Origin of the sequence: Flavobacterium sp. 40-81 (assembly GCF_001898245.1) — a bacterium.
GTDB lineage: Bacteria > Bacteroidota > Bacteroidia > Flavobacteriales > Flavobacteriaceae > Flavobacterium > Flavobacterium inviolabile.
On sequence record NZ_MKTM01000020.1, the window covers coordinates 57672 to 115342 of the forward strand.

57 protein-coding genes and 1 tRNA gene (2 of these 58 cut by a window edge) are annotated in these 57671 nt (G+C 41.7%); 31 read left to right on the forward strand and 27 right to left on the reverse strand.

The window, feature by feature from the left end:
* The 3 genes from BGO42_RS06750 to BGO42_RS06760 all read right to left on the reverse strand — a co-directional run.
* A protein-coding gene (locus BGO42_RS06750) for a tetratricopeptide repeat-containing sensor histidine kinase (protein WP_273246111.1) crosses the window boundary here: on the reverse strand, window positions 1-1065 show its 5' portion. 933 nt of this gene lie to the left of the window's left edge; the window shows 1065 of its 1998 coding nt (coding positions 1-1065); the start codon lies at window positions 1063-1065; the stop codon falls past the left edge of the window.
* 80 nt (window positions 1066-1145) lie between these two features.
* Window positions 1146-1358, reverse strand: coding sequence for a hypothetical protein (locus BGO42_RS06755; RefSeq protein WP_177733344.1), 213 nt, complete (start codon window positions 1356-1358; stop codon window positions 1146-1148).
* 340 nt (window positions 1359-1698) lie between these two features.
* Window positions 1699-2412 (reverse strand): LytR/AlgR family response regulator transcription factor, encoded by a 714-nt coding sequence (locus BGO42_RS06760; protein ID WP_273246113.1) that lies wholly within the window; start codon window positions 2410-2412, stop codon window positions 1699-1701.
* A gap of 93 nt (window positions 2413-2505) precedes the next feature.
* Here BGO42_RS06760 and BGO42_RS06765 point away from each other — a divergent pair, with 93 nt between their 5' ends.
* The 5 genes from BGO42_RS06765 (at window position 2506) to BGO42_RS06785 (ending at window position 9822) form a co-directional block, all read left to right on the forward strand.
* Window positions 2506-3159, forward strand: a complete 654-nt coding sequence (locus tag BGO42_RS06765; RefSeq protein WP_177733351.1) for a response regulator — start codon at window positions 2506-2508, stop codon at window positions 3157-3159.
* A 322-nt stretch (window positions 3160-3481) separates the two neighbouring features.
* Complete coding sequence (locus tag BGO42_RS06770; protein WP_273246116.1) at window positions 3482-5806, forward strand: outer membrane beta-barrel family protein; 2325 nt, start codon at window positions 3482-3484, stop codon at window positions 5804-5806.
* Between the two features lie 111 nt (window positions 5807-5917).
* A complete protein-coding gene (locus BGO42_RS06775; protein WP_177733355.1) occupies window positions 5918-6172 on the forward strand; it encodes a hypothetical protein in 255 nt (84 codons plus the stop codon).
* A 130-nt stretch (window positions 6173-6302) separates the two neighbouring features.
* A complete protein-coding gene (locus tag BGO42_RS06780; RefSeq protein ID WP_177733357.1) occupies window positions 6303-7628 on the forward strand; it encodes a radical SAM/SPASM domain-containing protein in 1326 nt (441 codons plus the stop codon).
* On the forward strand, window positions 7600-9822 hold the full coding sequence (locus BGO42_RS06785) for a peptidase domain-containing ABC transporter (RefSeq protein ID WP_273246119.1): 2223 nt from the start codon (window positions 7600-7602) through the stop codon (window positions 9820-9822). The genes BGO42_RS06780 and BGO42_RS06785 overlap by 29 nt, the downstream gene beginning before the upstream one ends.
* Window positions 9823-9875: 53 nt before the next feature.
* Here the strand turns inward: BGO42_RS06785 and BGO42_RS06790 are convergent, their stop codons facing one another.
* On the reverse strand, window positions 9876-11099 hold the full coding sequence (locus BGO42_RS06790; protein WP_273246121.1) for a YncE family protein: 1224 nt from the start codon (window positions 11097-11099) through the stop codon (window positions 9876-9878).
* A gap of 543 nt (window positions 11100-11642) precedes the next feature.
* On the opposite strand from BGO42_RS06790, the gene BGO42_RS06795 reads away from it, so the two are divergent.
* The 11 genes from BGO42_RS06795 (at window position 11643) to BGO42_RS06845 (ending at window position 25096) form a co-directional block, all read left to right on the forward strand.
* A complete protein-coding gene (locus BGO42_RS06795; protein ID WP_273246123.1) occupies window positions 11643-13457 on the forward strand; it encodes a hypothetical protein in 1815 nt (604 codons plus the stop codon).
* Between the two features lie 29 nt (window positions 13458-13486).
* Window positions 13487-14596, forward strand: coding sequence for a ferritin-like domain-containing protein (locus tag BGO42_RS06800; protein ID WP_273246124.1), 1110 nt, complete (start codon window positions 13487-13489; stop codon window positions 14594-14596).
* Window positions 14597-14624: 28 nt separating this feature from the next.
* A complete protein-coding gene (locus tag BGO42_RS06805; RefSeq protein WP_273246126.1) occupies window positions 14625-15452 on the forward strand; it encodes an EboA domain-containing protein in 828 nt (275 codons plus the stop codon).
* A gap of 31 nt (window positions 15453-15483) precedes the next feature.
* The gene (locus BGO42_RS06810; protein WP_177733369.1) at window positions 15484-16389 is read left to right on the forward strand and encodes a TatD family hydrolase; all 906 of its coding nucleotides are present in this window, start codon (window positions 15484-15486) and stop codon (window positions 16387-16389) included.
* A gap of 26 nt (window positions 16390-16415) precedes the next feature.
* Window positions 16416-17306, forward strand: coding sequence for a UbiA-like protein EboC (gene eboC, locus BGO42_RS06815; protein ID WP_273246127.1), 891 nt, complete (start codon window positions 16416-16418; stop codon window positions 17304-17306).
* Between the two features lie 24 nt (window positions 17307-17330).
* Window positions 17331-18491: a 3-dehydroquinate synthase gene (locus tag BGO42_RS06820; RefSeq protein ID WP_273246129.1), complete on the forward strand. Its 1161-nt coding sequence runs from the start codon at window positions 17331-17333 to the stop codon at window positions 18489-18491.
* Between the two features lie 2 nt (window positions 18492-18493).
* Window positions 18494-19801 (forward strand): metabolite traffic protein EboE, encoded by a 1308-nt coding sequence (gene eboE / locus BGO42_RS06825; RefSeq protein ID WP_273246131.1) that lies wholly within the window; start codon window positions 18494-18496, stop codon window positions 19799-19801.
* On the forward strand, window positions 19743-21167 hold the full coding sequence (locus BGO42_RS06830) for an alkaline phosphatase family protein (protein WP_273246132.1): 1425 nt from the start codon (window positions 19743-19745) through the stop codon (window positions 21165-21167). The genes eboE and BGO42_RS06830 overlap by 59 nt, the downstream gene beginning before the upstream one ends.
* A gap of 10 nt (window positions 21168-21177) precedes the next feature.
* Window positions 21178-21603, forward strand: coding sequence for a VOC family protein (locus BGO42_RS06835; RefSeq protein WP_273246134.1), 426 nt, complete (start codon window positions 21178-21180; stop codon window positions 21601-21603).
* 443 nt (window positions 21604-22046) lie between these two features.
* Complete coding sequence (locus tag BGO42_RS06840; RefSeq protein WP_273246136.1) at window positions 22047-24485, forward strand: TonB-dependent receptor; 2439 nt, start codon at window positions 22047-22049, stop codon at window positions 24483-24485.
* 230 nt (window positions 24486-24715) lie between these two features.
* Entirely contained in the window at window positions 24716-25096 is a 381-nt protein-coding gene (locus tag BGO42_RS06845; protein WP_273246138.1) for a VOC family protein, read from the forward strand.
* Between the two features lie 38 nt (window positions 25097-25134).
* Here BGO42_RS06845 and BGO42_RS06850 read toward each other — a convergent pair whose 3' ends face one another.
* On the reverse strand, window positions 25135-25776 hold the full coding sequence (locus BGO42_RS06850) for an NAD(P)-dependent oxidoreductase (RefSeq protein WP_273246140.1): 642 nt from the start codon (window positions 25774-25776) through the stop codon (window positions 25135-25137).
* Window positions 25777-26060: 284 nt separating this feature from the next.
* Between BGO42_RS06850 and BGO42_RS06855 the strand changes: the two genes are divergently transcribed.
* Window positions 26061-26999, forward strand: a complete 939-nt coding sequence (locus BGO42_RS06855; RefSeq protein ID WP_273246142.1) for a ketopantoate reductase family protein — start codon at window positions 26061-26063, stop codon at window positions 26997-26999.
* 28 nt (window positions 27000-27027) lie between these two features.
* The gene (locus BGO42_RS06860) at window positions 27028-27420 is read left to right on the forward strand and encodes a VOC family protein (RefSeq protein WP_177733389.1); all 393 of its coding nucleotides are present in this window, start codon (window positions 27028-27030) and stop codon (window positions 27418-27420) included.
* 88 nt (window positions 27421-27508) lie between these two features.
* Here the strand turns inward: BGO42_RS06860 and BGO42_RS06865 are convergent, their stop codons facing one another.
* Complete coding sequence (locus tag BGO42_RS06865; protein WP_177733391.1) at window positions 27509-28042, reverse strand: HdeD family acid-resistance protein; 534 nt, start codon at window positions 28040-28042, stop codon at window positions 27509-27511.
* Window positions 28043-28353: 311 nt separating this feature from the next.
* On the opposite strand from BGO42_RS06865, the gene BGO42_RS06870 reads away from it, so the two are divergent.
* The 3 genes from BGO42_RS06870 to BGO42_RS06880 all read left to right on the forward strand — a co-directional run bounded on the left by BGO42_RS06870 (window position 28354) and on the right by BGO42_RS06880 (window position 30738).
* Window positions 28354-28938, forward strand: a complete 585-nt coding sequence (locus BGO42_RS06870) for a TetR/AcrR family transcriptional regulator (RefSeq protein ID WP_273246145.1) — start codon at window positions 28354-28356, stop codon at window positions 28936-28938.
* A gap of 71 nt (window positions 28939-29009) precedes the next feature.
* The gene (locus BGO42_RS06875) at window positions 29010-29858 is read left to right on the forward strand and encodes an oxidoreductase (protein WP_273246147.1); all 849 of its coding nucleotides are present in this window, start codon (window positions 29010-29012) and stop codon (window positions 29856-29858) included.
* A gap of 19 nt (window positions 29859-29877) precedes the next feature.
* Window positions 29878-30738 (forward strand): SDR family oxidoreductase, encoded by an 861-nt coding sequence (locus BGO42_RS06880; protein ID WP_177733396.1) that lies wholly within the window; start codon window positions 29878-29880, stop codon window positions 30736-30738.
* Window positions 30739-30794: 56 nt separating this feature from the next.
* Here BGO42_RS06880 and BGO42_RS06885 read toward each other — a convergent pair whose 3' ends face one another.
* The 14 genes from BGO42_RS06885 to BGO42_RS06950 form a co-directional block, all read right to left on the reverse strand.
* On the reverse strand, window positions 30795-31691 hold the full coding sequence (locus tag BGO42_RS06885; protein WP_273246150.1) for a 3-hydroxyacyl-CoA dehydrogenase: 897 nt from the start codon (window positions 31689-31691) through the stop codon (window positions 30795-30797).
* 242 nt (window positions 31692-31933) lie between these two features.
* Window positions 31934-32785, reverse strand: a complete 852-nt coding sequence (locus tag BGO42_RS06890; RefSeq protein WP_273246151.1) for an aldo/keto reductase — start codon at window positions 32783-32785, stop codon at window positions 31934-31936.
* A 151-nt stretch (window positions 32786-32936) separates the two neighbouring features.
* Window positions 32937-33338: a DUF1634 domain-containing protein gene (locus BGO42_RS06895; protein WP_177733402.1), complete on the reverse strand. Its 402-nt coding sequence runs from the start codon at window positions 33336-33338 to the stop codon at window positions 32937-32939.
* Window positions 33339-33358: 20 nt separating this feature from the next.
* The gene (locus BGO42_RS06900) at window positions 33359-34192 is read right to left on the reverse strand and encodes a sulfite exporter TauE/SafE family protein (protein WP_273246154.1); all 834 of its coding nucleotides are present in this window, start codon (window positions 34190-34192) and stop codon (window positions 33359-33361) included.
* A gap of 167 nt (window positions 34193-34359) precedes the next feature.
* Complete coding sequence (locus BGO42_RS06905) at window positions 34360-35001, reverse strand: FadR/GntR family transcriptional regulator (RefSeq protein ID WP_273246156.1); 642 nt, start codon at window positions 34999-35001, stop codon at window positions 34360-34362.
* A gap of 82 nt (window positions 35002-35083) precedes the next feature.
* Window positions 35084-36325 (reverse strand): Na+/H+ antiporter, encoded by a 1242-nt coding sequence (locus tag BGO42_RS06910; protein ID WP_177733408.1) that lies wholly within the window; start codon window positions 36323-36325, stop codon window positions 35084-35086.
* Between the two features lie 77 nt (window positions 36326-36402).
* The gene (locus tag BGO42_RS06915; protein ID WP_273246158.1) at window positions 36403-36855 is read right to left on the reverse strand and encodes a hypothetical protein; all 453 of its coding nucleotides are present in this window, start codon (window positions 36853-36855) and stop codon (window positions 36403-36405) included.
* A 79-nt stretch (window positions 36856-36934) separates the two neighbouring features.
* On the reverse strand, window positions 36935-38224 hold the full coding sequence (locus tag BGO42_RS06920; RefSeq protein WP_273246160.1) for a hypothetical protein: 1290 nt from the start codon (window positions 38222-38224) through the stop codon (window positions 36935-36937).
* A gap of 265 nt (window positions 38225-38489) precedes the next feature.
* Window positions 38490-39302: a helix-turn-helix domain-containing protein gene (locus tag BGO42_RS06925; RefSeq protein WP_273246161.1), complete on the reverse strand. Its 813-nt coding sequence runs from the start codon at window positions 39300-39302 to the stop codon at window positions 38490-38492.
* A gap of 218 nt (window positions 39303-39520) precedes the next feature.
* A complete protein-coding gene (locus tag BGO42_RS06930; RefSeq protein ID WP_273246163.1) occupies window positions 39521-40540 on the reverse strand; it encodes an SDR family NAD(P)-dependent oxidoreductase in 1020 nt (339 codons plus the stop codon).
* Between the two features lie 142 nt (window positions 40541-40682).
* A complete protein-coding gene (locus BGO42_RS06935) occupies window positions 40683-41450 on the reverse strand; it encodes a methyltransferase domain-containing protein (RefSeq protein WP_273246165.1) in 768 nt (255 codons plus the stop codon).
* A 316-nt stretch (window positions 41451-41766) separates the two neighbouring features.
* Complete coding sequence (locus tag BGO42_RS06940) at window positions 41767-42552, reverse strand: alpha/beta hydrolase (protein WP_273246167.1); 786 nt, start codon at window positions 42550-42552, stop codon at window positions 41767-41769.
* Window positions 42553-42626: 74 nt separating this feature from the next.
* Complete coding sequence (locus BGO42_RS06945) at window positions 42627-43496, reverse strand: helix-turn-helix domain-containing protein (protein ID WP_273246168.1); 870 nt, start codon at window positions 43494-43496, stop codon at window positions 42627-42629.
* A gap of 3 nt (window positions 43497-43499) precedes the next feature.
* Entirely contained in the window at window positions 43500-43877 is a 378-nt protein-coding gene (locus BGO42_RS06950) for a winged helix-turn-helix transcriptional regulator (protein ID WP_273246169.1), read from the reverse strand.
* 124 nt (window positions 43878-44001) lie between these two features.
* On the opposite strand from BGO42_RS06950, the gene BGO42_RS06955 reads away from it, so the two are divergent.
* The 4 genes from BGO42_RS06955 (at window position 44002) to BGO42_RS06970 (ending at window position 47804) form a co-directional block, all read left to right on the forward strand.
* Window positions 44002-44796 carry an SDR family oxidoreductase gene (locus tag BGO42_RS06955; RefSeq protein WP_273246170.1) on the forward strand — a complete coding sequence of 265 codons (795 nt, stop codon included), beginning with the start codon at window positions 44002-44004 and terminating at the stop codon, window positions 44794-44796.
* Window positions 44797-44816: 20 nt separating this feature from the next.
* A complete protein-coding gene (locus tag BGO42_RS06960) occupies window positions 44817-45140 on the forward strand; it encodes a nuclear transport factor 2 family protein (RefSeq protein ID WP_177733428.1) in 324 nt (107 codons plus the stop codon).
* 257 nt (window positions 45141-45397) lie between these two features.
* Complete coding sequence (locus tag BGO42_RS06965; protein ID WP_273246171.1) at window positions 45398-46183, forward strand: DUF6597 domain-containing transcriptional factor; 786 nt, start codon at window positions 45398-45400, stop codon at window positions 46181-46183.
* Window positions 46184-46256: 73 nt separating this feature from the next.
* Window positions 46257-47804 carry an FAD-dependent monooxygenase gene (locus BGO42_RS06970; protein WP_273246172.1) on the forward strand — a complete coding sequence of 516 codons (1548 nt, stop codon included), beginning with the start codon at window positions 46257-46259 and terminating at the stop codon, window positions 47802-47804.
* A gap of 83 nt (window positions 47805-47887) precedes the next feature.
* Here BGO42_RS06970 and BGO42_RS06975 read toward each other — a convergent pair whose 3' ends face one another.
* From BGO42_RS06975 to BGO42_RS06990, 4 genes are read right to left on the reverse strand one after another with little or no spacing between them, the layout of a single operon-like run.
* Window positions 47888-48850 (reverse strand): cyclase family protein, encoded by a 963-nt coding sequence (locus BGO42_RS06975; RefSeq protein WP_273246174.1) that lies wholly within the window; start codon window positions 48848-48850, stop codon window positions 47888-47890.
* A 2-nt stretch (window positions 48851-48852) separates the two neighbouring features.
* Entirely contained in the window at window positions 48853-49836 is a 984-nt protein-coding gene (locus BGO42_RS06980) for an aldo/keto reductase (RefSeq protein ID WP_273246175.1), read from the reverse strand.
* Window positions 49818-50135, reverse strand: coding sequence for a putative quinol monooxygenase (locus tag BGO42_RS06985; protein ID WP_273246176.1), 318 nt, complete (start codon window positions 50133-50135; stop codon window positions 49818-49820). The genes BGO42_RS06980 and BGO42_RS06985 overlap by 19 nt, the downstream gene beginning before the upstream one ends.
* Window positions 50132-50749: an NAD(P)H-dependent oxidoreductase gene (locus BGO42_RS06990; RefSeq protein WP_273246178.1), complete on the reverse strand. Its 618-nt coding sequence runs from the start codon at window positions 50747-50749 to the stop codon at window positions 50132-50134. Before BGO42_RS06990 ends, BGO42_RS06985 begins: the two co-directional genes overlap by 4 nt.
* A 100-nt stretch (window positions 50750-50849) precedes the next feature.
* On the opposite strand from BGO42_RS06990, the gene BGO42_RS06995 reads away from it, so the two are divergent.
* Window positions 50850-51746, forward strand: a complete 897-nt coding sequence (locus BGO42_RS06995) for a LysR family transcriptional regulator (RefSeq protein WP_273246180.1) — start codon at window positions 50850-50852, stop codon at window positions 51744-51746.
* 115 nt (window positions 51747-51861) lie between these two features.
* On the opposite strand, the gene BGO42_RS07000 is transcribed toward BGO42_RS06995, so the two are convergent.
* On the reverse strand, window positions 51862-52440 hold the full coding sequence (locus BGO42_RS07000) for a YdeI/OmpD-associated family protein (RefSeq protein WP_273246182.1): 579 nt from the start codon (window positions 52438-52440) through the stop codon (window positions 51862-51864).
* Window positions 52441-52485: 45 nt separating this feature from the next.
* On the reverse strand, window positions 52486-53250 hold the full coding sequence (locus BGO42_RS07005; RefSeq protein WP_177733441.1) for a LuxR C-terminal-related transcriptional regulator: 765 nt from the start codon (window positions 53248-53250) through the stop codon (window positions 52486-52488).
* 112 nt (window positions 53251-53362) lie between these two features.
* Between BGO42_RS07005 and BGO42_RS07010 the strand changes: the two genes are divergently transcribed.
* The 5 genes from BGO42_RS07010 (at window position 53363) to BGO42_RS07030 (ending at window position 56504) form a co-directional block, all read left to right on the forward strand.
* Window positions 53363-54082: a DUF3667 domain-containing protein gene (locus BGO42_RS07010; RefSeq protein WP_273246184.1), complete on the forward strand. Its 720-nt coding sequence runs from the start codon at window positions 53363-53365 to the stop codon at window positions 54080-54082.
* A 116-nt stretch (window positions 54083-54198) separates the two neighbouring features.
* Window positions 54199-54283, forward strand: a tRNA-Ser gene (locus BGO42_RS07015).
* A 260-nt stretch (window positions 54284-54543) separates the two neighbouring features.
* Window positions 54544-55173 carry a hypothetical protein gene (locus BGO42_RS07020; RefSeq protein ID WP_273246186.1) on the forward strand — a complete coding sequence of 210 codons (630 nt, stop codon included), beginning with the start codon at window positions 54544-54546 and terminating at the stop codon, window positions 55171-55173.
* A 160-nt stretch (window positions 55174-55333) separates the two neighbouring features.
* Window positions 55334-55642 carry a hypothetical protein gene (locus BGO42_RS07025; protein ID WP_273246188.1) on the forward strand — a complete coding sequence of 103 codons (309 nt, stop codon included), beginning with the start codon at window positions 55334-55336 and terminating at the stop codon, window positions 55640-55642.
* Between the two features lie 184 nt (window positions 55643-55826).
* The gene (locus BGO42_RS07030; RefSeq protein ID WP_273246190.1) at window positions 55827-56504 is read left to right on the forward strand and encodes a hypothetical protein; all 678 of its coding nucleotides are present in this window, start codon (window positions 55827-55829) and stop codon (window positions 56502-56504) included.
* Window positions 56505-56894: 390 nt separating this feature from the next.
* On the opposite strand, the gene BGO42_RS07035 is transcribed toward BGO42_RS07030, so the two are convergent.
* Window positions 56895-57671 carry the 3' portion of a hypothetical protein gene (locus tag BGO42_RS07035; RefSeq protein WP_273246192.1) on the reverse strand. The gene runs 252 nt beyond the window's last position, so the window shows 777 of its 1029 coding nt (coding positions 253-1029); its start codon lies beyond the right edge, outside the window; the stop codon is at window positions 56895-56897.

Here is a 57671-nt window from a genome sequence, read left to right on the forward strand (position 1 = left end):
CAACACGTCATAATTGCTTTGTATGGCGGTGGCGAGCTTATAACTTTCTTTTAAGTACTGCAAGGCTTTCAGGGTGTCTTCCTGCGCTAAAAAATATTCTCCTATTGTAATCTTTGAAGCCACTATTCCGGGTTTAATATCCAGATCTTCTCTTATTTTCAGCGATTCAAACAGTTCTTCCTTCACGTTTTTATACCCGTTGCTTTTCATTTTGGCATGTGCGGAATTATTGAGCAGCATAGCATATAGTTTAGGGTATTCTTCTTTTAAGGCTTTGGTTTTTAAACCGATATCATACAGGTCAATTGCTTTTTCCGTTTCGCCGGTTTTTTCATAAACACCGGCCATATTGTTATAAAGGGCTATCCGGGATTTAATAAGCCTGTTTTTCGGGTAACCTTTTAGCTCCAGTTTATTGAGCGTTTCCATGGCCAGGCCAAAGTAATCCAGAGCCTTTGTATAGTCGGTTAATCCTTCTAGCGACAGGGCCATCAGGTTGTAACTTTCATATTTCAGCCGGATATTATTGGTTTTGGAGAGCAACCGCAGGGCATTGACGATCTCAATTTCACTTTCCGTAAAATTTCCGGCATCATAGAGAATTCCTGCTTTATAAAGGGACGTTCTGCCGGAGTTTAAAGTATCCCTGATCCGGGCATATATTTTTTCCGATTTGGAATAATAGTAATAGGCACTGTCCAGCTGGGACTTTTCGTCATAATAGTCGCCTATATAATAAAGTGATTTTGCGAGGTGTGTGGAATCGTATTGCTGTGCTGCAAGTTTTTTTAGCTGGAAGGACAGTTTTAAAAAAGACTCCAGTTCGTCTATAGCGTAAAATCTGGAAGCCAGATTAAACTGCAGGTTGCGGTTCACTGAGTCGTTTTCATGGTTTGACAGATAGGTCAGCAGGGCATTATATTGTTTGTTCTTTAAAGAGTCGCTGCCGTCCGTATTCAATAAGGCAATCACTTTGGCACTATTGGAAATAGCCTCTTTTTTACGGGTACAGCCGATTACCAATAATGACGATAAAAATAGAATAAAGTGTATTTTTTTTCTCAAAACGCCTGCTTTAGTAACTCAAAAATAAGCTATAAAACCTACAAATTGTAATAATCTGTAGGTTTTATAACTTAAAAAAGTCAGCCTTGTGCTTTGTCTTTGTCCTTATTTCCGTTATCGGTAGCCGATGAATTTGCCTGGGTGGTATTGCCTTCATCCTTAGAAAAAAGGGAAGTATTCGTTTTCGAATCGGTACCGGTGTTTTTTTCAAAAGCTTCCAGACCATCGTCTGAGCAGGAAGAAAAACAGATAACGGTAATAACACAACCGGTGAGTAGTAATAGCTTTTTCATGTTTGTTTTGTTTTAAAGGTTAACCGGCAGGCATGTTTTTGAGTAACCAGCCGGATGCAATTGTTTTATACTCATTAATACTGTTGAGCAGCCATGAGCCGTTGGGTAGAAAAAGCAGGGAAAGTGCTGTTCCGGGCTATAGTGAATGCTGTTACCGGTATACGGTAAGGTTTCCCCATTTACTATAGCAGGTGTGATTAATCGATTTCACTAAAACAAATTAAAGCGTTAACAAGGAGTTATCCTCGGAGTTTTGACGCTATATAGTGAAACAGGGTATTTTGTGAGGAAAGCATTTGATTTGCGTGGTGTAATTTTTTATTTATTAACAGTATGTTTATTATAAATTCATTTTATTTACAATAATTTCAACGTTGTATTTGTAATGTAGTGAAAAAGGTATTGTTTCGTTATAGTTTAAAAAGCATTTGGATTTGCCGAAATTGATTCTGGAAACATGAAAAATATTGACGATATAACTTTTATGAATCCTCAGGAAGAAAAAAGGCAAACTGCTTTCAAAATGCTTTAATGTTTTATAGGCATTGACAATTTTACCATTGCACATCTGGATGTCTGTGGTATTGTTATCGGCTTTTAAGTAGACAATATCTTTCAGATCAACAAACTGGTAATCGCTGTATGATTTTATACAGATGTTGGAGAAAAGCTGATCCGGAGTTCTTTTTTCGAACTTAAAGAGCATTTTGCCAAACTCCTGTAGGGGGAATGGCTGTAACAGATAATCGGAAAATCCGGACTGAATAGCGGCTAATGTATGTGCAGAAGTACCGGAAAGGGCAACAAAGTAGGGCATCGTTGCCAGGAATTGGAAAGATTCGGATATGGTAGCGAACAGGGCTTTGTTTTGGTCAGGATTTTCTGGAATTTCAATAAAAACCAAATGGGGTTTAATCGTAATAATATGCTGTAATGTTGTTTGGCTGTCATTGAATATACCGGCACAGATATAATTCGGAAAATAGTTGAAATTTTCCTGTATTTCGGCAGTATAGCGGTTGTCGTCGTCGATAATGATATAGGAAAAACACATAATAAGCGGCTTGAATGAATATAAGCAAGCTAAAAAAGAGATCGCTCTTATTGTTGTTTAAAAACTACCATAAATGTTAAATATAATTAAGTGATGAATATTCTTATTGTGGACGATCACCCGATGACCGTAAATGGCTATATCTACTCCCTTCAAAATTTTTGTTTGTCGCAGTCCCTTACGCTCAATATCAGTAAAGCCTATACCTGCGAGGAAGCGTTCCACCTTATAAAGAACGCGAAGCATAATCCTGTAGATATTGCCATTATTGATAAAAGTTTACCGGCTTATGAAGAACAGTCAATTTATTCCGGAAGTGAACTGGCATTGTATATCCGTACCCATTTGCCACACTGTAAGATTATCATGATCACCGCTCATACAGAGGTTATTGTTGTCTATGATATTGTCAAAAAGGTCAGACCGGAAGGCCTGGTTATCAAAAATGATATCACACCGGAAAATCTTCCGGTTATTCTTAACGAAGTAATCCATGACAACCATTACCAGAGCCCGACCGTAAAGAAATGTATCGGCGAACTATGGAAAAAAGACCTGTTGGCAGACGATTATAACCGGCAGATCCTGCTGTACTTATCCAGAGGCTTTAAAATAAAAGAACTGGAAAATGTAATCTGCCTGTCTACCAGTGCCATTCAGAAGCGTATTATCCAGATGAAAAAGGCCTTTGATGTTGCCGAAGACGGCAGTTTGATTAAAGAAGCCTACTCCCAGAAATTCATTTAACCGGCTCAATTTTAACATTTCCGGTTTAAAAACTTCCTCCTTTGTTAAAGGTAGCAGACGAATGTTTCGTTATTGCTGCGGACTTATTATTTTAGATTTAAATAATTGACAATTTATTTGTTAAAAATCAGATTTAAAATCTGTTTTTATGTCTTTTGTTTGAATTGTTTTCTTGTATTTATTGTTTTTTATTGACGGTTTCCGGTGAAGTTTTCAACGGAGGTAAAATAGAACGTTACAGATGAAGTGCCATAAAATAATATTGATAATCGCCTTATTACTACCCACGATCTTATCTGCCCAGATACTAAATGTATCAGGGATGCTTGCTGATAAAACCGGTAAGCCGTATGAATTGGCAGAAATCGTATTGTATAAAAATGATTCCGTTGCAGTCGCGGTGGAATTTTCAGATGCAAACGGGAAATTCAATATTAAAGTACAGGAAGGGGATTATGCATTGGCTATAAGACAATTCGGAAAAATAGTATACAGTAGGGAATTGGTTTTAAATAAGGATACCGATTTAGGAGTTATAAACATTGAAAGCATGCAGCAATTACAGGAAATAATCGTACAGGGTAAGACCAAACTGATCGAAAGAAAAGTGGACAGGCTGGTCTTTAATGTCGAAAATTCCCAGTCGGCTGCCGGCGGGGATGCCATCGATGTTTTGAAGGTCACCCCAAATATTAATGTCCAGAACGATCAGATCAGTATAATTGGCAAAAGTACTTTGGCGGTAATGATCAATGACCGGATAATGCAGTTGTCGGGCGACGACCTGATAAACTTTCTGAAAACCATTCCGGCCGATAACATCAAAAATGTAGAGGTGATAACGACTCCGCCGGCAAAATATGATGCAGAAGGCAACAGCGGACTGATTAATATCAAGCTAAAAAAAACACCGGATAACAGCTGGAATGCCACTGTTTTTGGTGCCTATAAACAAGCGGCTTACGGTACCGGAAGTACCGGCGGAAATTTTAACTATAACAAGGATAAAATGGCATTCGTTTTAAGCACGAATTACACAAAGGGCAGTTACCGCGGAAAAGAAGAAAGCAGCATATATTATCCGGCAAAATTATGGGAAAGCAAAGGCATAGCAAAATATGAAAGTGACTTGTGGAACGGCAGGGCAGGAGTAGACTACCAGTTTACCAAAAAATGGAATATGGGGGTACAGTATATCGGAAGCTTTAACAAACCGGATATTGAAGATGATAACGAAACAAATATCATCGATGCTAATCCCGGAATTCCAAATGGCGTTATAACAACAAAAGGAAAGAATTTAAGAAAGCGGAACCTGAATACACTGAATTGGCATACCAATGTTGACCTGGATACTTTGGGCAGAAAAATCAGTGCCGATTTTGACTATCTGAATTATATTGCCGATAACGATGCCGTATTTCATTCCGATACTTATAATTCGGCACAGGCCGAAGTTCCAAACGGGAGGGTAGCCGCCAATAACCTGATTCATCAGAAGATCAATAACTATTCCGGGCAGGTTAATGTAGAACATCCTTTGCAATGGATGAACCTGAGCTACGGAACAAAACTGTCTTTTTCCAAAACAAGGAACGATGTCGCCTATTTTGATATAACTGGTAGCATCCCTCTTTTTGATACCTCACAAAGTGACCAGTTCGAATACAAAGAAAATACTCAGGCACTGTATGCTTCCGGGAATAAAAAATTTGGCAATAATAAATGGGAAACCCAGTTGGGATTACGAATGGAAAACACCCGGACAGAAGGCTATTCGATCGTACTCAATGAGAAAGTTAAAAAAGAATATACACAGTTTTTTCCAACGGCTTATATAACCTATACCCCGAATGAGCAGCATTCTTTCTCATTGAACTACAGCAAAAGGATAAACAGACCCGGATTTAATGCCCTGAACCCGTTTAAATGGTACTCCAGTCCGTATGCTTATTCGGAAGGAAATCCGTATTTACAGCCTTCTTTCTCCCACAATATTGAGGCAAATTACGGCTACAGGGATCTGCTGCAAACAACCCTGTTTTTTTCCAGGGATACCGATAATTCGGGACAGGTGGTTTTATTAAACGAAAGTGATTATACACAAAGGGTAACCAGACTGAATTATTTCGACAGCTACAGCTTCGGATTTCAGCAGGTTTACATCTTTAAAAAATTCCATTGGCTGGAAAGTCAGAATATGGTGGTCGGATATTTTCAGCATTCCGATTCAAAAATTTATCCGGTTACTCCAAGAAGTAATGAAGGTTTGGGAGGAAGTATCGGGACTTCCAATAATTTCATCTTAAATAAAGATAAAACAATCCGGGCCGGATTCGATTTGCAGTACCAGTTTCCGAACAGATCCGGCGACTTGGTCTATAATTACGGGATTACGCAGCTTAATGTATCGGCACGTTTCTCCTTTTTAGATAAAAAACTGCAACTGACAATAGTGGGGAACAATCTGCTGAAAGCCTATGATTTTAATAATAAGAGTAACCGCAACGATATAGAAGCTTATTATAAAGGATATTACGATACCCGGTACTGCAGAGTCAGTTTACTATACAAATGGGGAAGCTCGAAAGTAAATGTTGCGGAACGCCAGGTTAGTAATGAAGAAGAAAAAAACAGAACAAACTGATAACGATTATACGGAAACAAAAACAATCATAATAATTACTTGCAAGTTATCCGACTGTTCGGAGAAATAATAGACAGGAAACTATAAATTATAACAACTAAATTTTTTAACATGAAATCAAACCAACTTAAAAAATTTGATGCTACTCAATTCGAGGTGCTTCAAACAAAAGGAGAAGTTCTAAAAGGAGGATTCTCAAATGCATTAAGTACTTCTAATGCCGGTGGTATCAGTGCTAATTCATTTAATGGTTACAAATGTACTGTTACAAACAGCGGTAACTGCGTGAAAGGATGTGGAGGAACTACAACACCTACTACACCTACAACAACGACTACTGTTGCTTCCGGTATCAGCATGGGGTAATCCTTTAGCTATAGACAACTAAGGTACTGTATGGTGCCTTAGTTGTTCTTTGCTTATTGCCATAAAGGCAGCATGCAACAGTCAGGAACCTTTTCAAAACAATACAAACTGTTCGTAAAAAGTCAAGATCATGAAATACAGTCAATTTAACAGCTTGCTTCCTTATGAAGGCGATAAGTATAGTCTTTATAACTCCTTTAATAATAATGTGATCTTTTTGGATCCGGTATTAAAAGAACTGCTGGAAGCCGGAATTTCAGAAGGAATAGATAATCTGCAGGAAATATACCCGGCTTTTTATGAACATTTAATTGACAATAAATTTTTAGTCGAAGAAAGCCTTAATGAGGTTGAAGCGGTCAAAAAGATATCGACTGGAGTTGATGAAAGCTTACGGTTTTATACGTTGACAATAAACCCAACGATGAACTGTAATTTCAAATGCTATTATTGCTATGAAACGCATATAAAAAAATCAAGAATGGAGGTTGGAGAAATCCAGCGCATACAGAAGTTTATCGACAATACTGCTTCAAAAAAAGAACTGGAAGAATTTACGCTTTCTTTTTTTGGTGGAGAACCGTTGCTGTACTTCAATAGAAATGTAATCCCGGTTATTGATCATTTTTTAATCAGCTGTAAAATAAACAATAAAGCAGGCAATATAGCCTTTACAACTAACGGGTATCTGATCAATCAGGAATTTATCGATTATTTTGACTCTAAAGATATCAAATGCAGCTTACAGATAACATTGGACGGTTATCGGGAAGAACATGACAAAGTACGGTATGTCAGTAAAACAAAAGGCTCGTATTTCGAAATCATTAAAAATGTGAAACTGCTTATTCAGAATCACTTTTTTGTGACACTCCGGATCAATTATACCGATGATAATCTTGAAGATACAAATAAAATACCACTGGACTTCGCTGATGTGGCAGATGATATTAAAGAAAAATATTTAATATTTGATTTTCACAGGGTGTGGCAAAATGACCAGCTGGATGACCTGAACCTGATGCTGGATAAGAATCTTGCAGCTATCCGGGATGACGGTTTTAATGCCAAAGGGACATATTCTCCGAACAATGTGTACGATTCCTGTTATGCAGACAAGCGGAATAGCGTGGTCATTAATTATAACGGTGATATTTTTAAATGTACTGCCAGGGACTTCGAAACAGTAAACAGAGCCGGTTATATTGATGAAGAAGGAGGATTGGTCTGGGAAAATGACTATCTTGAAAGGCGAATGAGTGCCAAATTCAGGAATAAACCTTGTCTGAGCTGTAAAATTATGCCGCTATGTAACGGAGGATGCTCGCAGCATGCTATGGAGCACGGAGAAGAAGGAAACGATTACTGTATATATTATGGCGATGAAAATGAGAAAAACAAAGTAGTAAACACCAAAATACAAGACATTGTTAGGGAAAATCTTCAGGAAGCCTAAAGTAGAGTTCAGCCACCAGCTGGAAAGTACCGATTGCGGTGCTGCCTGCCTGTGCATGATTATGAGCTATTATGATAAGAAAGTTACATTATCACAGATAAAAGGACTCTTTGAATTTACACGGGTTGGCGTTTCCATTCAGGATATTATAAGAACTTCTGAAAAAATCGGACTGATATCGGTACCTTTAAAGCTAACCCAGGCAGAACTGGAACAAATTCCATTGCCTTCTATTCTGTACTGGCGGCAGGAACACTTTATTGTTTTGGAAAAAATTGAGATCCGCAAGGGGGAACGCTATTACCATCTGGCTGACCCTGCTTATGGAAGGATCATACTGGATAGCGAATCATTTATCAAGGAATGGTGCGGCAATAACGAAAAAGGAGTCGGTATCGTTTTGGAACCTTCAGATGATTTCTTAGCCTTCAGCTTTCCCAAAGAAACAAAAAAATCCATTACCGCTTCCCCGTTTTTTAAAACGGCATTGGCCTTTTTGGCTAAAAATAAAGCGAAGTATATCGGATCAATACTGTTTATCCTGATCAGTCTCGCAACGAACTTTTGTATTCCCTTTATATTCCAGCGGATAATAGACACTGGTATTACCCCAAAGGTAATAGCGGTTGTATACTATTTACTGTTGGCACAACTGGTACTGTTTGTTTCGGGCTTTATAGCTGATTTTATAAGTCATTTAATACTGACTAAAATCAACTTCCAGCTGAGTATCAGTCTGAAAAAAGACCTGCTTAGTAAATTAATGCGGTTACCGATACATTTTTTTGATACCCGTTTAAATACGGAAACCTTGCAACGACTCAATGACCAGAATAAAATTCAGAATTTTATTACCTGGAAAGGAATTGAGCTGGCTTTAAACGTCATGAACATTCTTGTGTTTGGCGCCATATTATGCTATTTCAATTTTTGGATTTTCAGCATGTATTTTTCACTTTCCATTTTGTCGGTAATCTGGGTACTGTTCTTTTTAAAGAAAAGAGCCGTACTGGAATATGCACTGTTTTTAGGACAGTCCGAAAACAGCAACAATATTTATGAATTCATCATGAATATGCCGGAAATAAAAATTAATGATGCCCAAAATAAGATTATCACCAAAATACTGACCATACAGCAAAAAATAAACCGATTGGAATTGCGGTCCCTGTTTCTGAATACCTACCAGTTAGTAGGCGTTAACTTCCTGTCCAAACTGAAAGAAATAATAGCCATAGCCATCTGTGCTATCTTTATTATTAACAACCAGATGACACTCGGAACACTGCTTAGTATAACCTATGTTATCGGGCAGTTGATCAATCCGGTCCAGAGTTTGGTCAGTTTTGTACGGGATGCCCAGGATGCCAATATTGCCAATAAACGAATAGGAGAGATCTACAATAACAGTGATGAGGATAACCAGAATAAGGAACATATCGAACACCGGATATTTCAGGAAATAAGCTTAGAAAATGTATCGTTTAAATATCCCGGTAATTTTAACAGGTTTGTCTTGGACAATATCTCTTTGCAAATTCCCAACAACTCGGTAACGGCTATTGTTGGGGCAAGCGGCAGCGGTAAGACCACATTGCTGAAACTATTACTGTCCTATTACCCGGTTTCAGACGGAATGATAACGCTGGATGAACTGAACATTAATAATGTTTATTCGAATGAATGGCGTAAAAAATGCGGGATTGTTTTACAGGACGGAACTATTTTTAGCGGAACTATTGCTGAAAATATTGCCCTGGCAGAAGAAACGATAGTTGAAGAAAAGCTTATCAATGCAGCCGGAATTGCCTGTATTTTGGAATTTATTGAAGAGCTGCCAATGGGTTTTAATACCAAAATAGGAAATGCCGGAATAGAATTAAGCGGCGGGCAAAAACAGCGAATCCTGATCGCCAGAGCGGTGTACAAGAACCCTCATTATATTTTCTTTGATGAAGCAACCAGTGCTTTGGATGCCGATAACGAAAAAAAGATCCACGACAACCTGCAGGAATTCTTTAAAGGAAAAACAGTCGTGATCATTGCACACCGTTTAAGTACGGTAAAGAATGCCGATAATATTATCGTCCTTAAAGAAGGCCAGATCGTAGAACAGGGAATCCATCAGGACCTGGTGAGCAACAGGGCAGGATATTTTAATTTAGTGAAGAACCAATTGGAATTGGGAGAATAAATACCACAAGTGCAAAAGAGAAAAACCTGTCATTAATCATGACAGGTTTTCTTTTAATGATGTAAATAATTACTCGGTCCGCCGGTACCTTCAATAGATTCCGGCAGTATGCCGTAACGTGCAGGTAAATCGACTGTTCCTAAAGTCTGTCCGGTTTGAATGTCAACAACAGTGATCGTACCGGAATTCAGGTTCGGAAGATTCAGTAAATTGTTTTGTATGGCCACAACCTCTTTTCCCGATTTCGTTTTAAAGAAAGCCATGTGATGCGCACCTTTATCGGCATTAAGCGTTTTTAAAAGCGTTAACTGTGGTAAATTACTGATATCGAATACCAGTACTTTTCCGGGCAGTCCGAAACTCACATACAAGTGTTTGTTATTATCCATATACATTTCCAAAGCCCATCCCAAACCCTGCGAAGAACCGTCGAAAGCCTTCGTAAACGCATCATATTTTCGGGTAACGGGATTATAAGGTGCCATCCAGATATCACCGCCCAGCATGGTTGTTGCCAAAGCAAATTTCGGGAACTGGCCACGCAGCAGCAGCACTTCTACCGGACTTGATAAATCGGAAGGACTGTCGGCTACCGTATAGGTTTCGATCATCTGGTAGGTATTCAGATCGATCAGCGTACAGGTATTCCCCACGCCGGTTGTTAAATCCGGATGGATTGTTGAGGTAACCATCATCAACCCTTTTTCCTCACTAACGGAAATACCGTGCGGATACATAATAAACTTGTTGGGATTGTCATTTATAGAACCGGAGATAGTCCGGATATGTTTATTGGTATAGGCATTAAAAACACCAACGCTGCCGCCTTTGGGCGTTCCGTCGCCACCCATAAAGGTCACAAAATACCGCCCGTCACTGGTAAAGAAAATATCTTCACCCACTGTATTTCCTTTGGTATCTATAGGATTGGCACTCACCAGCGTCGGAAGCCCGTTGGCATCTTCAACGGTTTTGATCTGGTAAAGATAACTGCCGCCCAAAGCCGTTGTATAAAGCCGTTGCTCAAAATAATCATAATAGATATGATGCGGTAATACGCCTTCGCCCAATTCCAGTTTACTGCTGATATGCCCGAAGTCAGCCGATTCCGGATCAAGCTCAATTACAGCCATTCCGTCTTTTCCGCCGCCTAAGTGCCGGTAATCAATAAAAAACATGGAATCGTGAGAATAAATTTCGTTACCGTCATCATGCTGGCAGCCGGATAAAAAGGCTGTGGCGACCACGACTAATGCAGGAAGTAATTTTTTTATCATGATGTTAAGATTTGGGTGAATAGTAGTAAAATATACAAAATGTGATATTTCTTTAGATAAAAATAAACAATTGTAAAATTAAAATGGTTCATTTTGCGATTATTTTTTAGTGTTAATAGATTGACTTTCAATAAAAAAAGGCTGTAAACCTGTATTCGAAACGGAAACGATTGGGGAGGATAACGTGAAAAAAAAAATAGAGCCTCACACTTGACTGTCTGTTATTACTACTGTTTTGAAGGTTTACGGCATTATGATCTGTAACTTTTTGATACTGAGCTTTTTTGGTTTGAAATACCGGTCAGGTAGAATTACGGTGTTTGTAAAAGGGGTATTTATACTTGGATAATACGCGATTCAATTGCTGAACTTTAAACGATTGAAATATTGTAATAAAGCAGATTTTTAACGGATTTATTGATTTTATTTAGAATAATTATAAATAATGTATTCTAATATTGAAGAATAGTCAATTTTAAGGTTAGGGCGATTTGTTTTTTGGGCTCGATATTTTGGAATAGCAATAACTTAACCTATCATAAAATGGCTTATTTAAATTCACCAAGATTAACTTTTGCGGGGAAGTTTCAGGCAGATCCTTCCACCGTTAACAATGATGTAAATCATTACAACAACGAAACTTTTCAACCGAGTTACCAGCAGTATGGACCCAGCGGGACAAATGGCTGGTGGAACCCGGATGGAACCGGTAACTGGCGTTTAATAGACTGCATTATTACCAGTGTGACCTATCAGGACGGAACCACTACGCATGATCCGAATATCGATCCTGTTATAGGAATGAGCATTATTGATGCAAACAGCCGTGTGGCCGGTAAGATTGTGGATCTGGATCCGCAGCAGCAGTCCGTTTCCCAGATCTGGGGAATGATTGTCAGAATCGGACAGGGGGAAACCAACTTTGTTAAAGGCGATTTTGAACCGGTTGGATTTAACGACATCTGGTGGATCAGATCGACTACTCAAAAAGGTTCCGGCGGGGCATCGGCAGCATACCAGTCGGTTATCAATAATCTGAACTGGTCGGATAATACGATCAAATCCCGTTATCTGAACGAATTAAGAGCGGTAAGTCCGGAGCAGTTGTCCATGAAATTTACCGTAGACATGTTTGACCAGCAAAAATGTTCTGCGCAATTTACTATCGGAAGAATTGTCGGAAGTATCGGGCCGTCTAAAGTATCAGAACCGAAACATTTTGTCATGGGTCGTCAGTTCATTCCGGACATGGTTTGTATGGGAGGAAGCTACCTGCCGTCAAATACAGTAGGACTATATGTGGCTACTGCTTTGGTTCAGGAAGCGACACAACAGATCATACTGGATTTAGGAAACTGTTTAAAAACATCCGGAGCAAACGGGATGATTTCCGAAGACCGTAACCTGGTGTTGGCAGTAAACAGAGGCGATCAGGATTATGTACTGCTGGGTCCCCTTAAATATAAAGCAAAAAACTGGTATGAGAAAAGAGGAGGACTGGTAACGTTAAGACTGAACGAAGAACTGATACATTTAGCCCAGGAATTCCCGTTAACAATAGCAAACCTGCTACCGGACGGAAGCCTGCAGCCGTTAATCAATGAAACCACTCATTATGTCCGTGCCGACCAGTTTGTTTTCCGTATGAATGCCGATGAGGATAGAGACATCGATTTCTATGCAACCTATCTGGGGAAACCTTTAGCCGATCAGGCCGTGATTTGCCAGTTCCAGGAAAGCCTGATCAATATCATGGGACAGGGAGACGGAACACCGGCAACGGCAACACCTAATATCCTGCAATTTGAATCCAATGTTGTAACCGATTACTCAGGTAAAGCCGTTCTGAATGTAAAAGCTTCAGATCCTAAAAACCCGAGAGGATTTATTGACGGACAGGTATATGCCTTATGGTATTATCTGAACAGACAGCCAACAGCCGATTTCAGTTTTACAGTGGATGCCAGCGGAAATCCTGTTGTACTGCCGTTAACCTTATCCGGAATTGATCCGACTAATTTTATCAGTATCCTGGTTTTTGACAGCCTGCCTCCGGAAGTAATTAAAAATCCGGATTGGGATAAAGACGTACAGCCGGTTATGCAGCAGTATGCCAACTTATATCCGCTAATGTCAAAAGGAGTCTTTAACCTGGCGAACAAAGAAGTGGTCGACAACAATGCTCAGATATTACGTTTTGTGTTTGCCTTACCGAAAGAAGATCCGAACCACATGCCGGTTACCCGTGACCTTTCCAGAGACAAACAAAAAATGATATTGAACTACCTGGACGGAATACTATCGAAAAACAAAGCAGGAGCGCCGGAAGCCATGGCAACTATTGCGGAAAACAACTAAACCATACCAACCTACAAAAACAAAAACAAATGATTTATCTTAAAAATATAAAACTGGAAACCATACAGGACCTTAGAGGGGCACTGCAAACGGCAATCGAACTGGAACACGCGACCATTCCACCGTATTTAACAGCAATGTTTACGCTGTATAATACCGGTAATGATGAGATCAGTAACCTGATCGGATCTGTGGTCAAAGAAGAAATGCTGCACATGTCTATCGCCTGTAATGTATTGAATGCTATAGGCGGAAACCCGGTTATCAACAAACCGGGTTTTATCCCGACCTATCCGGGACCGCTTCCGGGAGGTGTGGAAACCGGGCTGATAGTTCCGATCGCTAAATTTTCCAAAAAACTTATTAAAAAGGTTTTTATGATGATCGAGGAACCGGAAACGATTATCCCTATCGAATTAATGAGAGCCGATGCCGAGAAAATTACGATCGGGAAGTTCTATGAAAAAATAAAAGGTCAGATTGATATCCTGGAAACAGCGGCTAATGCTGTAGGGAAGACCATCTTCACCGGTGATCCGTCCTATCAGATGACCAATGAAAAATGGTTCCCGGCCCAGGAATTATTCCCGATTACCAACAAAGAATCGGCATTCAGAGGCATTGACCTGATAGTCGATCAGGGAGAAGGAACCAGTACCGATCCTTTTGTTAAAGAAAGTGATCTTGGTACCGGCGAACCGGAAGAACCGGCACACTACTATCGTTTTGAAGAGATTTATAAAGGTAAAAGACTGGTTCAGAATCCGGACCCGGCGGGCGAGCCAAAATATTCGTATTCCGGGGCACCGATACCTTACAATACCGCATTAATCCCGAACATGACCATGAATCCGAAAATGAACGATTATCCGGTAAATACCGTGGCCTATACAAACAGTAAGTTCTTTAACTATACCTATACAAACCTGCTGAACAGCCTGCACATCACTTTTAACGGAGAACCGGACAAGATTGATGCTGCTATGGGATTAATGTATTCCTTACGACTGTATGCATTAAAACTGTTACAGACACCGGATCCGAATAACCCGGGATTTGTAGCCGGACCAAGCTATGAATATGTTACCGACGACAGCCTGAGCCTTACCGAAAAGGCCAAGCTGATGGAAACCGTGTAAATGTTTAACCAAATGACCCATACATAAAATGTATAAAACAGCAGAAATTACCGCGCAGCAACTGTTGCAGGAAACCTTAATGGCTAACCTGCCTGAAGCCGAATGGAACTGGTTTACTACAAATATAATTGCAAAGAACGGGAATGAACTGGCACACCAGTTCATTCCTTTATTTAGTTTGATTCCCAGATTCATTACAGCAGGAACACCCCAATTCAGCCCGGAAACAGTGAGCGGACTGGAAAAATTATATCCCGGATTTTCACAATCCGGATGGAACATACAGCAGCTATGCCGAATCGTGTTGATGCTGAAACTTCCGCCAGATCAGAATGAAGCAATCTTAAAAAAACTATTTGAAACCGCAGACATCAAAGAACTGGTCATCCTGTATAAAGGTTTGTACTTCCTGGAAAACGCAGACGATTTTGTTTTGCGCATGCAGGAAGGAATCCGGACCAATATGACGGATGTCTTTGAAGCCATTGCCCTGCACAATCCGTATGCCTATCTGTATTTGTCGGAAGATGCCTGGAACCAGCTGGTACTAAAGGCTGTTTTTACCGGAAGACCACTGTTCAAAATATACGGACTGGATCAGCGTGCCAATGAAAGATTAGCACTGATATTGCACGGTTATATCCAGGAACGCTGGTCGGCAGGAAGAACCGTTTCACCGGAAATATGGAGAGGAATCACCGGCTTTGTCAATGACGAAATAGCTGCCGATCTGAACAAAATGATCGAAACCGGAACATTTTTAGAACAGGAAGCAGCTATAAAAGCCTTAAAAGGATCCTGCAAATCCTGGAACGAGATCGGAGCGGCCTACCTGATTCAGACAACACAGACCTAAACACAATTATTAATAACTAAAACAAACAACGATGTATTTTATAGACCCACATATTCACATGGTATCCCGCACAACGGACGATTACCAGGCCATGCGCGCAGCTGGTATAGTAGCTGTTATTGAACCGGCTTTCTGGCTGGGACAACCCAGAACTGAAGCAGGCTCTTTTAAAGATTATTTCAGTACCCTTATCGGATGGGAACGATTCCGTGCTTCCCAGTTTGGCATCAAACATTATTGCACGATGGGACTGAACTCCAAAGAAGCCAATAATGAAGCGCTGGCAGAGCAGGTTATGGAATTGCTGCCGCTGTTTGCCGGAAAAGAAGGCGTAGTAGCCATAGGCGAAATTGGTTATGACGATCAGACTCCGGCAGAAGATAAATATTTCAGACAGCAGATTGAAATTGCCTTACAATTCAATTTACCGGTCATGGTACACACGCCGCACCGGGATAAAATAAACGGAACCATCCGCAGTATGGATGTACTGGAAGAACACGGAATACCACCACACATGGTCGTTATTGACCACAACAACGAAGAAACGGTAAAACATGTACTGGACAGAGGATACTGGACCGCTTTTACCATTTATCCCAACACAAAAATGGGAAATGAACGAATGGTGGAAATCGTAAAACAATATGGCTCGGAAAGAATCATTGTGGACAGCTCGGCAGACTGGGGCGTGAGTGATCCGCTATCGGTTCCGAAAACGGCCGCTTTAATGCTTGAACGCGGGATTGCCAAAGAAGATGTACACCTTACCTGCTATAAAAATGCTTTAACGGCCTATTCGCAAAGCGGGCAGATGAAAGAAGAAGACTGGAAAAAAGAAATGACTGTGGAACAGGCAGCCCTTTTTGACGGAAGCGGAATATTGCGCGGACAGGAAGCCAAAGTGATCTCCTATTCCAATATTATTGACAATTAATCACCTGTGCCAATACCCGATACAAGATGAAAATACAGTACTATTTAACACTGATGCGTCCGGCTAATATTGTTACTGCCATTTCGGATATACTGGGTGGTGTGGCGATTTCCGGTTTTTTTGTAAGTACCGATTGGAACGCGGCAGCACTGGGAAATATTGGTCTGCTGACGTTGTCCACTATAGGACTCTACGGAGGCGGAATCGTTTTTAATGATATTTTTGATTTGAAAGAGGACTGCAAAAAACGCCCGGAACGCATCTTGCCCAGCGGAAAAGTAGCCTATGAAGAAGCCATACAATTTGGCGTGCTGCTTTTCACAATCGGTATCGCTGCGGCTATAATGGTTTCCCTTTTAAGCGGACTGCTGGCCCTGATCATAACACTATTGGCACTCACCTATAATAAAATAGCCAAACACTACCAGTTTTTCGGTCCCCTGAATATGGGGCTTTGCCGCGGGGCTAACCTGCTGCTGGGAATGAGCATACTTCCCGGGACGATGTTCCGGGATTGGTATATCATTATCATACCGATTATATTCATTGCAGCCATAACCCTGACAGCCCGGAAAGAAGTTAGCGGAAACAACAAAACAGCGATACTGATGGCCATGCTGCTGGATGCTGTTGTGGTCCTGCTGTTTATAGGGATCAGCCGTTACAGCGACCTTAACCTGGCGGTAACCGCACCGTTTTTAATCCTTTGGTATGGGGTGAACTTTTTAGCAAAATACAAAGCTTACCGCTATAACGAGTCGAATTGGATTAAAAGAGCCGTAAAAACGGGAGTGCTTTCGCTCATACTTTTAAATGCGTGTTATATCGCCGGCTTTGCCAATTGGAACTACGCCGTTCCGGTATTGATTTTATTGCCTTTTTCGGTTGTTTTAGCGAAGAAATTTGCCGTAACCTGATTTTTAACCCAAATATTATAACCCATGTATAAAGCCCAAACCATTCAACAGCACTTTCAGGTTGATTATAGCTATAAGGTTGTTTTTACCCGAAATGTTTTTAACGAAACGAACACAGCACTAAAAAATATCATCAACAACGATAACGCCAAAATAGTGGTGGTTATCGAAAGAGATATCGCCGTTTACCATCCGGGAATCATTAACGATATTGCCGGATACTTTCAGATGGATACTGTGGAAAGCAGTATTTTGATCGTGAAAGGCGGCGAAAGTATTAAAAACGATACCCGTGCCACCGAAGAAATATTACAGCTGATCCACAACAACCAGGTGGATCGCCATTCCTATTTAATTGTTGTTGGCGGCGGTGCAGTACTTGACGCTGCCGGCTATGCTGCTGCAATTGCCCATCGCGGTATCCGTTTAATCCGTATTCCTACAACGGTTCTGTCACAGAACGATTCGGGCGTTGGAGTAAAAACCAGCGTGAACTACTTTGGAAAGAAAAACTTTTTAGGTACTTTTTCTCCGCCCTATGCGGTGATCAATGATTCCGTTTTTCTGGAAACGCTCGATGAAAGAAACTGGCGTTCCGGTATAGCCGAAGCCATAAAAGTTGCCCTGATAAAAGACGCTGTTTTTTTTAACTGGATAACCGAAAACAGTAGGGCACTGAATGACCGCAATATGGAAATAATGGAGCAGCTGATTTTCCGTTGTGCCCAATTGCACCTGGAACATATCGGAACGGCCGGTGACCCTTTCGAAAAAGGATCCTCACGTCCGCTTGATTTCGGGCACTGGGCGGCTCACAAACTGGAATACCTTTCCGGTTACCAGGTACTGCACGGAGAAGCGGTAGCGGTAGGAGTAGCAATGGACGCGGTATATTCCCGACTGTCAGGACGTCTGGATGGTACCGATTTACAGCGCATTTTAAACGTTTTAACCACATTGGGATTTGAGATTTTTCATCCGCTGCTATTGCAGGAAACCACTATGGAGATCAATCCGGCATTAGTAAAAGGATTGGAAGAATTCAGAGAACATCTGGGAGGAGAACTCACAGTCATGCTGTTAAGAAATATCGGGACAGGGGAGGAAGTACACCACCTGAACAAAAATATTCTTTCGGAGGCTGTTCAGTATTTAGCAAAATCGAATGTTTTAATTCAGGAATAGGAATGAAAATCAGGAATGAAGCTCATTTGAGCTATTGCACTAACATTCACCCGGGAGAATCCTGGGAAGAAGTGTTTGCCAGCTTAAAACAATACACGCTGGCAGTAAAGGAAAAAATGGCTCCCGAAACCGATTTTGGTATCGGATTACGACTTTCCTACGAAAGTGCGGTGACTTTGTCGCAGGCAGAAAATTGCAGCGCCTTTAAAAACTGGCTGGACGAAAATAAAACCTATGTTTTTACCATTAACGGCTTTCCGTATGGTAATTTCCACGGACAGCAGGTAAAAGATCAGGTTCATGCTCCGGACTGGCTAAGCCATGAAAGAGTGAACTATACCTGCATGCTGTTTGACTTGCTGGCACAATTGCTGCCCAAAGGCATGGAAGGCGGTATTTCCACCTCGCCGCTATCTTATAAATACTGGTATGCCATTGAGGAGGATCGTGACCTTGCCAAAAAGAAAAGCTGTGAGCATCTGGTTGCGGTAGTACTTCACCTGGTGCAGCTAAACAAGTGGACCGGAAAGAAAATGCACCTCGATATAGAACCGGAACCGGATGGATTGCTGGAAAATACCGATGATTTTATTGATTTTTTCCAGAATTATCTTTTAAAAGACGGTGTGATTGCCCTGATCAGACAACTGAAATGTACCGGAGCGGAAGCCCGGCATTACATCCGGGAACACCTGCAGCTTTGTTATGATGTCTGCCATTTTGCGGTAGCTTTTGAAAAACCGGAAACGGTGATTCAGAAAATGGCGGACAGCCGGATAAAAATCGGCAAGCTGCAAATCAGTGCTGCCTTGCGCTGTCCGGTTACGGATGAGGTGACAACAGCAGAATTGTGCCGGCGTTTAAACCAGTTCAACGAGCCGGTTTACCTGCATCAGGCGGTACTCAGAACAAAATCGGGCGCGTTGTTAAAATACCCCGATTTACAACAGGGAATCGAGGCGATGCAGCAGCATGATCCGGAAGAATTGCGTACCCATTTTCACGTACCCATATTCCTGCCGGATTATCAGGGACTGTATTCCACCCAGGAAGATATTGTTACCGCTCTGGAAATATGGACGAAACAGCCGTATACCGCACATCTGGAAGTGGAAACCTATACCTGGGATGTTTTGCCCTCACAGCTTCAGATGGATCTAACAGACGCTATTCAACGTGAATTAGCGTGGGTTCTGCACTGTATTGAACACAAAAAAGAAAACCAAAAACCACCCGTTAAAGGAATTAAATATGCAGCAAACAGCAGTCATAAACATAGTAGGACTCACTTCCGGGTTATTAAAGGATAAGGACCTTTTTCTGAGTAAATGGCTAAGCAAAAAAGGACAGCTCAGCACGATTGAGCCCGTTTTTCCGGCGCTCACCTGTACGGTTCAGGCAACGTATCTGACCGGTAAGCACCCTGCCGGACACGGTATCGTGGGGAACGGCTGGTACTTTAGGGATGAAGCCGAAGTGAAATTATGGAAACAGTCCAACAAACTGGTACAGGCTCCTAAAATCTGGGACATGGCAAAAGCCCTGAATCCGGAATTTACCTGTGCGAACATGTTCTGGTGGTACAATATGTATTCCGGAGCGGACTTTTCGGTTACACCGCGACCGCAGTATTGGGCCGACGGGCAGAAGAAACCCGATTGCTACAGTCAGCCGGCCTATCTCAGGGATCAGTTACAGCAGGAACTGGGAACATTTCCCTTATTTGATTTCTGGGGACCAAAAACAACCATAAAATCCAGTAAGTGGATCGCCGATGCTTCTAAACTGGTACACCAATGGCAAAATCCGACCCTTATGCTTGTTTACCTGCCGCATCTGGATTACTGCTGTCAGAAGTTTGCGCCCGGTTCACCGGAAATACAAAAGGATTTAAAAGAAATTGATGCCGTTTGTGAAGACCTGATCGGTTTCTTTGAAGCCAGGGGAGTAACCCCTATAGTGGTTTCGGAATACGGGATCACACCGGTAAACCACCCGATCCATATTAACAGGATATTACGCGACAGCGGCTATATTACCATACGGGAAGAAAGAGGACTGGAGCTGCTGGATGCCGGTCAGTCATTGGCATTTGCCCTTGCCGATCACCAGATCGCCCATGTGTATGTGCGCAATCCCGAAAAGATTAATGTAGTCAAAACCATACTGGAACAGGTTCCCGGTATCGAACTTGTTCTGGACGAAGCCGGCAAAAAAGAGTATAACATTAACCACGAACGCGCCGGAGAATTGATCTGTATAGCCGATAAAAACAGCTGGTTTACCTATTATTACTGGAAAGATGATAACAGGGCTCCGGATTTTGCCCGGACGGTCGATATTCATAAAAAACCGGGCTATGATCCCGTGGAAATGTTTCTGGATCCGCATAAAAAAATGATGCTGCCCAGAATTGCCCTGAAACTGCTGCGTAAAAAATTAGGTTTCCGCACCCTGATGGATGTTATTGCACTGGATGCCGGTCTTGTAAAAGGATCACACGGAAGAATAGCCGTTGAAGATACCGATAAACCATTGCTGATAAGTCCGCTGGATACTGCCCAAAAAATAAACGCAACAGAAGTGTGCCCGATTATTCTGAACGCAATTTTCGGAGAACAGGCATCCGGTAAAACGGAACCGGCAATTATGGAACAAATACCAATAACCAGTTAAATTTACCATTATGGACTTCACAGACATGATTCAGACCAACCAGGTGGTCATTAAATTATCGGTAAGCAACGTACCGGTAGCGCAAAAGTTTTATACCGAAAAATTAGGTTTTAAAGTGGTACCGGACTACACCATTAACAAAGGCGGTACCTATGAAAAAGATTCCTATATACAGCTCACAAACGAAGGAATGGAACACAAAGTTGCTTTGGGATTGTATAAGGATATTGACGAACCGCTGCAGCCGGAAGATACCGGAACCGCACCTACTTTTATCGTAAAAGACATTGATTCGGTTCGCCAATATTTGCTTTCGGAAGGTGTTGACGTTAGTGATATTGTTGAAAATACTTCCGACAAAGGTTATATTGACCGCTTCGCTTTCTTTTCGGATCCTGATAACAATACCTTGGCAATCCGCCAGAATATGAATTAAAAAGACATTTTGAATTAAAAAAACACGTTACCGGATAAAATCCGGTAACGTGTTTTTTTATGGATCAATTAGTAATTAAAGTGTTGTAAAACAATACTTCCTGTTGAAATTAAACGGTACATGACTGCAATTAGCAGCTATAGCATTTCCGGAATAATTTCAGATACCTTTGTCATTGTGAAATCCGGATATCAGGATTAAAATGACAAGAAAAAATAGAGAAATAATTTTTTTTGTCATAACGAGCGTTGATTTGGGATTAAAAATCAGATCCTTATATAGCTTATAGAAAATAGTGGCTGTTAAGAAATCTAAAACTATCGCTTTATAGTACATTAGACTGCCAATGCTTTAAAAGGTTTAACCGAAACTTTAACGCTGATATTATTTTTATTTAGTCTAAATAGGTGTATTTTTGCTCCCGATTATATAAAGCCTATATCGTGAAACAAATTTTTACCCTTCTGCTGATATTGCTCATCCAGTATCAGGTTACCGCCCAGAATACTTCCAATACCGAACTAAACGGAAATGTCCTTAACAATAACCTTCCCCTTGAATTTGTCACGGTAGCACTACTGGATAGTGATACCCGGAAAATAATTAGCAGTACGATTACCGATACAAACGGTAACTATACTTTTGCGGCAGTGGCACCCGGCGATTATATCGTAACGGCAAGCTTTATCGGTTACAGCACTTCCGGATCGGAACGCATCACGATCCATTCCGGTGACCGGAATAAAACAATAGCCGCCATAGTATTAAAGGAAGATAAAACACTGCTCAATGAAGTCGTGGTAGAAGCCACGGTAAAGAAACCTTTGATACAGCTGCAATCGGATAAGATTGTGATGAACATTGAAAACAGTGCCTTATCAGAAGGGAATACGGCTTTGGAACTACTCGAAAAAGCACCGGGAGTTATAGTGGATAATGACGGAAACATCAGCCTGAGAGGAAAGCAGGGAGTGACGATCATGATTAATGATAAGAAAACATATTTATCCCAGCAGCAGCTGACCAATCTGCTAAAAGGAACGGCTTCTTCTTCGGTAGGAACGATTGAGGTGATTACCAATCCTTCTGCCAAATATGATGCAGCCGGAAATGCCGGAGTCATTAATATCAAACTAAAGAAAAACAACAAATCCGGATTTAACGGATCGGTAAACGGCAATTACGGCAGGGGACGTAAAAACCGGTTTGGCAGCGGATTAAACCTGAATTATAAAGCCAGTAAATACAATTTTTATGGTAGCTACGACCAGTATTACCGCGGGGAAAGCGAAACATTCACTTTCGAACGAAAATTTTATACCGACGGGAACCGTCAGCAGCTCGACAAAATCTCGAATCAGTACAGTGTGACCGACGAACCTTTAAAAACCAACAACTTTAAAGCCGGGGTAGAGTATGATCTTTCCGAAAATACCTTTATCGGTTTTAGCCTTACGGGCGATGTGGGAAGCTATACCAGCAACAGTATGTCCGAAAATAAAGTACGATCAGCAGCCAGCGAGTTGCTTTCCGATGCGCTGACAAACAATCACAACCATTCCAAATGGAACAGCCTGAGTTATAACGGAAGTTTTTTACATAAATTCAACCAGGGCAAGCAGGAAATCAGTGCCGATCTGGATTACACCCATTCCCGTTTCCGGGACAATGCGCTTCTGGAAACCCAATTCAATCCTACAGCCAGCCAGAATGCTTATCTGTCGACCCGCAGGGGAATGACCCCTTCGTCGACTACTATTTTTGTAGCCAAAGCCGATTATATTTATCGCGTCAAAGAAAAATTAAGCTTTGAAGGCGGATGGAAGAGCAGTTTTGTAAAATCGGACAACGATGTGCAATACGATACAATTGCGGCCGGTAACTGGACGATTGACAAAGGAACGACCAACCATTTTATTTATAAAGAGCAGATCCATGCCGGTTATGTCAATTACAAGCAAAGTTTCCGCTTTATGGAAGTTCAGGCAGGGCTGAGAGCGGAATATACACATGCGGAAGGAAACCAGGTAACGCTGAACTCCGTTGTTAAAAGAGATTATGTACAGCTGTTCCCGAGCCTGTTCCTAAAGAAAAACATCGGCGAGCGTCATGCCGTACAACTGTCATACAGCAGAAGGATTGACCGTCCGGATTATTACGACCTGAACCCGTTCCGTTTTTTCAGGGATGCATTTATTTTCTATGAAGGAAATCCATACCTGCAGCCGGAGCTGACCCATTCTGTGGAAGGTGGTTATTCCTTTTTGAGCAAGCACATGATTAACTTTTTCTACAGCAGTACCGATGATGTGATTGTTGATGCGATTACGCAGATAGACAATAGCAATACCACCATACTGCGTTCGGAAAACCTGAGCAAAAGAAAGAATTACGGATTCAGCCTTACGTCTGCTGTAAAAATAAGCCGTTGGTGGGATGCGAACACCTTTGTGAATGTCTATAAAAATGAATTCAGCGGTGAGCAAAACGAAACGGCTGTAGCCACGGGCATCTGGAGCTATACCGTCAATTCCCAGCACAGTATGAAATTTAAACAGGGATTATCGGCCGAATTCAGTTTCCAGTACAACTCCAGATCCATTTACAGCACTTTCGAACGAAAAGACTTTTTTGTGGTATCCACAGGATTGCAAAAAAAGATACTGGACAACAAGGCAACAGTGAAAGTAGCGGTAAACGATATCTTTAAAAGCCGACGTTTCTACAGAACCATGCAGTTTAACAATATCGACATGAAAGAGAATATCAATCTCGACAGCCGTATTCTAAACGTTTCATTTACGTATAATTTCGGAGATCAGAGCAATGCCGCCCGAAAAATAAACAAGGAAGAGGACGATACGAAAAAAAGAATGAAATAGTAACCAACCGGAATTTGAATACAAACTATTTCAATAGCGAACCATTATAAAGGGTTCGCTATTTTTTTGTGGGATACCTCATACCAATAACCGGAACAACAGCATTGTTTTTAGTATATTTGAATAGGACAAATTGAGTTACGGACGCATTCACACAATCAAAAATCTAACCTCAAACTTCAAACCTCATATATCTAATATCCTATATCAAACTTCTAATATCTAACCTCATGAACACCCCCCACAACCCGGTGGTCTATTTTGAAATTCCGGTAACGGATGTAGACCGGGCCATAACATTTTATCAGGCCGTCTTTGCTTTTGAATTTGAAAAGGATATAATTGACGGCAATGAAATGGCTTTTTTCCCGATAAAAGAAAACGGTTCCGGCATTTCGGGCGGACTGGCAAAAGGAGAAATCTATAAACCCACGACAGACGGTTGCTTGCTGTATTTCCGAACAGCAGACATAGCCGAAACATTGGCACTTGCAGTGCAAAACGGCGGGAAAATCCTTTTTCCGAAAACCTCCAACGGAGAATGGGGCTTTGTAGCCGAATTTGAAGACAGTGAAGGAAACCGGATCGCTTTACGGCAATTTGTCCGTTAAGATAAAAAAACAGCGGGCTTAAAAACCCGCTGCTTCGATCAGACGTTTGCAATAAAAGGAGCTTTCCTATGATATTGGGTATCGGTTAATTGGGCAATAAGAAAAAGGGCCAGGTTTTTTGCACCGATCATATTCCCGGAACAATCCTGTGTACTGACCCTGGTTTTGGTAATCGCATCGGTCAGTTCAATTAACGGAAGCCTGACCAAAGTCCAGTCGGCCTCGCTTTGCGATAATATGGCATACTCTTGCTGTTTATCGGCAGTCGTTTCCGGGTAATGCGTTTTCATCCAGTTGGTAGCTGCCTGCACCGCCGGATTTTTGCTGTCCCGGGGTGTAGCTACATTTAAACCGGTAATAACGATATACCGGTTGATTTCTAACTCTTGCATGGCCGCTAATATATTTGTTGTGGCGGTACTGAATATGGACGTTTCACTGTTGGGTATTCCTAAACCGAGCGTACTGATGATGGCATCACAGCCCGTCAATAGCGATTTGATATCCTGATAGGAATTGGCATTGCCGGTAATCACGTCCATTAATGGATTTTCGAAAGGCAGGTGTTCCGGATTCCGGATCAGCAGTCTGATCTCAAAACCGCTGTTTAGTAAGGTGGTTACAAGAAATTTTCCGGCTTTACCGGTTCCGCCAAGTACGGCTATTTTGATTGGTTTCATAATCATTGTTTATAAAATTAGACATGGAAAAATTATGCTCCTCTTCGTGAAGAACAGTAATTTCTGCAAAACACATGTTTTGCAAAATCAGGGGTACTATTTTATAAACAGATTCTAATAGTGTAAATATAGCCTGTATTTTAAAACGAAATGCGGTTTAAGAAAAGGAATTGACTGTACGGAATAAATAATTTTCATAACTTCGGAATTCACAATGATGTGTTGTATATCCCGGTATGAGAGGGTTTATGATATTGATTTACAATTTTTTATAAATACTAAATATGAATAAAACCAGAATAGTAGTTGCCGGAATCGGAGGCGTTGGCGGATATTTCGGTGGACTTTTAGCAAAACATTTTGATAAGGATGATGCCGTATCGGTTTGTTTTTTAGCCCGTGGCGAACATTTAAAAGCGATAAAGAAGGATGGCCTGAAAGTCGTAAAAGGAGCGGATCAGTTTGTAGCAATGCCGGCATTGGCAACAGATGATGCTTCCGAGATCGGTATCGCAGATTTTGTTATCGTTACCACTAAAAGCTATGATTTGGAGCAGGCTGTTGTTCAGTTAAAACCCTGTATTGACAGTAAAACCGTTATCGTACCTTTTCTTAACGGTGTAGACAGCCGGGAGCGTATTAAAAGTGTTTTTCCGGAAAATATGGTTTTGGATGGCTGTGCCTATATTGTTTCCCGCTTAACAGAAGCCGGAAAAGTAGAGAACCTGGGGAATATTGAAAAACTGTTTTTCGGATTGGATCATTTCGAAAACGAACAATTACGGCAATTGGAAAGCCTTTTTATACAGGCGGGTATAGAAGCCAAATTATCGGTTAATATTGCTACGGTTATCTGGGAGAAATTTATTTTTATTGCCGCTATTGCCACGGCCACAACCTATTTTGACTGCAATATCGGAGCTATAGTGTCCGATCCTGAAAAGGTACAGGCTTTTACCGATTTAGTCAATGAAGTAAAACAGATTGCTCTGGCAAAACAAATTGCCATTGTTCAGGATATAACCGACAGAACATTAAAAATATTGCATGCCATGCCAGCGGAAGCAACATCGTCCATGCATTCTGATTTTCTGAATAAAAAGGCACATAACGAACTACAGTCACTCACCGGTTATGTTGTTCGGGAAGGAGAAAAATACGGACTGAAAACGCCGGTATTCAACAAAATGTTCGGCGCACTGGAACATAAAACACAACAGTAAGCAATCATACATTCAAAAAAAGAAAACAATGGTAAAATTCGGATATACAATTCTATACGTCGCTGATGTCACCAAAGCCATCAGCTTTTATGAAAACGCTTTTGGTTTTGAACGAAAATTTATAACACCGGAAAACGATTATGGCGAATTAAATACCGGTGCCACCACAATTTCTTTTGCTTCAAAAGGATTGGCGGCTACGAACCTGCCGGACGGTTTTATTGAAAGCAGCCCGGAGAACAAACCTTTTGCGATAGAATTGGGTTTTGTTACAGATCAGGTAGCGGAAGTAACCGAGCAGGCTAAAAAGGCCGGAGCGGTTGTTGTCATGGAGCCCAAACAAAAACCATGGGGACAGATTGTCGCTTATATACGGGATACAGACGGTTTCCTGGTTGAAATCTGTACACCGGCACATTAATAAATAGGCTAAGACTATAATTGCAAAAGCAGGAAACCCGTTTGTCGCACGCGTTTCCTGCTTTTATATTGTTATCGTTGGATGAATCTTACAGAATCTGCTGGATATTGTCCGGTGACTGAAAAACATAGAATATTTTGGAAAGTCCGATGGTGATAAATGCCAGGGCAGTCCATACAATTATGGTCATCTGTGCGAATAACGGATTCCAGATCAATAAGAAAGAAAAAATAAGTCCCAAAATTCCAAATACCAGATACCAGCCCCAGTTTTTTCGTTTCAGCGCAGCCACATCAATGGCCAGGGCAATAATGGTTGAAGATCGGAATAAAAGCATGAAGCCGATAAAGAACGGCATTATTTCCATGGATAATAACGGACTGGATAACAGCCAAGAACCTAAGATAATATCTAAAATACCGGCAGCTATTCCCCAGCCATAGCCATTCATTCTTTTACGCTGATAGCCATAGAAAATAACTTCCAATATACCGTTAATCAAAAAAGTCAGGCTGAATAATGTAGAAAGCGCAATATAGGATTCCACCGGAGTTTTAAAAACCCATATTCCTACGGCAATAAAAAGAAGACCAAGTAAAAAGTAAATTAATTTGTTATTCATGATTATTGTGTTTAATAGTTACTGAATATTTTTGTAATCAAATCATTTATAGCAGTTTTAGTATTATTTGGTTTCCGGATTGGTACTATAAAAATAGTCTATTTTTCTGATAAAACAGCAATGTTTTTACGAAGAGATTATGCATTGTTCGCATCATTTTTGCATTTACCGTGTTTTAGCAGCGGAAAATTAAGATTAGTATGGACAAATGCACAGGATACGGCACAAACAATAAATTTCTGTTAAAATTTGCAGCAAATGTAAAAAGTGACCGAAAGGTCATTTAAATTTGTACTCTAATTCAGAACGAAATGACAAAAGCAGCACGTACCAAACAGCTCATCATTGAACAGGCAGCACCCATTTTCAATACAAAAGGAATTGCGGCAACAGCAATGAGTGACATTATGGAAGCCACCGGTTTAGCCAAAGGCAGTCTGTATGTACATTTTGAAAACAAAGAAGAACTTTGCAATGCTGTGGTAGATTATACGATGCATTGTTTATCTGAAAAAGTAAAACAGCAGCTGGGCCGTGAAAAAACTGCCAAAGGGAAATTATTTGTCTATGTTGACTTTCTGAGCAATACCAAACAGCCGCCCATTCCCGGCGGATGCCCGATGCTGAATTTTGGTATGGAGGCAGACGATACCAACCCGGTTATCAAAAAGAAAGTGAATAAAAACATAACACTAGCTGTGGCTACCTTAACCAGTATTTTAAAAGAAGGAATCGCTTCCGGCGAATTCCGGCAGCCTTTTAATGCCGAAGAATTTGCAACCAAAATGTTTGCCCTGTTGGAAGGCGGCATTATGATGTCCAGAATGGAAGAAAACAGCAAAACGATGCCATTAATCGTTGCGATCTTAAAAAAAGAAATTGAACTGTTAGGTTAAATTTTTTTGCCTTAAAAATGACCGATAGGTCATTTTTGAAATATATGAATACTTATCAAAACTATAAAAACATGAAAAAACAAAAAGTATGGCTGATCACCGGAGCATCCAGAGGATTCGGATTGGAAATTGCCAAAGCCGCGCTGAAAGCCGGCGATAAGGTAGTGGCTACCGTGAGAAGCAAACCGGAACAGTTTGAACAGCAGTTTCCGGAACAGCAAAATCTAAGCGTGGTGGTTCTGGACGTCACACAGGAAAAACAGGTTATAGCCGGAGTAGAAAAAGCAGTTGCCGCATTTGACGGAATAGATGTACTGGTTAACAATGCCGGTTACGGATTATTGGGAGCTACGGAAGAAATAACGGATCAGGAGGTGAGAAGCCAGTTTGATACCAATGTCTTCGGATTGCTGAATGTAACAAGAGCGGTTTTACCGTATATGCGCAGCCGTCAAAAAGGGCATATCATCAATATCTCTTCTCTTTTCGGATATGCGGCTACGGTTCCCGGTTTCGGGCTTTACGGGGCTACAAAATTTGCAGTAGAAGGCATCACGGAAGGATTGCAGCTGGAAGTAAAACCGTTTGGTATTCACGTAACAGCCGTTGCCCCGGGATTGTTCCGTACTGATTTTGCTTCCGGTGATTCCTATAAAAGCTCGCAGCTACTACTGGAGGAATACCAGGGAACGGTCGGTCAGGTGCGGCAGGCTGTTGCGGGGCTTCACGGCAATCAGCCCGGCGATCCTGCAAAACTGGCTCAGGTAATTCTGGAGCTGGCCAATGCGGAACATCCGCCGTTACACTTACCGGTTGGTAAAGATGCGGTAAGTGCCCTGCAAGCCAAAATGAGCACTATAGCAAAAGAAGTAGCGGAATGGGAAACCTTATCCGTGAGTACCGATCATCAGAAAAATTAAACTATTATATAAAAAAGCAATGAAAAAGATTATTTTAACAGGAAGTGCCAGCGGTTTCGGACTATTAACGGCAAAAACATTGGTAAAACAAGGGCATACGGTGTATGCAACAATGCGTAACATTAACGGAGCGAATGCAGAACCGGCAAAAGCGCTAAAAGAATGGGCGAAAGCGCATAACGGTATTATTGAAATTGTGGAGCTGGATGTTACCAGTGATGCATCGGTAGCGAAAGCTATCTCGGAAATAACGGAAAAATCAGGAGGTCACATTGACGTACTGATCAATAATGCCGGTATTTCTTATATTGGTATTGCCGAAACCTTAACCATACAGCAAACGGAACAGCTGTTCCAGGTAAATGTTATTGGACCGGACAGAATGATCAAGGCGGTATTGCCGCTGATGCACCAGCAAAAGTCAGGATTGATCATTAACCTGACCAGTGTACAGGCGAGAAATGTAGGGCCGCTGTTAGCGACTTACAACAGTACAAAAGCGGCTTTGGATGCCTTATCGGTAGGGTATCACTACGAACTTAAATCGGCGGGTATTGATGTTGCGGTTATTCAGCCGGGAGCTTATCAGACCACAGATATTACAGCTAAGGCATTACAACCGGGAAATCCGGGAGCAGCGTCTGCATACGGACAGGATGTTCACCGGTTAAAAGCGGGACTCGATCACTTTTTTACCCCTACAACCGACAGTTCCGATCCGCAGGAAGTGGCCGATGCTGTAGCCGGTTTACTGGAGCTTCCGGCAGGGGAGCGACCATTGTGGACCGTTGTTGGCGGTGCAACGATGGCACAATATGTTCAGCAGATCAATCAGGCAACCAAAGGCCTGGTTGAAACGATGATACAGGTTTTAAGCTAAATATAGGATTGGTATAAAAAAGCCGGTTTCGTTTTAGAATGAAACCGGCTTTGCTTTTATTTTAAAAAATCAGGATCCTCATAGGCCGGATTCGGATATTTATAAAACCCTTCTCCGGAAACAACACCCAGTTTTCCGGTATCTATAAAATGTTTTTTCAGGTACTCGGTTACCTTTATCTGGCCGGGATCTTTGGAAGCGGTAGCCGCAATTTTATTAATGTTGTATGCGGTGGTGATACCCACGACATCCAGTATACCAAAAGGACCTACCGGAGCTCCGGTGGCAACCATCCAGGTTTTGTCGACCGTTTCCACATCGGCAACACCTCGTACCAGTAGATCAAGACCGGCACCCAATAAAGGAACCAGCAGGGAATTTACGATATAGCCCGGCTGTTCTTTGTGGAGCGGTAAAGCAACCATTCCGATGGTTTTGGTAAAAGCAACCACCGTGTCAAAAATGGCAGCGTCGGTACCCGGATGTCCCATAATTTCGGCTGTGTTGTGTTTCCATATTTCATTGGCAAAATGCAATGCCAGGAATTTTTCAGGCCTTCCGGTAGCGCCGGCAAAATGACTCGGTAGGAGCGTGGAAGAATTGGACGCAAAAATGGTCTTTTCCGGAGCCACGGCAGCCAGTTTTTTGTAGAAATCCGTTTTGATGGCCGGATTTTCAGGAACGGCTTCGATCAATAGATCGGCATCTTTTACCGCTGCTGCCAGATCGGTATAATAACTTAAATTTTGTATTGCTTTTTCAACCTGTTCCGGAGTGGCGTTCAGATCAGCCTGATAGGCTGTTCCCAGCTTTTGAAAAGCAGCTTTTGCTTTTTCTAATATAGCGTCATTAATATCATAAACCTTTACGGTATATCCGTGAAAAGCCGTTTGAAAAGCAATTTGCGCTCCCAAAACACCGCTTCCGGCTACTGTTACAATTTTAATATTCATTTCTTTTATATTTTGAATTAATCGGTTGTTGCTATAAGTATGATTTGTCCTGTTAGCGGGCAATCCTAAAACGGTTAAGCCGAAACAGGTATTCCGGCTAAGGCTAAAGTTACCAAAAATCGGAATGGAAATCCTGTAAAACCATTATAATTATCAATCTTATGACTTTTGAATAATGATCAAAAAACAAAAAGGATAATCTTCATTATCCTTTTCTGACGGACATGATGCCGTTATTTATTTTAGAAGTCCACATCGTCCGGATACAAGCCGGATCCGCCAATGTAGGGTAAAGCATTGATGGCTTCCATATCTGCATCGGTAATCGTAAATCCGTAAACATCCAGATTTTGCTGGATTCTTTCCGGAGTGATGGATTTTGGTAGCGGTAAAGTTCCGTTTTGCAGGCACCATCTGATGCACAATTGAGCAACAGTTACCTGATAACGGGCAGCAATTTCCATTAAAACAGCATTGGTCAGCATTTTTCCGGTTCCTAGCGGCGACCAGGCTTCAATCAGTATGTTTTCTTTTTGGCACAGGGCAACGATTTCTGGCTGAAGGTAACCCGGATGGTATTCGATCTGGTTGATAACCGGTTTCACTTTGGCATTTACCAGTAAGGCTTCCAGATGGTGCACTAAAAAGTTACTGACACCGATAGCCTTAATTTTTCCGTCTTCGTATAATTTTTCAAAAGCACGCCAGGTATCGGCATTTTGCTGCTGCCAGTCTGCAAATTGTTTTTCGGTAGCCGGCCAGTGGATCAGGTATAGATCCAGGTAATCGGTTTGCAGGTCTTTCAGGGTTTTGTCAAAGGCTTTTAGTGTACTGTCATAACCTCTTTCGGAATTCCATAATTTGCTGGTAATGAATAATTCCTTTCGGGAAATACCGGATTCGGCAATCGCCTGTCCGATACTTTTTTCATTTCCGTAAATCGCTGCGGTATCAATATGGCGATACCCGTTTTCCAATGCCGATTTAACGGCCAGAATAGCTGTTGCTCCGTCGGGCGTTTGCCAGGTTCCAAATCCGATTTCCGGAATTTCAACGCCGTTATTTAAGGTATAATTTTTAATGGAATGGGACATAGTGTATATGGTTTTATTAAAAAAATGAATGTTGGTAATGGTTTATAGTGTAAGAGTTACGCCATAAAGTATATAACCAAAGTTATCCATTTTTGAAGGGATGTACGTTAAATTTTTGTTGTATTTCCGGTTTTTCCGGAATGATTTTCGGTTAAACTTTCAGACCGCCAAAAATACTGGTCATCAGGATGCACAGAACAATAAGGGTGATGCCGATGTACAGTTTGTCTTTTTCCAGTATAAAGGCGAACAGGGAAAACAACACCCGCAAAATAGGCGTGGCAATCAATGCGAGTACGCCAAACTGTATGATCTCGTTTGGATTTAAGGTTAAAACACCGTTTAAAATACCTTTAAAAGTGGTGTATTCTGCACCTTCACCGGTGAAAATACCATACTGCGGAACCGGGTTGCTGCCGTGTTCCGTTAAATAGGCAATACCGCCGATAAGCGCTAAAATACAGGCGGTGATCACGCCATAGCGCAATAACTGACCAACCAATTGTTCTACATCGGTGTCGTTCCACAAATTTTTTGAAAGTAGCTTTTTCATAAGTTGTAAATAGCGATTCGTTAGAATTGATGCTGGTAACCGTTGTAAATCATTTCAATGGCCACAAAAGTAATGGCGATACAGAAAATGATGCGCAGCACTTTAGGATCCATTCGGGTCAATAATTTTGAGCCGGTAAAAGCACCACCTAAAACACCTATAATTACCGGGAAAGCAATGCCCGGATCGATATAGCCTCTTTGCAGGTAAACCACCGCACTGGCGGCAGCGGTAACCCCGATCATAAAGTTACTGGTGGTGGTACTCACCTTAAAAGGAATGCGCATGGTGGTATCCATTGCCAGCACCTTTAAGGCTCCGGAACCGATTCCCAACAAACCGGATAACACACCGGCCACTGTCATAATAGAGAAACCGGCACCTACATTTTTTAATTTATAGGCCACTTCACCCTGACTGGTAGGATAGGTGCTGTTTAGCTTTAAGACATAGGAAAGCCTGCTGCCTTCGGTTAAAGCCACCTGGTTTTTCTTGCGTAAGGTCATTACTGCCGAAAAAATAAGGACAATACCAAACAGTATTGCAATGGTATTGGTTGGCGTATAAACCGCAATGAGGGCACCAATCACCGCTCCGATGGTCGTGGCTATTTCCAGGAACATGCCCAGGCGGATATTGGTGATTCCTTCTTTTACATAGGCACTGGCCGAACCGGATGAGGTTGCTATTGATGCCAGTAAAGCAGCACCGATGGCATAACGGATGTCAACGCCAAAACCAAGGGTTAGCAGCGGAATGACAACAACGCCGCCGCCCAAACCGGTCAGCGAACCTAATAAACCCGCCAGATAAGCACCTACTAACAGGATAAGGGTAAAGGTAAGTATGGTCATAAAATTCAATATTGAGGGTTACGGTATCCTACGGAATATGCAATCGTTTTATACGCGTATTCCGTATGCTTTTTTTACATCGTTTTAAATTTCAATACAAACGTACGCTCTTTTTTTTAAACATCAGATGTTTTGATGTTTTTTGGAAAAAAATTAACACGGGAATATTAGTAATTGCGCTCCAGTATTTTCTTTAATACCTGTAAGGCGGTATTGGCTTTTTTCTTTTTTATCGCGTCCAGTAATTGTTCGTGCAGGTAATGGTTTATCGCAAATTTACTGGTGCCGTTAGTTTCACGGGCATTAAAGAAATTGCGCAGTACTACCGTAAAACCATAGTATAGTTCGGCCAAAACCTTATTTCCGGAAGCAAAAGCAATGGCCATGTGGAAATCAATATCGGCATCGGCACATTCCTGTGGATTTTCGGCAAGTATGGCTGCTTTACGCCGCTCTAAACATTTTTCGATTGCTTCGAGCTGTTCTTTAGTATGGTTAACACTTGCCAGTTTTATGATCTCTTCTTCAAGCAGCCTCCGGACGGCGTTAATTTCATCAAAATCGGCATGCTGAAGGCGCTGCTCCATGTTTAGTTCCCTGTAGTCGCTGTTAACGGTAGTGCCGGAACCCTGCTGAACTTTCAGTATACCGGAAATCGCCAGTGTTTTGATAGCTTCCCGTATGGTTGATCTTCCAACGCCGTATTGCTGCATCAGTTCCGGTTCTGCAGGAATTTTTTCGCCGGGTTTGTACTTTCCGCCGGCAATATCTTCCTTGATCTGGTTGACTATTTTGGTATACAGTTTCATAACAGTTCTAATTTATTACAAACATAAGATGTTTCGTTTAAAAACCGGCTTTAATTGTGATACCGATTTTACAAAAGCAAGCTTACTGTTTTAATTTTTTTACAACCCAGGGTAATGTGAGCCCCTGTCCGAGCAGTGTAAAAAGAACCACTACCACAGCAATAAATATAATATCGTGGCGTAACGGAAAAGGCGTACCGTCTTTTAGAGTGGCCGGCAAACCTATTGCTATGGCAAGCGATACGATACCCCGCATACCGGACCAGCTGATAATTAAACTGTTTGAAAAGTCCAGTAAAGCATCTTCGGGTATTTTTCGCTTTTTACTTTGAAATGCACGCTGTAGATTTATTTTCTGTAAAAACACTCTTGCCATTCGCAGTCCCAGGGCTACAACCGTAATCAGGAAGGCATAACCAATGTAGGGAAGGATCTGGTGTTCTTCTATGTTTTTCAGGACATACGGAAATTCCAGGCCAATCAGGATAAAGATCAGTCCGTTGAGCAGGAAAACAATAATATCCCAGATGGTCCGGGATTGCTGTTTCAGGTTTTCCGGGAATATTTTCCGGCTGATGCGGGAAATACTCAAACCAATGGTAACTACGGCAATGACACCGGAAACACCAATTTCTTCGGCAACAAGGTAAGTGACAAAAGGCATTAAAATGATAAAGCTGATCGTCACTAAAATATCATGATGCACCAGCCGGAGTATGTAGGTGAGTATTTTCCCCAGGACGATACCTACCAGCAAGCCGCCGGCCATGAGTACTAAAAATTCCAGGGACGCTTTCCACCAGATAAAGGCCGATCCGGTAACGGCAGCCACGGCAAACCGGTAAGCAACCAGAGCGGAGGCATCGTTTACCAGGCTTTCTCCTTCCAATATGGTAATTGATTTATGGGACAACCCGAGTCCTTTGGTAATGCCAATGGCCGCTACGGCATCTGTAGCAGACAGTATGGCACCCAATACAAAAGATAACGGCCAGCTCATACCATCTATTAAATAATGTGCAGTGACCGCGATACCGGTAGTGGTCAGGAAAACCAAACCGATAGACAAGGTCCCAATGGTATTGATATGGGTTTTAAAGTCTTTAAAGGAGATATTAAAAGCGGCATCATACAATAAAGGCGGTAAGAAAAGCAGAAATACGACTTTGGGGCTAAGCTCAATATTGGGCATGGAAGGAATAAAGCCAATACCGATTCCGGCTGTTATCAGCAGTATCGGGTAAGGTAGTTTAATTTTATCGGCTATAGCGGTAAGCGCAATCATAATAGCCATTATGAATATAACCACACTGTAGTTTTCCATTAAAGTATTTTTTGACTATAAATAATGTTTCGTTATTTACCCGCAAGGAGCTATGTAAAAATAGAGAATCTGTTTTATCAATAGTATAATTTGTCATAAAAATTACGGCCTCCTAATGAAATATTGAGTCCGATGGTAAATCCTTTTATGCCGCTGTGATTGTCGCCCAGATTCCAGCTATAACCGCTGTGCAGTGACATCATATTGAACATTTGTAGTCCGATATTGGGATTGATGTGTTGGGGAGATACCTGTAGTTTACCGTAGAAAAACATACGCCTGTACGCAAGGCTGCCCTCCGGAATTACATCGGGATAACCGGATCCGTTAAACAGATACCGCATGCCCAAACCTGCTGTTAAACCGGTTGAATTGCGTTCATCCTGGGCAAATATCTTGGTTTCGGTACCCAGACTAAGGCTGTGGCGGCCCAGGTATTGGTAACCGACACTGATGGCTGAATTTTCGATTAATTGCGCCTTTGCTGTCATACAAGTGAGGCATACAAAAAGGTATAGTAAGTGTTTCATGGTTGCTAAATTTAAAGTGAACATTGGTTTGATAATTATTGTGCCATGTTATTAATAAAAAACATCATTTTAATACATATTATAAGCTGCCTGAAAAGCCCGGAAACAGTTTTGGGAAATACACAAGCAGCCGGGCAATTCCCCATATTAAGATTGCCATACCCAGAATGCCCAGTGCTTTTTTGTTTTTCCAGCTCCAGCCAAACAGTACCGGAACTTCCCAGTATTTGATCAGTACATAAAAGAAGATACCGCAAAGTCCGGACCAGGTGAGTGTGGCAACATGTGATTTTTCGCCTGCAATCACGCAGGCACACAGGTAGACGACGGTGAACAGCTGTATTCCGATATAATTCTTATAGCTTTTACCCGAAAAGGATTCGTTTAGGGAGACATATAGTAAAAGCAGGATCAGCAACAGACTAAGTACCAGCAATGGCACTGTGAATGTTGCCGGTAAAAACAGCAGTACCAGCCATAACGGCATTAGGAGTACAATACAGGAAGCCGGGATCTTTTTTGAATGGGATAAAGTATCCGGAAAAGGGAATAATAACCGCCAGGCTTTAGGCAGTAGCCTGTGTACAGGAGGAAGCAGGTATAAGGTGATTAAGACAGATACGGTTATTTCAAACGGATACCAGGGATCTTTGGTCTGGTAGATTACCCGGATCATCGCCAATATTGTTATCACTGCGGGCAGCGTTATTTGTACCAGTACTTCTTTTGGAGTCAGCTCTTTATAGGTAAAAGAAAAGGAAGTGATTTTATAGAAAGGCTTCCCGGTTGCAAACGAGGTCAGCAGTACCCAGAATACAGCCAGGCCGAGGTGTATTGTGATGGTACGAAGGACAACATCCTTTAGCTCCGGACCGAAATATAGCGCTGCCACAGCAAGCAGCAGCAGTTCAAACCGGAGTATTTTTGGCGAAAAAAGCAAGCGGAAGAACGGAGTTAAATATTGGAGAATCCGTTCATAGATGTGATGCCAGAAACGTTTGAGCAGCATCAGCAGGGCAAAGGTTGCTATTAAAGCCGCCGCTGCCGATAAAAGCCGTGCCGCAGTGAACAATCCGGTTAAGGCTTGCAGGCGTGATGTTTTTTTGACGGTATAGGCCAATTGCGCATTCTCTAATAAATCCGAAGCGATCAGGGCGGCCTGCTGTTTGGTTAACGGTGCCAGTCCGGTTTGGTGTGCTATCCAGAAAGCGTCAGCAGTTGCAGTATTACCGTAGGTTTTTAACGTACCATATTGGTAAAGGATGGTTTTCTGGTTGTTGGATAATCCGGACATTATTTCGGCCAACTCATAATCAGTTACCGGTGTGGCCGTCGGAAGCAGGAAAAAGAAAAGCAAGAATTTAAGCATGGAATACATTTAGATTAACACTGTTTTTTTGTAACTCCGGGGGCTTTTTATTCGGTAATATTTATTGGCATTACTGCGCATTATAAGGGCAGGCTTATTCTGACCTTTGAACAACATTTCGGGTATAAGCATTCGTTTGCAACATTACATTTCTGTATCGTACCAAAGTTCTTATGCATTAAGGGGAGATGGGAACCATCCGGCAAAACGGTACCGGGTAGCGGAATATAAATTTAGGGTTATTTTTTTAATTTAAAAAATAAAATTACCCTTTTGCCGGCAGCATGGTGGGAGTGTAGCCGAAATGTTTTTTAAACGCATAGGAAAAATGGGAGATATCCTCAAAACCCACTTCCAGGTAAATTTCGGTGGTTTTTTTGTGCTTTTCGGCAAGGTAATAATGTGCCAGTTCCAGCCGCTTTTGTAGCAGCCAGCGTTGCGGAGTGGCGTGAAACAATTTCCGGAAATCCCTGTTGAAGGTTGCCAGGCTTCTTCCGGTGAGGTAGGCAAATTTTTCTAAAGACATGTTGAACATAAAATTACGTTCCATAAACGTCATCAGATCCATTTTTCCGGGTTCTCCGAAATTTGCCAGAACCTGGTCCACATCCGTATCGATTTCCCGCAAAATGCTCAGCGCCTCTGTAATTTTCAGGCTGGCAAGATGTTCGGGAAAAACATCTTCCATGTCAAAATAAGGAATTAAGGAAGCCAGACAGCTTTCCAGTAAAGGATGGTCTTTGAAATGAAAGATCTTTTGGGATGTACTGCTCTGCTGTTTAACGGCAATACCGGAGTAGAACTCTTGCAGCCTTTCTGTAGCCAGGTGCATCACCACTGTTTTATGCGGTAATCCGTGCTTGGGGTAATTGATCACCGTAGCCAGGCAGTTTCGCGGAATCAGGAAAATATCACCAGCGCCGAAACAATAGGTCTTGTCGGCCTGTATGATCCTTGTTTCGCCGGAAATAAACCAGACGAGCATGTGGTAATCGAATAGCAGTTCGGATTTAAAAAGCTTATCCTCATAACAGGACAGTTTGATGTCCGGAGTGATGTATTTTGCCTGGTATTCCATCGGGTATAGGGTATTGCTGCAGCAAGCTGTTCTATTCCTGTAAAAATAAACAATATCTGTGCTTTTACGCCGGATCAGGTTATTTTTTGATCGTAGTTGTACTGGAACGGAAAAGTTTGCTAAAAAAACTGTCTTTGGAAGGTATGCGGATAGCTGCCAAAGACAGTGGGATTAATGTTTCGATTATAGCCTTGTTAAAGGAAAAAAAAGACTGCTGATTAATTGGTCTTAAACGATATACCGGTTAGTTTTTCGCTTAATGTCCAAAGCTGTTTTGCATGGTTTTCATCCAGTGAATACAGCTGTACACCATATATGGTGGACGGCTCATCATAACGGTGTTCGATTTGTCCCGTATCCAGTTCGGCAATATCCGAATCTTCACAGTAAACACCGCCAATATGGTTTAGGGCTGCACTTGTAGCGCACCAAACGGTGGTAGCGGCACCTTGCGGAATGGTTTTTAACCGGGCAGCAACTTCCGGTTTGATGTTGCCTTCAGCATCATGCGTACCCAGTTGCTTGAATAGTTCGATCGGTTCTTCCCTGCCCAGATCGGTACCATACACCGAACCCGGATGCAGTGCATAAGCCCGTACATTAAAGGCTTTACCTCTGTTGTCCAATTCTAAAGCAAACAGGTTACAAGCTGTTTTTGATTGTCCGTAGCCCGATAAGGTCTGGTATTCCCGACGTTCAAAATTAGGATCTTCAAAGTCAAATGGTGCCATTTGGTGGCCAAAGGACGAAACATTCAGTACTCTTGCGCCGTTGGCTTTTTTTAGCAGCGGCCATAACCTGGCCGTCAGGTGGAACTGACCCAGATAATTTGTAGCCAGCTGGGATTCGATGCCAAGGCTGTTGCGGCGTAAAGGTACCCACATAATACCGGCATTGTTGATCAGTAAATGAATTGGTCTTCCGGTTGCCAGGAATTTTTGGGCAAAAGCTTCAATGGATTCGGGTTCCATCAGGTCGATGGTTTCCAGTTCGATGTTTGTAATGCCCTGAAGGTTCTTTTTAGCCTTTTCCACATCTCTTACCAGTACGATAACCGTAGCGCCAGCGGCTACAAGTGTTTTGGTTGTTTCTAATCCGATACCCGTATGGCCGCCGGTAATGATGGCTGTTTTTCCGGTAAGATCGATTCCTTTAATGACATCCTGTGCTGTGGATGTCGCATTAAATCCAGAACCTATAGGTTTCTGCAATGCTCCCTGATAATTGTTTTGTTCCATTTTGTATGATTTGATATCGCAAAATTAGAACGGGATTCTCTTTTGTATTTTGTTGAGCGTATCATTTTACTTTGTTGTAACTATCAAAATGGATTGGTAATGCTTTGAAATAGCCTGTTTTATGGAAGTCCGGTTGCAGGGATTACGCTTTGATGCCATACATCAGGATTCGTTTAAACGCATATATTGCAGGCAGTTTAGGGAAATTCCGGGCTATCCTTTCTTTAAAAGCTTTTATAAAATGTTCCTGCTGTTCCTTGTCCAGACGTTCCATATAAGGAACCAGCGATGTTCCGGAGATAAAGTTGTACAGCGTGTCGTGATCAGCGGCAATGATGGGGTATACTTTCTGAAACAGCTGGATGTCTTTCATACCGTTATCAAACAAAAGCTGTGCATAGCTGTCTAAGGACAATACCGGAGAATCTCTTTTATAACCGTTGAGGTAAGTTGCAAAAGGCTGCTCTTCGATGAGTTCAAATAAAATTTTATTCAGTACGTTCTCTTTCTGGACCGGCATCTGCACGGCAAATTGTCCGCCGGGATGTAAGAGGGAAAGCATTTTCGGGAATAAGGTTTCATGATCGGGCGACCATTGCAAAGCGGCATTGCTGAAAATCAGATCCCATTTCTGGCCGGAACCGGTAATGGCTTCGGTTGTTGCCAGTTGGAACTGCAAACGTTCGTTTTCAAAAGCTTTGGATTTGGCTAACATTTCCGGTGAGGCATCCACACCGGTAAAATGGGCTCCGGGAAATTTTTGGGTCAATATGGCTGTCTGCTCTCCTGTACCGCAGCCTAAATCGATTGCCTGAAACGATTCTTCAGGTGTAATCAAGGCGGCTAAATCATAAAAAGGACGGTAACGGACGTCTTTAAACTGGTCGTATAATTCGGGATTCCAGGGCATATCAATAGCGTTTTAAGCGCCTCTTTAGAAACAGAGGACAATTGAACAATCATTTATTAGTAGTTATTGCATACGCAATATAACGAATATGTAAACATAAAACGTTGTTCAGAATGGCAATCCCGCTGTATTACTAAAGAATATTACCGGGTTTTAAAGTGTTGCTAATTAGTGTGATGAGGTAGCCGCCGCAAAAAACAGCTATCAGGAACAAAGTACGATCCTGTAAAAACAATAGGGATAGTATAAATCAGATTCCGGGTATACAAAAAAACACTCCGGGATTTGCGGAGTGTTTTTATAATTAGGATAAGACTTATTTTATTTCTTTTGAAGCTTTGATAATCACGTCGGCCACTTCCTGCGGATGCGAGATAAACACAGCGTGACTGCCTTTGATCTCGGTTATTTTAGCTTTGGCTTTTTGATACATTTTACGTTGAATGGAAGGCAGGATTGCTTCGTCCTGAGTAGCCACGATACCATAGGAAGGTTTTGTTTTCCAGGGTGCTCTGGTCACTTTTGCGGCTAATGCAGCGGCGGCAAAACGGCCTTGTGAAGCATACATAAAGTCTGCCAGTTCTTTCGGAACATCGGCACAGAATCCTTCATGGAATTTGGCTTTGTCATAATACAGTATTCCTTTTTCATCGGCTGGTAAAATACCGTTTTTGGGAGAGCCGGGTTCTGTTTTGGCCCAATCCAAAGCTGATTCGCCTTTATCTAACTGGAAAGCGGCAAGGTAAACCAAAGCCGCAACTTTAGGATGATCGCCCGCTTCGGTAATCACGCTTCCGCCATAAGAGTGGCCTACTAAAATTGCCGGACCGTCCTGTCTGTCCAAAGCTGCTGTGGTCGCGTCTGCATCGGCTGCCAGGGAACTTAAAGGGTTTTGCACTACAGTAACGTTATAGCCTTTTTTGGTCAGGATATCGTATAAACCTCTGTAGCCGGAACCGTCTACAAATGCCCCGTGTACCAGGACTACATTTTTAATTGTTTTTGATGATTGTGCTAAGGCTGTTGTTACATTTCCGAAAATACCGGATAATACTAACAGGCAGGTCAGGATTTTGATTTTTGACAGGGATGCTACTTTCATATCTTTTAATGTTTAGATTATTAACAGGGCAAAGATATTTCGGTTGGCAGGCTTAAAAAATGTGTAAAAGTTGATTATAATTGTATATTTTTCCCTGAAAGGTATTTTTTCTTAAAATTGGAAGGCGTGTCACCCGTTTTGTTCAAAAACAGGCGGTTAAAATATGCCGGATCTTCATAACCCAGTTTGTATGCGATTTCCTTTACGCTATATGGAGAATAACACAACAACCGTTTTGCTTCCAGTATGATCCGGTCCTTAATAATATCATTCGGGGCTGCCAGATCCAGGCGGTTAAAACGGGCGGAGATTGTTTTGGGAGCCAGGCCTAAAAGATCGGCATAATCTGCCACGGTATGTTTGTCTTTAAAATGTATTTCCACCAAGCGGCTAAAGTCCCTGAAAAAATCGATTTCTTTGGCGGGTTCCTCATTTAGTCTGCCAAGCTGCTGTTTTTTCCATATCCTGGTGGCTCTGATGATGAGCTGTTTCAGATAGGTTCTGAGCATTTCTTCCTGCGACGATTCCTTTATGGTAAGCTCGTCTATCAGTTGCGTATAGACATGATCAATAATAGCCGCTTCTCCTTCCGATAAGCGGGTCATTGGCATGTTATAGATGTTGTTGAACAGTATTCCGTCGCAGGCCACTTCGGCATCATGGATCTGTATGCAGTAAAAATCACGGTTATAGTAAATAAAGTGTGCTTCCTCGCTGCCGGTTTCCAGTATTTGAATGTATTGGTTGTTGCTCACAAAAAACAAAGTCGGCTCTTCTGTGGTATAGTCGTTAAAATCGATGGTCAGTTTATAACCTTTAGGAAGATACAATACCTGTATGTACATTTTATACAGACCGGTATTGATATTGTGCAGCACAGCGTCATCTATTCTGACATAGCCGAACATTTTATAATTGGATTCAAAGTAGTTGGAAAGCGCCATTTTTTAGGATTTTAAATTTCGGATGTCTTCAAGTCTTTTCAGGATCACGGTTCTTAAACGCTCCTCATTTTGATCGCCCCATTGCCCTAAAACGGAAATAACAGGGATTAAGGTTTCACCAAATGCGGTTAAGCGGTATTCGACCTTGGGTGGTACAACGGGATAAATTTCCTTGACAATCAATTCATGTTCTTCCAGTTCCTTAAGCTGCATATTCAAAACCCTTCTGGAGGCATCGGGAATTTTGCGTTGCAGTTCGCTGGGCCGCAGGTATCCTTCATTGATAAACCAGAGCAAACGGATTTTCCACCGGCCGTACAGGACTTCTCCAATCAGGTCCAGGCCGCAGTTCAGGTTCGGAATAATTTTTCTTTCGTACATAATACAAATTTAACCCGATGTTTCAAAATGTACAATAGGGGATCAATTTATCCCTATGGGAATCGTTTTTCCGTACTTGTACAGCTTGATCATACGCCCCAAATTTGCAATAAAAAAGAACACCATGGAACAGGAATTTAATTTTAATAATGAATTGTCGGGCAAGATCGCATTGGTTACCGGCGGAACAAAAGGAGCCGGAAAAGCGATTGCCGACCGATTACTGAAAGCCGGGGCAACCGTTATCATCACGGCGCGTAATGCTCCTGAAAAGGAAGACGGACGGCTGCACTTTATCGCTGCCGACCTGAGCAAGCCCGAAGGAACACAGGCTGTAGTGACTGGGGTACTGTCGCAGTTTGGGCGGCTTGATATTCTGATCAACAATCTGGGCGGTTCGGAAACACCCGGAGGTGGTTTTGCTGCACTTACCGATAGTGACTGGGAGGCAACGATCCAGACGAATTTACTGGCACCTGTTCGTTTAGACAGGGGAATATTACCGCAGATGATTGCCAGAGGAAGCGGCGTAATCATTCATATTGCTTCGATACAGGGAAGACTGCCGTTATTTGATGCTACCTTACCGTATGCCGCAGCTAAAGCCGGACTGATCAATTACAGCAAAAGCCTGTCTAATGAAGTATCGTCCAAAGGGGTTCGTGTGCTGACCGTTTCCCCGGGCTGGATCATGACCACAGCGGCAACAAGAATGATGGAACGGATAGCCGAAAGTTCGAACAGTACTGTCGGGCAGGCAACGCAAAGCGTTATGGATGCTTTGGGCGGTATCCCGATTGGCAGACCGGCACAACCGGAAGAAATTGCAGAGTTAGTAGGCTTTTTAGTATCGCCGAGAGCACACTATTTAACAGGAACCGAGTATGTGATTGACGGAGGAACGATTCCTACCATTTAATAACCATAAAAGAGAACCGGATGAATTTACCCGATAGTATAGCGGCATTAATAGCAGCACAGGACAATTATGATGCGGCTGCTTATGCCGCCTGTTTTACCGAAACAGCCGTCATTATTGATGAAGGCAATACCTACAATGGGCGAAGTGAAATTGCCCAATGGATTGCGAAAGCAAACGAAGATTATAAAACCGTAATGACACCGCTTAAATATACCGAAAGCGGTACTTTTGGTGTGCTGACAGCCGAAATTTCAGGCACATTTGCCGGCAGCCCGATAATTTTAAAGTATTATTTTGAACAAGCTGCCGGGCTTATTCAGTCGTTGAAAATAACTGGTTAGTCTAAAGCTGGGTTATTGCCCATAAAAAGGACTGGCGGGAACAATTCCCGTTAGTCCTTTTGTTCATTCTTTAAAATAATTGCTTAGTTTTGAATAGGATTGTTTCCTTGTTTAATCAGTTGGTATAAGGCTTTTTAGACGATAGAATAATTTTTTAATGAATCTGTAAACGTATTCCGGCCTGTTCCGGAAGACACGCTGAAATACAGTAGTTTTTCGTTTATATATTCCATAACCCAAACAGGCTATCTTTCAACATGCTGCACCAGGAATTTGAACCACCGGAGGAACTGCGGGATATCATAAAATGTTTTTGGTATACCCAAATAGACTTTGGCGGACAGCAATCAGATTTTGAGGTAATGCCCGATGGCTATGCCGAAATAATTTTTCATTTCGGAAGTCCCTGCAGCATTTCTTCTGAGGGAAACCTGCAGCCGTTGCCATCACCGTTTATTATGGGGCTGCTCAATCAGCCGGTTATTCTAAACACAAAAGACCGCCTGGAAATCATCGGTATCCGTTGTTTTCCCTGGACAGTGTTTGACTTACTCGGACTGCCGTCCGGTAACACAGCAGTGTACCTGTTTGAACATCCTGTTGCCCGGCTTCAGTCGGAATTACATCCGTTTATCGATGCCGGCAGGATTGATGAAGCCGTGACCCGGGTAAAACAGTATTTTTTGGAGGCACGGCCGCAGGTTACTGCCAACAATCTACTATCCAAAGCAGGAGTGGCGATGAGAAGCGCCAATGGGATGCTGCCGGTTAGCGAGGTAGCAGTAGCAGCTCATGCAACGGTTCGTACGCTGGAAAGGAAATTCAAACAATCGTCCGGTTATACGGTTAAAGACGTGTCCGGTTTGATGCGTTTTGAACAGGTGCGAAACCACTTATGGCTTTATCCGGATTCGAATCTTGCCGGTTTGGCACACGAGTTCGGTTATACGGATCAATCCCATCTCAGCCGGGAATTCAAGCGCTACAGCGGTACGACGCCGGCGGCATTTGCCCGCAAAGCAAAAATGGGAAACCGCCTGTAAGCCGTAATTTTGTCGTGTTTGTACAAGCCAGACACAGTAACATTCCGGAATTTTGTGCTTCAATCATATCATTATGAAAACAACAATTGAAAGCAACAATTTCGCACAGCAGCCTACGGTTTATGATGTTATCATTTCCGGTGCCGGACCGGTAGGACTATTCCTTGCCTGTGAACTGGCCCTGGCAAAATGCTCGGTGCTGGTAATGGAAAAGGCAGCGCAGCCGCATTCGCCTTTAAAACAGCTTCCTTTCGGGATACGCGGACTTTCGGCACCGACTATTGAAGCACTTTACCGCCGCGGACTGCTCCATGAACTGGAAATACACAAACGCGTTAAAAATCCGCATTCCCATGCCGTAGCAGGACCGCGCCGCCAGGTAGGACACTTTGCCGGTATTCCATTCCATCAAGGCAATATTGACAGCACGCAGTGGCCGTACCGGCTGTCCGGCGCAACGGAAACGAATTTGTTATCTGAAATGGAAGAGCTTGAAACGGTGTTTACCCGCCGGGCAGTAACTTTGGGAGTAACCGTCAAACGCGGTTTTGCCGTAACGGATTTTTGTCAAACGGAAGCTGGCGTGACAGTCCGGTCCGGAGAACAGTCTTTTACCGGCAAATGGCTTGTGGGTTGTGATGGCAGCCGTAGTGTTGTCTGTAAGGCGGGCGGTTTTGAGTTTGCCGGTACGGAACCGAAGTTTACCGGCTATTCTGCTAAAGTTGACCTGGCCAATCCGGAAAAACTTCTTCCGGGCCGAAACGTGACCGCAACCGGGATGTACCTGCAGTCGCAGCCGGGTTTTCTGGTTATACAGGATTTTGATGGCGGGGCATTTCATAATTCGGGAGAGCCGGTCACGGCCGAACATGTTCAGGAGGTATTGCGCCGTATTTCGGACACTGATGTTACGATCACTGCCCTGCATATCGCCACTACCTGGACCGACCGGGCACGGCAGGCGACAGCTTATCGCAACGGACGGATATTTTTAGCCGGTGATGCGGGGCATATTCACGCACCGTTGGGCGGTCAGGGACTTAACCTCGGACTGGGCGACGCGATGAACCTGGGCTGGAAGCTTGCTGCGGTTATCAAAACGGCAGCACCGGAAAGTTTACTGGACAGTTATTTTACCGAAAGGCACCCTATTGGTGCCCGTGTTTTGGATTGGTCGCGTGCGCAGGCAGCGATCATGAAGCCGGATCCGGATGCCCGGGCGCTGTATGCAATTGTCCGTGATCTTATCGACACCCGCGATGGGGCTACCTATATTGCAGGACGGGTATGGGGTGTTCAGACGCATTACCATCTCGGAGGCAATCATCCTTTAATTGGTTACAGTGTTCCCAATTTTGAGTTGGAAGACGGTACAACAATTGGCGACTTGATGCATGACGGGCTGGGAATACTGCTTGATTTTAATAATAATGATTCCCTAAAGAGTTTAGCAAATGAATATAGCCGGCAAATCCGGTATGTTTCGGGCAGTGCAAAGGAGCAATTGGGTTTGAGTGCCATACTGGTACGTCCTGACGGGATTGTTGCCTGGGTTTGTGATGCAGCACCGGATTACGGCGAACTCCAAATGGTTGCTGCCCGTTGGTTTGTTCGTAATTAAGAGATTAAAAAAGAAAGAGGCTGGTGTAGCACTGCTAAAACAGGACTACACCAGCCTTTTGTATTGTAACGTTAGCCGGTAAATTAATGTATCGCAACGGGGTTTATGTTAACCTGGGTGGAGCCTACATATAACGGCTGCCCCAAAACAAACAGGAATTCCCAGACTTTATCTTTCACTAATGCCCGGCTGTCTATTAATTCCAGATTGTAGATGCCGCGTTTTGCCAGCATAAACTGATTAACGGGAAATTCGTCATTGCTTTTCTGATTGGGATATACTTCCGAAGCCCAGGTGTCGCCGCCAAAAGCAACGATGCCCTGATCGGCCAGCCATTTTGCAGCTTCCATACCGATACCCGGTTCTACTTCCAGGAATTGTTTGTTATCTTTTCCGATCAGTTCCAGCCATCCGGTGTGGAACAGCACCACATCGCCTTTACGGATCGTTAATCCCTGCTTTTTAAGTACGGTCTGAATATCGGCTACGCTAAACTCGGTACCGCCGGGTACAATGGCTTTTCCGTAATGAGCTGTCATGTCCAGAACCACCCCTCGGGTTACGATTGGCGGCACTTTTTCGATACCCAGTTTTTTGACTCCTTCAACGGTAACGAAATCGGCAGCCTTATTGCCGTTGTAATATATGTTGTCTATCCCGATATGGCCGATACCGTTAAGCTGGGTTCCTACGCCGGTCCAGGCATTTACCAGTTCGTCGTTAAAACTGAATTTATTCGGGCCTAATGTCTGTCCGCCCTGTTCTCCGGGCTGAATGTTATACAGGTGAAAGCTCCGGTGCCGGAAGGCGGGTAAGTTTTTGTCTACCGGAACTGCCAAAGGGTATGTTTTACCTGTTTTTACCAGTTTAACAGCCTGCATGACTACTTCGGGAGTGATCAGATTGGCGGCACCGATTTCATCGGCTGCGCCATATCCCGACGGATACCAGCTGTTGTTTGCCTGATTCTGGGCTTGCAGCGAAAATCCGCCGGATAATGCTATCGCTGCCAGGCTTATGATTGATAAAAGATTTTTAGCTTTCATGATTACAGTTTTGAAAGTTCATCGTTAATCAGCTGCAGCTCTCCGGGCGTGATGGTAATGTTCATCGCCTGTGCGTTGGCAATTGCCTGTGCAGCATTTCGGGCACCGGCCAATACTACGCTGATGGCCGGCTGAAGGGTTGTCCAGCGTAACACTAACTGGGAAAGTGTGGCGCCTTTGCTTTGCGCAATCGGTTCAATGGCTTCCAAAAAGTTTTTTACTTTATCCAGATCAAACTGGGAGAAGTATCCGTTGCGGTGGTCATTGTCTTTCAGTTTACTTTCTTTAAAGTATTTACCGGTTAGCAGACCTCTTTCCATCGGGCTGTATACGATAATCCCGGTCTGGGTTTCTAAAGAGTAGGGTACTAAATCGTTTTCGATAGCACGGTTGAGCATGCTGTAGGAAACCTGGTTGCTGGCTAATTTCAGAGTGCCGGAAGCTTCTTTTAACTGGTCTACACTATAATTGCTCACACCGGCTGTACGGATTTTTCCCTGCCGGATCAGTAAATCCAACGCTTCCATCGTTTCGCTGATGGGGGTTGTGCTGTCCGGCCAGTGCAATTGTAACAGGTCGATATAGTCTGTTCCTAAACGTTTCAGACTTTCTTCTACTTCCTTAATAATATTGGCTTTTGAAGCAAATTTGTATACCGGGATTTTGGTTCCGTTTTCTTCGGCGTCAAAGAAAAATTCACCTTTTCCCTGGTTGCTGCCGTCCCAGACCAATCCGAATTTGGTTAAAAGCTGTATTTTGGAGCGGTCTTTTCCTTTAATGGCTTCGCCTATCATTTGCTCGCTTAAACCGAATCCGTAAAAAGGAGCGGTATCAATGGAGGTTACTCCGTGATCTAAGGAGGCGTGAATGGAGTTGATGGAATCTTTTTTCTCGTTGCCGCCCCACATATTACCGCCAATGGCAAAAGCGCCATGAGTAATTGCTGATAATTCCAATGCTGTATTTCCTAATTTTCTGTATTCCATGTTGTGGTGTAATATAGTAATGTTGTGCGTAAAATGGTTGGCTGTTCCTGTAGTTTTTCGGCTACCAGTTCGCCAAATTCCTGAATGTAAGGCTGCTGGTTATGGGCTTCCAGTCCTTCTTTATTTTTCCATATTTCGTAAAAGGAAAAAATGTTTTTGTCTTCCAGTCCCTGATGCAGGCTGTACAATTCGCAGGCTTCTTCTTTGCGGGTTTGGGTGACCATGTGCTGCAATACCGCCAGTACGTCGTCCCGGTATTCGGCTTTTGCTTTAATGATGGCTGTTAAATGTATTTTCATAGTACGGCTTTTTCGTGTAATTGGGTGTTGAATACGGTTGCGAGGTGGTCCCGGTAAATAGCCATGTCCCGGTCTATGTCGGCATTTTTTTCCACATCATGGAAATGGAAGCTTTTTAGCGGTTGCAGTCCGATAAAGGCATTCATTCTGTGAAAACCGAATAGAGGACCTTCATCGACACTATGTTCGTTAAAGAATTCTCCGGGTAGGGTAAATGCGGTTTCCGGAGCGTTCCAGCTTGTGGTAAGCATATAGGATCTGCCGTGAAGCATACCGCCGGTTCCGTAATTGATTTTCGGGTTTGCAGCCGAACGGCCGTCGCTGTGGTAAATGCCTTTCTGATGTCCGGCAGTGAATACCTCATCAATGTATTTTTTAAAGCCGTTCGGTACCTGAAACCACCATATCGGGGTGTGGTAGATGATGGTGTCGGCCCATACAAATTTGGCTACTTCCTCGTCTGGGTTATACCCGTTTGCAATAGTGGTCTGTTGTAGCGCTACGTTTTGCTGACTGCCGAAAAAAGCAAGTGTTTCTTCCGCTATAGTATTGTTGAACCTTCCGCCGGAATGACCGAAGTTTTGCCCTGCATTTATGATCAATATTTTTTTCATTGTATTTTGTTATTAAATGACAGGACAAAATTAAAGGGTAAATTAGTATCATAAAAATAATATGATTTATACCTTTGTATTATAATAATTATAATTGGCTATGGTAAATCTGGAATGGTATCGTACGTTTAAAGCAATCTATCAAAGCGGAACGCTCACCGGTGCTGCGGAATCTTTGTTTATTTCCCAGCCGGGTGTCAGCCTGCATTTGAGTTCCCTGGAAAGTTATGTGGGCTATAAGCTTTTTGAACGTTCCGGCAGGAAAATGGTTCCTACCGAAAGGGGAAAGATTTTGTATAACGCTGTTGCGGAAAGTCTTGCTTCATTGGAAGAAGCGGAGAAGAATTTCCAGCGTAGCACGGAAAAACATACGCTCACCATTAGTATCGGAATGTGCTTTGAGACGTTCCAGATCACACTGGAACAGTATATTTCTACGCTTCCGTTTAATGTAATTATCCGTTTTGGCGATTATCACGAAATGCTCGACAATCTGGATAAGGGTATTCTGGATTTAATTATCACGCCGCAAAAAGGGACTTCGGGTAATATTGAACATCAGGCATTTTCATCGGAGACCATTGTACTGGTAGCGGGGAAAGATATTGATGCTGTTCCTTTTCAGCAATTGACCAAACAGAAAAAATATGCCGAAGCAGAGCAATGGCTGAAAGCGCAGAAATGGTACGGTACAACAGGGGATATGGAGCATCTGTTTCGTTTCTGGCAGCTTAATTTTGGCAGTAATCCCGATTTCAGACCCAATTATATAGTACCGAACCTTAATTCGATCGTCAGATGCCTGAGCAGCGGGAAAGGACTGGCGGTTATACCGGATTTCCTGTGCAGCAAAGAAATTGAAAACGGACTGGTAAAGCTGGTCTGGAAAGGGCATAAGCAGCTGAAAAATACGCTTTATTTTGCCAACCGGAAGAATACGACCTATGCGAAGGAGATTGAGTTGATTAAGAGTCTGTTCCGGGAGGTGATGGTTTAGGTTTGAGGTATGAGGTGAGAGGTTAGAAGTATGAGGTTTGAGGTATGAGGTTAGAAGTATGAGGTATGAGGTATGAGATTAGAAGTGTGAAGTATGTGTTTGTTTTTGGATGTGACTAATCTTTTAATCCTTTGCCTTCGAGAATTTGTGGGGTGTATTTCTCAATTCTTGATTCCCGGGTTTTGGATTGTTTGGGTGCGGCAAAATAAAGGAGATAGGCTCTTTGGCGTCCGGGTGTTAAGGCTTCAAATGCCGTTTTCAGAGCCGGCGTTTCGTTTAGTTTCTGCTGAAATTCGTCCGGAACGGTGAATTCATCCGTTTTTTTAAAGCGGACTTCCAATCCGGCGTTTTCCACTTCTATGGCTTCATAGATATAGGCTTTCAGGATGGTTTTCTGCTCCGTTATTTGCTGTACACTGGTAAACCGGATCTGGCGGGTAGCCTGTGTGTTTTTTGTTTGCTGTATCAGGATGCCATCGGTATTGTGCAGCAGCGCGCCCTTGAAAAACAAAACGGCACAGTATTCTTTAAATACATGTAGTAAAACGATGTTGTTTTTCTGAAAGGTATAGCAGGGAGTACCCCATTTTAATTCTTCGGTAAGTCCGCATTCCAGTACAATCGTTCTCAATTGTTCCAGTTCTTTCTGCCATGTGTCGGCTTTATCAAAATAAAAATCAACTTTAGGGTTCATAGCGGTTACATAACAGGGTGCTGACCAAAGATACAAAAAACACTTTTAAATGAGTTTGTTGTTGATGGCATAGAATAAGGCTTCGGTAATGTTGCTGACCCCAAAGTTCTCAAAGATTTTACGCCTGTGGTATTTAACGGTATCGGAGGTTACAAAAGTCATTTCGGCAATCTGGTTGATGCTGTATCCCTGGGTGTATAGTCTCAGGATCTCGATTTCCTTTGGTGATAGTTTTTGTTTTTGTTCCACCAGCCATTCGCGGCTGCCGGTGTCCAGTTTCCAGATACTGCCGGAGCCTTGTTTGGAGATGATGATGTTTCCGGATTTCTGATTGTTTGAAAGGGAAACCACACAGATCGCTTTCCATATTTTTCCTTCATTCGTCAGAAAGACCGGGGTGAGCTTATGGCTGATGAGCATCGGTTTTCCTTTTTCATTGATCAGGCGGAAGTCGTAGGTAATGGTATAGCTTTTCCGGTCTTCATTATTGGGTAATTTATCAAAAAAGTTAAATCCTTCCGTGTTGATCACTGTGAGTAATTCAAGATCGTCCGGGTGAACATTTTTCAGGTAAAAATCATAACCGGATTCCTGAACTTCGGCCGGAGTATGGCCGCATAAAAACAGAGGATTGTCCGAAACGAATTCAAATACCATGTCTTTATAGTCGATCACGTAGATACTTTCATACGTTAAACGGGAAAAGGACCTGACAACTTCAAGGTAATTCTCAAGTTGAAACGATTCTTCTTTCGCAATACTTGAGATGTGATTTTTATCGGAAAACAGTATTTTTTTATTTCTTTCCATGGACGTTAAAACTACACTGAGGTGTAAGGTACAAATTAAATATCTTTCTGTACTTTGTACAAGATTATTAATGGATAATTATAGGTTTTAGGTAAGATATAAGAAGTAAGAAATGAGTAATTGTAAAAATTGTAAAAGTGAGCTGACCGGGAATTTTTGTTCCGATTGCGGACAGCCGGTAAATCTCAAACGAATAGATGCTCATTATATCCTGCATGAGATCGAACACGTGCTACATTTTGAAAAGGGGATATTGTTTACGATAAAGGAGCTGATAATCAGACCCGGACAAAACATCCGGGAGTTTATCACGGATAACAGAAGCCGGCTTGTTAAGCCGATACTTTTTGTTATTGTCAGCTCGCTGATTTATTCGATCATCAGTCATTTTTTCCATATCGAAGGTGGGTATGTGCAGCTGAAGGAGGTAAAGAATTCGGCATTGGTTGCTATTTTTGACTGGATTCAGAATCATTACGGGTATTCCAATATTATCATGGGCGTGTTTATTGCAACCTGGGTAAAGCTGTTCTTCCGCAAATACCGCTATAATTTCTTTGAGATATTAATCCTGTTGTGCTTTGTGATGGGTATGGGGATGTTGTTGTTTGCTGTTTTCGCCATTGCCGAAGGTGTAACGAATATCAGTTTAATGCAGATTTCAGGAATGTTGTTTTTAGTTTATTGCTCCTGGGCAATCGGGCAGTTTTTTGATCCGGTCAGACCGGTAAATTATTTTAAAGCGGCGGCTTCTTATATCTTAGGGATGCTCTGTTTTACGATTACTGTAACGTTTTTAGCGGTTTTTATAGACCTGGTTATAAAACGGTAAAAGAAGGGAAGTTTTATAAGGGAGCAATTGGCGTATTTTTTTGCCATAAAAAATTTGCAGAAATAAAAAAGCTTTCTATATTTGCAACCGCAATCAGGAAATGGTTGCGATGTATTGGAGAAATGGCAGAGTGGTCGATTGCGGCAGTCTTGAAAACTGTTGACTGTAACAGGTCCGGGGGTTCGAATCCCTCTTTCTCCGCAACTTTACAAAAGCCCTGATTTTAAATCAGGGCTTTTTTATTTTGCTTATTTCTCTAATTCTTCCTTAAGCAAATAGAGCGATTTTCATTTTTATTGCAAATTCTAATTGTCTATAAATTAAGTAAAAATACGTATTGTTTTATCATGTATAAATTGCTTTCTTGGGGATCTACGAAATACAGCAACATAGCTTTTTTACGAAATAAATAAGGAGAAAGTTTCGTAAAAACAATGTTAGCAGCAATCTAAATAAACATTATGTACATAATTCAACATTTTACAAAAGAAAATTTTGCGCTATTGATTTCAATTGGCGCAATTGTTTTGGCTTGGCGATCAAATAACATATCAAAAAACACTTTGCATATAACTAGATATGATTTCAAAAGAGAATTTTTCCTAGGTGCGAGTAAACTAAAAGAAATAGTTTATCTAGTCAATAAAATTAGTAATGTAAATCCTAGTAATATTTCGAAAGATAATTTTGAAAATGACAAACTAATTTTTAAAGAAATTCTTGAAAAATACTATGAAAATGAAGAAAAAATTACAAAGGCTTCTTACGCAATTCCAAATTTGGTTTTTGAGCAAAAAAAGATTTTTGAAAAACTTCAAGCAAATTTTGACGGAAAATCTGAACTTGAAATTTACACTCCAGATATAGAAAAAATAATTAATTATGGTAGATTATTTTTTAACTTTTCTCTTTTTTGTTCACCTTTGAGTCTTGGAGAAGGAGAATCTACAAATGAAGAAGAAAGAAAATTGTATGTTAATCTTTTAAAACTTTATTATGAGTTTAATCAATGCAAAACTCAAGTAATGGAGGCAAAATTTCAAGAAAGTTTCGAAGAATTGAGAAATATTGGTGAGGCATTAAAACAATAGGCTACCGCTAACAGCGGTTTTGCGCTATTGCTGTTTTAGTTGTTGCGGAATGTGCTTTTTTCATATTTTCGTTTTGTCCAGCCTAGTGTACTCAGTTCCAGATTTCCGCGACTTACACAAAACCACAGTACGTTAACAAAAATTATTTTAAACCCACGTTATGGAAGAAAATACAAATATTAAAACAAAAGTTAGTTTCTATTTTGAAGGCGAATCAAAACCTTTTGCAAACGTAGAAGAATATGAGCAACTAAAAGGAATGTTATATATTACTGATGATTCTGATTACGAAACCAAAATCAAGGAAGTTGATGTTGATGGTGTAAAATATAAAGTTCTATCGACAAGTTTTAAAATATTGAAAGAAACGAGAGAGGATCATTTAAAATATGGAATAGACTTAGCACTGTATGGTGATTCAATGCCATATAATTTTCATGTAAGTGTATTTCTTGAACTGAGAAAGTGATTTCAAATAAAGAAAAAAATAACTTCTGCTAACTGTGGTTTTGCGCTATAGCTCGTTTTATCTTTCTTGGAAAATACGCTGAACATCAGAATTTCTCATTACATTTCTCTTTAATTTACCGCTACTACACCAAGCGACGACACGTTACCATAGATTGATAAAACTTTCATCTTCAAATGTTGTTATGGAAATAGACCTTTATAAAGCAATACCTATTGGAGTTTCATTAATAGCAATTTTTATTTCAATTGCAACAATTTTCATTACAAGACAAAATTTAAAAAGGCAATTAAGATTAGCCAAACTCGAAGAAATTCTCGAAATACTATTGTTCTTAGAATCATATTACCGAGGTTTATTTTTACTTTTTAAAGATATTGAACAGAAAGTCGAGCTTCTAGAAAATCGAAAAGAATCACCTAAATATTTGAATGATTCATCAACTTATAAAAAAAGCTTTACAAAATTATTCGATTATGAAACCTTGATAAATAAAATTTCAAGACTGAATGTCTTAGCGAAAGCATATTTACCAAACAAAAAAAACTTAAAAAACAAAGCGCTCACGATTGCGGATGTATATTTTGCAATGTATACTTATGTAAATTTTGACGGAAATTTGAGAACTAAAAGTGCTTACAATATAATTCCTAAGCCTACAGAAATGAAAGCTCTTATTTCGCAACTATCAGATCAAATAATTTTTGAAATGAAGTTAGGATATAAAAATACTGGCGATAGGGAGTACTACAAATATTATAAAAGTCAGTTCCAAAAAGACTTATCAACAGCAATTTCACTCGAACGGAAAAAATTAGAACGAGAAAAATCAACCTCTGGTAACAGCGGTTTTATGCGATAGCTCGTTTTATCTTTCTTGGAAAGTAAAATGAACGTCAAAATTTCTTATTACATTTATTCTTAACTTGCCGCTACGATGCAAATCTGTGGAACGTTATAAATAATTAGCCTGTATTAATACTAATCTATTTCCAATCATCCAACCTTATTAAAATACAATAAAAACGACATCAGATGTTCAATTGAATGTGTAAACAAAAAATAGAGTAAAAGTTAAGCTACATTTTATACATAGTTATTTTTTACAACATTCTTTCATCAGCTATATTTAAGATTTTGTTCTTATCTCTAACTACATGCTAAGTTAGCATATCCAATTTAATTATACTTAAACTTCTTACAGTACCGGTATAACCTTAAAAACTCAATCAAATTATATCATCACCTTTTTTTAAATACTTACTTTTGCAACAAAAGAAGATATTGCTTTGGTTCCCGAATTATCTTCGACCACATAAATCCCTAATATATTATTCCTATATGCCGTATTAGCACTTGTAGCACTTGAATCTGGAAAATCAATATCAGTCCATTGTGCTTCTCCAAATGATCCATCAGAATTTCTTTTCACAGAAACAAATGATGCTCCGGTTTTTTCTCTATTTAGAGTAATCCAATCCGACGGCATATTATAGCCATTCTCATCAGAAATGGTAATACCTTCAAAATGAGTAATTATAGATAAGGCTGTTTCGTTCTTGTAACTAAATGATTTTAAATTAGTGATTTCTTTTGTTTTAGAATTATAATCCGCCAAAAAGGCCTGGCTTATTTTACCTAGTTTCAGACTGGTATAGCCTCCGGCCATAGTGTAACTATCCCCGCCATTATGCCAAATACCATATAAGGTAGTAGTTAGTGAATCCGGCACTTTAAAATCGGTGCATTCGTTATTGATGGTATTATATAAAAACGCATATCCGTTTTTATCATTTTCAATATCATAATTTCCAACAGCAAGTCCACCCATTACGCTGTGAACAAATACATTGTTGGTATTTCCTCCGTTTGGCGATACCTGAATCCATGTTCCGGAACCATCAATAGGACCTTCGTAGTAAAATCCGAGATTTCCGCTCGGGGCTTTATCAGCAGAGGCAGTTATCTTATAAGATCCTACAATTTGTACCGTGCCATATGGTCCGTTATTAGGTCCATAACAAGAAGT

Coding starts and splice junctions, on each gene's coding strand:
- BGO42_RS06755 (WP_177733344.1), bottom strand. CDS start 1,358: ATGAAAAAGCTATTACTACTCACCGGTTGTGTTATTACCGTTATCTGT.
- BGO42_RS06760 (WP_273246113.1), bottom strand. CDS start 2,412: ATGTGTTTTTCCTATATCATTATCGACGACGACAACCGCTATACTGCC.
- BGO42_RS06765 (WP_177733351.1), top strand. CDS start 2,506: ATGAATATTCTTATTGTGGACGATCACCCGATGACCGTAAATGGCTAT.
- BGO42_RS06770 (WP_273246116.1), top strand. CDS start 3,482: ATGCTTGCTGATAAAACCGGTAAGCCGTATGAATTGGCAGAAATCGTA.
- BGO42_RS06775 (WP_177733355.1), top strand. CDS start 5,918: ATGAAATCAAACCAACTTAAAAAATTTGATGCTACTCAATTCGAGGTG.
- BGO42_RS06780 (WP_177733357.1), top strand. CDS start 6,303: ATGAAATACAGTCAATTTAACAGCTTGCTTCCTTATGAAGGCGATAAG.
- BGO42_RS06790 (WP_273246121.1), bottom strand. CDS start 11,099: ATGATAAAAAAATTACTTCCTGCATTAGTCGTGGTCGCCACAGCCTTT.
- BGO42_RS06795 (WP_273246123.1), top strand. CDS start 11,643: ATGGCTTATTTAAATTCACCAAGATTAACTTTTGCGGGGAAGTTTCAG.
- BGO42_RS06800 (WP_273246124.1), top strand. CDS start 13,487: ATGATTTATCTTAAAAATATAAAACTGGAAACCATACAGGACCTTAGA.
- BGO42_RS06805 (WP_273246126.1), top strand. CDS start 14,625: ATGTATAAAACAGCAGAAATTACCGCGCAGCAACTGTTGCAGGAAACC.
- BGO42_RS06810 (WP_177733369.1), top strand. CDS start 15,484: ATGTATTTTATAGACCCACATATTCACATGGTATCCCGCACAACGGAC.
- eboC (WP_273246127.1), top strand. CDS start 16,416: ATGAAAATACAGTACTATTTAACACTGATGCGTCCGGCTAATATTGTT.
- BGO42_RS06820 (WP_273246129.1), top strand. CDS start 17,331: ATGTATAAAGCCCAAACCATTCAACAGCACTTTCAGGTTGATTATAGC.
- eboE (WP_273246131.1), top strand. CDS start 18,494: ATGAAAATCAGGAATGAAGCTCATTTGAGCTATTGCACTAACATTCAC.
- BGO42_RS06830 (WP_273246132.1), top strand. CDS start 19,743: ATGCAGCAAACAGCAGTCATAAACATAGTAGGACTCACTTCCGGGTTA.
- BGO42_RS06835 (WP_273246134.1), top strand. CDS start 21,178: ATGGACTTCACAGACATGATTCAGACCAACCAGGTGGTCATTAAATTA.
- BGO42_RS06845 (WP_273246138.1), top strand. CDS start 24,716: ATGAACACCCCCCACAACCCGGTGGTCTATTTTGAAATTCCGGTAACG.
- BGO42_RS06850 (WP_273246140.1), bottom strand. CDS start 25,776: ATGAAACCAATCAAAATAGCCGTACTTGGCGGAACCGGTAAAGCCGGA.
- BGO42_RS06855 (WP_273246142.1), top strand. CDS start 26,061: ATGAATAAAACCAGAATAGTAGTTGCCGGAATCGGAGGCGTTGGCGGA.
- BGO42_RS06860 (WP_177733389.1), top strand. CDS start 27,028: ATGGTAAAATTCGGATATACAATTCTATACGTCGCTGATGTCACCAAA.
- BGO42_RS06865 (WP_177733391.1), bottom strand. CDS start 28,042: ATGAATAACAAATTAATTTACTTTTTACTTGGTCTTCTTTTTATTGCC.
- BGO42_RS06870 (WP_273246145.1), top strand. CDS start 28,354: ATGACAAAAGCAGCACGTACCAAACAGCTCATCATTGAACAGGCAGCA.
- BGO42_RS06875 (WP_273246147.1), top strand. CDS start 29,010: ATGAAAAAACAAAAAGTATGGCTGATCACCGGAGCATCCAGAGGATTC.
- BGO42_RS06880 (WP_177733396.1), top strand. CDS start 29,878: ATGAAAAAGATTATTTTAACAGGAAGTGCCAGCGGTTTCGGACTATTA.
- BGO42_RS06885 (WP_273246150.1), bottom strand. CDS start 31,691: ATGAATATTAAAATTGTAACAGTAGCCGGAAGCGGTGTTTTGGGAGCG.
- BGO42_RS06890 (WP_273246151.1), bottom strand. CDS start 32,785: ATGTCCCATTCCATTAAAAATTATACCTTAAATAACGGCGTTGAAATT.
- BGO42_RS06895 (WP_177733402.1), bottom strand. CDS start 33,338: ATGAAAAAGCTACTTTCAAAAAATTTGTGGAACGACACCGATGTAGAA.
- BGO42_RS06900 (WP_273246154.1), bottom strand. CDS start 34,192: ATGACCATACTTACCTTTACCCTTATCCTGTTAGTAGGTGCTTATCTG.
- BGO42_RS06905 (WP_273246156.1), bottom strand. CDS start 35,001: ATGAAACTGTATACCAAAATAGTCAACCAGATCAAGGAAGATATTGCC.
- BGO42_RS06910 (WP_177733408.1), bottom strand. CDS start 36,325: ATGGAAAACTACAGTGTGGTTATATTCATAATGGCTATTATGATTGCG.
- BGO42_RS06915 (WP_273246158.1), bottom strand. CDS start 36,855: ATGAAACACTTACTATACCTTTTTGTATGCCTCACTTGTATGACAGCA.
- BGO42_RS06920 (WP_273246160.1), bottom strand. CDS start 38,224: ATGCTTAAATTCTTGCTTTTCTTTTTCCTGCTTCCGACGGCCACACCG.
- BGO42_RS06925 (WP_273246161.1), bottom strand. CDS start 39,302: ATGGAATACCAGGCAAAATACATCACTCCGGACATCAAACTGTCCTGT.
- BGO42_RS06930 (WP_273246163.1), bottom strand. CDS start 40,540: ATGGAACAAAACAATTATCAGGGAGCATTGCAGAAACCTATAGGTTCT.
- BGO42_RS06935 (WP_273246165.1), bottom strand. CDS start 41,450: ATGCCCTGGAATCCCGAATTATACGACCAGTTTAAAGACGTCCGTTAC.
- BGO42_RS06940 (WP_273246167.1), bottom strand. CDS start 42,552: ATGAAAGTAGCATCCCTGTCAAAAATCAAAATCCTGACCTGCCTGTTA.
- BGO42_RS06945 (WP_273246168.1), bottom strand. CDS start 43,496: ATGGCGCTTTCCAACTACTTTGAATCCAATTATAAAATGTTCGGCTAT.
- BGO42_RS06950 (WP_273246169.1), bottom strand. CDS start 43,877: ATGTACGAAAGAAAAATTATTCCGAACCTGAACTGCGGCCTGGACCTG.
- BGO42_RS06955 (WP_273246170.1), top strand. CDS start 44,002: ATGGAACAGGAATTTAATTTTAATAATGAATTGTCGGGCAAGATCGCA.
- BGO42_RS06960 (WP_177733428.1), top strand. CDS start 44,817: ATGAATTTACCCGATAGTATAGCGGCATTAATAGCAGCACAGGACAAT.
- BGO42_RS06965 (WP_273246171.1), top strand. CDS start 45,398: ATGCTGCACCAGGAATTTGAACCACCGGAGGAACTGCGGGATATCATA.
- BGO42_RS06970 (WP_273246172.1), top strand. CDS start 46,257: ATGAAAACAACAATTGAAAGCAACAATTTCGCACAGCAGCCTACGGTT.
- BGO42_RS06975 (WP_273246174.1), bottom strand. CDS start 48,850: ATGAAAGCTAAAAATCTTTTATCAATCATAAGCCTGGCAGCGATAGCA.
- BGO42_RS06980 (WP_273246175.1), bottom strand. CDS start 49,836: ATGGAATACAGAAAATTAGGAAATACAGCATTGGAATTATCAGCAATT.
- BGO42_RS06985 (WP_273246176.1), bottom strand. CDS start 50,135: ATGAAAATACATTTAACAGCCATCATTAAAGCAAAAGCCGAATACCGG.
- BGO42_RS06990 (WP_273246178.1), bottom strand. CDS start 50,749: ATGAAAAAAATATTGATCATAAATGCAGGGCAAAACTTCGGTCATTCC.
- BGO42_RS06995 (WP_273246180.1), top strand. CDS start 50,850: ATGGTAAATCTGGAATGGTATCGTACGTTTAAAGCAATCTATCAAAGC.
- BGO42_RS07000 (WP_273246182.1), bottom strand. CDS start 52,440: ATGAACCCTAAAGTTGATTTTTATTTTGATAAAGCCGACACATGGCAG.
- BGO42_RS07005 (WP_177733441.1), bottom strand. CDS start 53,250: ATGGAAAGAAATAAAAAAATACTGTTTTCCGATAAAAATCACATCTCA.
- BGO42_RS07010 (WP_273246184.1), top strand. CDS start 53,363: ATGAGTAATTGTAAAAATTGTAAAAGTGAGCTGACCGGGAATTTTTGT.
- BGO42_RS07020 (WP_273246186.1), top strand. CDS start 54,544: ATGTACATAATTCAACATTTTACAAAAGAAAATTTTGCGCTATTGATT.
- BGO42_RS07025 (WP_273246188.1), top strand. CDS start 55,334: ATGGAAGAAAATACAAATATTAAAACAAAAGTTAGTTTCTATTTTGAA.
- BGO42_RS07030 (WP_273246190.1), top strand. CDS start 55,827: ATGGAAATAGACCTTTATAAAGCAATACCTATTGGAGTTTCATTAATA.